The organism is Pusillimonas noertemannii (assembly GCF_003096595.1).
Classification (GTDB): Bacteria; Pseudomonadota; Gammaproteobacteria; order Burkholderiales; family Burkholderiaceae_B; genus Pusillimonas; species Pusillimonas noertemannii.
On the sequence record NZ_QEKO01000001.1, the window covers coordinates 1 to 54,372 of the forward strand.

General features: G+C 62.8%; 61 protein-coding genes (1 of these 61 only partly in view). 47 read left to right on the forward strand and 14 right to left on the reverse strand.

Annotated features, from left to right (window positions below):
- The 8 genes from maiA to C7440_RS00040 all read left to right on the forward strand — a co-directional run.
- The coding region (gene maiA / locus C7440_RS00005; RefSeq protein ID WP_116516989.1) for a maleylacetoacetate isomerase at nt 1-474 on the forward strand (474 nt) is incomplete at its 5' end.
- Nucleotides 475-518: 44 nt separating this feature from the next.
- Nucleotides 519-1,718: a 3-hydroxybenzoate 6-monooxygenase gene (locus tag C7440_RS00010; protein ID WP_017523984.1), complete on the forward strand. Its 1,200-nt coding sequence runs from the start codon at nt 519-521 to the stop codon at nt 1,716-1,718.
- Nucleotides 1,719-1,796: 78 nt separating this feature from the next.
- Nucleotides 1,797-2,984 (forward strand): ABC transporter substrate-binding protein, encoded by a 1,188-nt coding sequence (locus C7440_RS00015; RefSeq protein ID WP_116516990.1) that lies wholly within the window; start codon nt 1,797-1,799, stop codon nt 2,982-2,984.
- A 282-nt stretch (nt 2,985-3,266) separates the two neighbouring features.
- Nucleotides 3,267-4,442, forward strand: a complete 1,176-nt coding sequence (locus C7440_RS00020) for an ABC transporter substrate-binding protein (protein ID WP_017523986.1) — start codon at nt 3,267-3,269, stop codon at nt 4,440-4,442.
- Nucleotides 4,443-4,507: 65 nt separating this feature from the next.
- Nucleotides 4,508-5,422: a branched-chain amino acid ABC transporter permease gene (locus tag C7440_RS00025; RefSeq protein WP_017523987.1), complete on the forward strand. Its 915-nt coding sequence runs from the start codon at nt 4,508-4,510 to the stop codon at nt 5,420-5,422.
- Between the two features lie 4 nt (nt 5,423-5,426).
- A complete protein-coding gene (locus tag C7440_RS00030) occupies nt 5,427-6,395 on the forward strand; it encodes a branched-chain amino acid ABC transporter permease (protein WP_017523988.1) in 969 nt (322 codons plus the stop codon).
- Nucleotides 6,388-7,155: an ABC transporter ATP-binding protein gene (locus C7440_RS00035; RefSeq protein WP_017523989.1), complete on the forward strand. Its 768-nt coding sequence runs from the start codon at nt 6,388-6,390 to the stop codon at nt 7,153-7,155. Before C7440_RS00030 ends, C7440_RS00035 begins: the two co-directional genes overlap by 8 nt.
- Nucleotides 7,156-7,157: 2 nt before the next feature.
- Nucleotides 7,158-7,853, forward strand: a complete 696-nt coding sequence (locus C7440_RS00040; protein WP_017523990.1) for an ABC transporter ATP-binding protein — start codon at nt 7,158-7,160, stop codon at nt 7,851-7,853.
- A gap of 91 nt (nt 7,854-7,944) precedes the next feature.
- Here C7440_RS00040 and C7440_RS00045 read toward each other — a convergent pair whose 3' ends face one another.
- The 4 genes from C7440_RS00045 to C7440_RS00060 form a co-directional block, all read right to left on the reverse strand.
- Nucleotides 7,945-8,670 (reverse strand): GntR family transcriptional regulator, encoded by a 726-nt coding sequence (locus C7440_RS00045; RefSeq protein ID WP_017523991.1) that lies wholly within the window; start codon nt 8,668-8,670, stop codon nt 7,945-7,947.
- Nucleotides 8,667-9,710 carry a carbon-nitrogen hydrolase family protein gene (locus C7440_RS00050; protein WP_017523992.1) on the reverse strand — a complete coding sequence of 348 codons (1,044 nt, stop codon included), beginning with the start codon at nt 9,708-9,710 and terminating at the stop codon, nt 8,667-8,669. Before C7440_RS00050 ends, C7440_RS00045 begins: the two co-directional genes overlap by 4 nt.
- Before the next feature lie 36 nt (nt 9,711-9,746).
- Nucleotides 9,747-10,658 carry a fumarylacetoacetate hydrolase family protein gene (locus C7440_RS00055; RefSeq protein ID WP_116516991.1) on the reverse strand — a complete coding sequence of 304 codons (912 nt, stop codon included), beginning with the start codon at nt 10,656-10,658 and terminating at the stop codon, nt 9,747-9,749.
- A 106-nt stretch (nt 10,659-10,764) separates the two neighbouring features.
- Nucleotides 10,765-11,886 carry a cupin domain-containing protein gene (locus tag C7440_RS00060; protein WP_116516992.1) on the reverse strand — a complete coding sequence of 374 codons (1,122 nt, stop codon included), beginning with the start codon at nt 11,884-11,886 and terminating at the stop codon, nt 10,765-10,767.
- Nucleotides 11,887-12,107: 221 nt separating this feature from the next.
- On the opposite strand from C7440_RS00060, the gene C7440_RS00065 reads away from it, so the two are divergent.
- A complete protein-coding gene (locus C7440_RS00065) occupies nt 12,108-13,037 on the forward strand; it encodes a LysR family transcriptional regulator (RefSeq protein ID WP_116517930.1) in 930 nt (309 codons plus the stop codon).
- Between the two features lie 82 nt (nt 13,038-13,119).
- Here the strand turns inward: C7440_RS00065 and C7440_RS00070 are convergent, their stop codons facing one another.
- Nucleotides 13,120-14,016, reverse strand: a complete 897-nt coding sequence (locus tag C7440_RS00070; protein ID WP_243410789.1) for a LysR substrate-binding domain-containing protein — start codon at nt 14,014-14,016, stop codon at nt 13,120-13,122.
- 93 nt (nt 14,017-14,109) lie between these two features.
- Between C7440_RS00070 and C7440_RS00075 the strand changes: the two genes are divergently transcribed.
- The 19 genes from C7440_RS00075 to rplQ all read left to right on the forward strand — a co-directional run bounded on the left by C7440_RS00075 (nt 14,110) and on the right by rplQ (nt 24,316).
- The gene (locus C7440_RS00075; RefSeq protein ID WP_017523997.1) at nt 14,110-14,871 is read left to right on the forward strand and encodes a maleate cis-trans isomerase family protein; all 762 of its coding nucleotides are present in this window, start codon (nt 14,110-14,112) and stop codon (nt 14,869-14,871) included.
- Nucleotides 14,872-15,346: 475 nt separating this feature from the next.
- Nucleotides 15,347-15,715: a 50S ribosomal protein L14 gene (gene rplN / locus C7440_RS00080; protein WP_017524009.1), complete on the forward strand. Its 369-nt coding sequence runs from the start codon at nt 15,347-15,349 to the stop codon at nt 15,713-15,715.
- 9 nt (nt 15,716-15,724) lie between these two features.
- Nucleotides 15,725-16,045: a 50S ribosomal protein L24 gene (gene rplX, locus C7440_RS00085; RefSeq protein WP_017524010.1), complete on the forward strand. Its 321-nt coding sequence runs from the start codon at nt 15,725-15,727 to the stop codon at nt 16,043-16,045.
- Nucleotides 16,046-16,057: 12 nt separating this feature from the next.
- On the forward strand, nt 16,058-16,597 hold the full coding sequence (gene rplE, locus C7440_RS00090) for a 50S ribosomal protein L5 (protein WP_017524011.1): 540 nt from the start codon (nt 16,058-16,060) through the stop codon (nt 16,595-16,597).
- Nucleotides 16,598-16,608: 11 nt separating this feature from the next.
- Complete coding sequence (gene rpsN / locus C7440_RS00095) at nt 16,609-16,914, forward strand: 30S ribosomal protein S14 (RefSeq protein ID WP_017524012.1); 306 nt, start codon at nt 16,609-16,611, stop codon at nt 16,912-16,914.
- 11 nt (nt 16,915-16,925) lie between these two features.
- Nucleotides 16,926-17,321, forward strand: coding sequence for a 30S ribosomal protein S8 (gene rpsH, locus C7440_RS00100; RefSeq protein WP_017524013.1), 396 nt, complete (start codon nt 16,926-16,928; stop codon nt 17,319-17,321).
- 10 nt (nt 17,322-17,331) lie between these two features.
- Nucleotides 17,332-17,865, forward strand: coding sequence for a 50S ribosomal protein L6 (gene rplF / locus C7440_RS00105; RefSeq protein ID WP_017524014.1), 534 nt, complete (start codon nt 17,332-17,334; stop codon nt 17,863-17,865).
- 21 nt (nt 17,866-17,886) lie between these two features.
- Nucleotides 17,887-18,252 (forward strand): 50S ribosomal protein L18, encoded by a 366-nt coding sequence (gene rplR, locus C7440_RS00110; RefSeq protein WP_017524015.1) that lies wholly within the window; start codon nt 17,887-17,889, stop codon nt 18,250-18,252.
- A 13-nt stretch (nt 18,253-18,265) separates the two neighbouring features.
- Nucleotides 18,266-18,784: a 30S ribosomal protein S5 gene (gene rpsE / locus C7440_RS00115; protein ID WP_017524016.1), complete on the forward strand. Its 519-nt coding sequence runs from the start codon at nt 18,266-18,268 to the stop codon at nt 18,782-18,784.
- Nucleotides 18,785-18,787: 3 nt separating this feature from the next.
- On the forward strand, nt 18,788-18,976 hold the full coding sequence (gene rpmD / locus C7440_RS00120) for a 50S ribosomal protein L30 (protein WP_017524017.1): 189 nt from the start codon (nt 18,788-18,790) through the stop codon (nt 18,974-18,976).
- Between the two features lie 11 nt (nt 18,977-18,987).
- Complete coding sequence (gene rplO, locus C7440_RS00125; RefSeq protein ID WP_017524018.1) at nt 18,988-19,428, forward strand: 50S ribosomal protein L15; 441 nt, start codon at nt 18,988-18,990, stop codon at nt 19,426-19,428.
- Nucleotides 19,429-19,439: 11 nt separating this feature from the next.
- Nucleotides 19,440-20,765, forward strand: a complete 1,326-nt coding sequence (gene secY / locus C7440_RS00130; RefSeq protein ID WP_026067852.1) for a preprotein translocase subunit SecY — start codon at nt 19,440-19,442, stop codon at nt 20,763-20,765.
- A 10-nt stretch (nt 20,766-20,775) separates the two neighbouring features.
- Nucleotides 20,776-20,994 carry a translation initiation factor IF-1 gene (gene infA, locus C7440_RS00135; RefSeq protein WP_009523889.1) on the forward strand — a complete coding sequence of 73 codons (219 nt, stop codon included), beginning with the start codon at nt 20,776-20,778 and terminating at the stop codon, nt 20,992-20,994.
- A 32-nt stretch (nt 20,995-21,026) separates the two neighbouring features.
- Nucleotides 21,027-21,140 (forward strand): 50S ribosomal protein L36, encoded by a 114-nt coding sequence (gene rpmJ, locus C7440_RS00140; protein ID WP_003805360.1) that lies wholly within the window; start codon nt 21,027-21,029, stop codon nt 21,138-21,140.
- 36 nt (nt 21,141-21,176) lie between these two features.
- Nucleotides 21,177-21,542 carry a 30S ribosomal protein S13 gene (gene rpsM, locus C7440_RS00145; RefSeq protein ID WP_017524020.1) on the forward strand — a complete coding sequence of 122 codons (366 nt, stop codon included), beginning with the start codon at nt 21,177-21,179 and terminating at the stop codon, nt 21,540-21,542.
- A 14-nt stretch (nt 21,543-21,556) separates the two neighbouring features.
- Nucleotides 21,557-21,958 (forward strand): 30S ribosomal protein S11, encoded by a 402-nt coding sequence (gene rpsK, locus C7440_RS00150; RefSeq protein ID WP_017524021.1) that lies wholly within the window; start codon nt 21,557-21,559, stop codon nt 21,956-21,958.
- A gap of 9 nt (nt 21,959-21,967) precedes the next feature.
- Nucleotides 21,968-22,591, forward strand: a complete 624-nt coding sequence (rpsD, locus tag C7440_RS00155; RefSeq protein ID WP_116516994.1) for a 30S ribosomal protein S4 — start codon at nt 21,968-21,970, stop codon at nt 22,589-22,591.
- 151 nt (nt 22,592-22,742) lie between these two features.
- The gene (locus C7440_RS00160) at nt 22,743-23,729 is read left to right on the forward strand and encodes a DNA-directed RNA polymerase subunit alpha (protein ID WP_017524023.1); all 987 of its coding nucleotides are present in this window, start codon (nt 22,743-22,745) and stop codon (nt 23,727-23,729) included.
- Between the two features lie 197 nt (nt 23,730-23,926).
- Nucleotides 23,927-24,316, forward strand: coding sequence for a 50S ribosomal protein L17 (rplQ, locus tag C7440_RS00165; protein WP_026067853.1), 390 nt, complete (start codon nt 23,927-23,929; stop codon nt 24,314-24,316).
- Between the two features lie 105 nt (nt 24,317-24,421).
- On the opposite strand, the gene C7440_RS00170 is transcribed toward rplQ, so the two are convergent.
- Nucleotides 24,422-25,051 carry a Vgb family protein gene (locus tag C7440_RS00170; protein WP_116516995.1) on the reverse strand — a complete coding sequence of 210 codons (630 nt, stop codon included), beginning with the start codon at nt 25,049-25,051 and terminating at the stop codon, nt 24,422-24,424.
- A gap of 106 nt (nt 25,052-25,157) precedes the next feature.
- Nucleotides 25,158-26,378: a helix-turn-helix domain-containing protein gene (locus C7440_RS00175; protein WP_116517931.1), complete on the reverse strand. Its 1,221-nt coding sequence runs from the start codon at nt 26,376-26,378 to the stop codon at nt 25,158-25,160.
- 278 nt (nt 26,379-26,656) lie between these two features.
- Between C7440_RS00175 and C7440_RS00180 the strand changes: the two genes are divergently transcribed.
- From C7440_RS00180 to dsbD, 4 genes are all read left to right on the forward strand, one after another.
- Entirely contained in the window at nt 26,657-27,826 is a 1,170-nt protein-coding gene (locus C7440_RS00180; RefSeq protein ID WP_116516996.1) for an ABC transporter substrate-binding protein, read from the forward strand.
- A 4-nt stretch (nt 27,827-27,830) separates the two neighbouring features.
- A complete protein-coding gene (locus C7440_RS00185) occupies nt 27,831-28,745 on the forward strand; it encodes an alpha/beta hydrolase (protein ID WP_116516997.1) in 915 nt (304 codons plus the stop codon).
- Between the two features lie 77 nt (nt 28,746-28,822).
- Nucleotides 28,823-29,149 carry a divalent-cation tolerance protein CutA gene (gene cutA, locus C7440_RS00190; protein ID WP_116516998.1) on the forward strand — a complete coding sequence of 109 codons (327 nt, stop codon included), beginning with the start codon at nt 28,823-28,825 and terminating at the stop codon, nt 29,147-29,149.
- Nucleotides 29,150-29,180: 31 nt separating this feature from the next.
- Nucleotides 29,181-31,190, forward strand: a complete 2,010-nt coding sequence (gene dsbD, locus C7440_RS00195) for a protein-disulfide reductase DsbD (RefSeq protein ID WP_116516999.1) — start codon at nt 29,181-29,183, stop codon at nt 31,188-31,190.
- A 391-nt stretch (nt 31,191-31,581) separates the two neighbouring features.
- Here dsbD and hemB read toward each other — a convergent pair whose 3' ends face one another.
- Nucleotides 31,582-32,592, reverse strand: coding sequence for a porphobilinogen synthase (gene hemB, locus C7440_RS00200; protein ID WP_017524031.1), 1,011 nt, complete (start codon nt 32,590-32,592; stop codon nt 31,582-31,584).
- Nucleotides 32,589-33,212 carry a ribosome biogenesis GTP-binding protein YihA/YsxC gene (gene yihA / locus C7440_RS00205; protein WP_017524032.1) on the reverse strand — a complete coding sequence of 208 codons (624 nt, stop codon included), beginning with the start codon at nt 33,210-33,212 and terminating at the stop codon, nt 32,589-32,591. The genes hemB and yihA overlap by 4 nt, the downstream gene beginning before the upstream one ends.
- A gap of 160 nt (nt 33,213-33,372) precedes the next feature.
- On the opposite strand from yihA, the gene C7440_RS00210 reads away from it, so the two are divergent.
- The 4 genes from C7440_RS00210 to C7440_RS00225 all read left to right on the forward strand — a co-directional run bounded on the left by C7440_RS00210 (nt 33,373) and on the right by C7440_RS00225 (nt 38,959).
- The gene (locus tag C7440_RS00210) at nt 33,373-34,065 is read left to right on the forward strand and encodes a c-type cytochrome (protein WP_017524033.1); all 693 of its coding nucleotides are present in this window, start codon (nt 33,373-33,375) and stop codon (nt 34,063-34,065) included.
- A gap of 161 nt (nt 34,066-34,226) precedes the next feature.
- The gene (locus C7440_RS00215; RefSeq protein ID WP_051019248.1) at nt 34,227-36,200 is read left to right on the forward strand and encodes a cytochrome c biogenesis protein ResB; all 1,974 of its coding nucleotides are present in this window, start codon (nt 34,227-34,229) and stop codon (nt 36,198-36,200) included.
- Nucleotides 36,201-36,210: 10 nt separating this feature from the next.
- Entirely contained in the window at nt 36,211-37,563 is a 1,353-nt protein-coding gene (gene ccsB / locus C7440_RS00220; protein WP_017524035.1) for a c-type cytochrome biogenesis protein CcsB, read from the forward strand.
- Nucleotides 37,564-37,783: 220 nt separating this feature from the next.
- Nucleotides 37,784-38,959 (forward strand): ABC transporter substrate-binding protein, encoded by a 1,176-nt coding sequence (locus C7440_RS00225; RefSeq protein ID WP_116517000.1) that lies wholly within the window; start codon nt 37,784-37,786, stop codon nt 38,957-38,959.
- Nucleotides 38,960-39,054: 95 nt separating this feature from the next.
- Here C7440_RS00225 and lysA read toward each other — a convergent pair whose 3' ends face one another.
- Nucleotides 39,055-40,329, reverse strand: a complete 1,275-nt coding sequence (gene lysA / locus C7440_RS00230) for a diaminopimelate decarboxylase (RefSeq protein ID WP_116517001.1) — start codon at nt 40,327-40,329, stop codon at nt 39,055-39,057.
- Between the two features lie 162 nt (nt 40,330-40,491).
- Complete coding sequence (gene lptM / locus C7440_RS00235) at nt 40,492-40,740, reverse strand: LPS translocon maturation chaperone LptM (RefSeq protein ID WP_116517002.1); 249 nt, start codon at nt 40,738-40,740, stop codon at nt 40,492-40,494.
- A 28-nt stretch (nt 40,741-40,768) separates the two neighbouring features.
- On the opposite strand from lptM, the gene cyaY reads away from it, so the two are divergent.
- Nucleotides 40,769-41,098 carry an iron donor protein CyaY gene (cyaY, locus tag C7440_RS00240; RefSeq protein ID WP_116517003.1) on the forward strand — a complete coding sequence of 110 codons (330 nt, stop codon included), beginning with the start codon at nt 40,769-40,771 and terminating at the stop codon, nt 41,096-41,098.
- Nucleotides 41,099-41,169: 71 nt separating this feature from the next.
- Here the strand turns inward: cyaY and C7440_RS00245 are convergent, their stop codons facing one another.
- Complete coding sequence (locus tag C7440_RS00245) at nt 41,170-43,605, reverse strand: penicillin-binding protein 1A (protein WP_116517004.1); 2,436 nt, start codon at nt 43,603-43,605, stop codon at nt 41,170-41,172.
- A gap of 115 nt (nt 43,606-43,720) precedes the next feature.
- Here C7440_RS00245 and C7440_RS00250 point away from each other — a divergent pair, with 115 nt between their 5' ends.
- From C7440_RS00250 to C7440_RS00260, 3 genes are read left to right on the forward strand one after another with little or no spacing between them, the layout of a single operon-like run.
- Nucleotides 43,721-44,329 (forward strand): shikimate kinase, encoded by a 609-nt coding sequence (locus tag C7440_RS00250; protein WP_026067859.1) that lies wholly within the window; start codon nt 43,721-43,723, stop codon nt 44,327-44,329.
- Complete coding sequence (gene aroB, locus C7440_RS00255) at nt 44,326-45,405, forward strand: 3-dehydroquinate synthase (RefSeq protein WP_116517005.1); 1,080 nt, start codon at nt 44,326-44,328, stop codon at nt 45,403-45,405. The genes C7440_RS00250 and aroB overlap by 4 nt, the downstream gene beginning before the upstream one ends.
- 17 nt (nt 45,406-45,422) lie before the next feature.
- Nucleotides 45,423-46,547, forward strand: a complete 1,125-nt coding sequence (locus tag C7440_RS00260; RefSeq protein WP_116517006.1) for a deoxyguanosinetriphosphate triphosphohydrolase — start codon at nt 45,423-45,425, stop codon at nt 46,545-46,547.
- 3 nt (nt 46,548-46,550) lie between these two features.
- Here C7440_RS00260 and C7440_RS00265 read toward each other — a convergent pair whose 3' ends face one another.
- Entirely contained in the window at nt 46,551-47,795 is a 1,245-nt protein-coding gene (locus tag C7440_RS00265; protein WP_243410790.1) for a LysR family transcriptional regulator, read from the reverse strand.
- A 165-nt stretch (nt 47,796-47,960) separates the two neighbouring features.
- Between C7440_RS00265 and C7440_RS00270 the strand changes: the two genes are divergently transcribed.
- From C7440_RS00270 to C7440_RS00300, 7 genes are all read left to right on the forward strand, one after another.
- Nucleotides 47,961-48,521, forward strand: coding sequence for a 3-hydroxyanthranilate 3,4-dioxygenase (locus C7440_RS00270; protein ID WP_243410791.1), 561 nt, complete (start codon nt 47,961-47,963; stop codon nt 48,519-48,521).
- 3 nt (nt 48,522-48,524) lie between these two features.
- On the forward strand, nt 48,525-49,154 hold the full coding sequence (locus C7440_RS00275; protein ID WP_116517008.1) for a cysteine hydrolase family protein: 630 nt from the start codon (nt 48,525-48,527) through the stop codon (nt 49,152-49,154).
- Nucleotides 49,155-49,200: 46 nt separating this feature from the next.
- Nucleotides 49,201-50,061, forward strand: coding sequence for a branched-chain amino acid ABC transporter permease (locus C7440_RS00280; RefSeq protein WP_017524047.1), 861 nt, complete (start codon nt 49,201-49,203; stop codon nt 50,059-50,061).
- A complete protein-coding gene (locus C7440_RS00285; RefSeq protein ID WP_017524048.1) occupies nt 50,058-51,050 on the forward strand; it encodes a branched-chain amino acid ABC transporter permease in 993 nt (330 codons plus the stop codon). Before C7440_RS00280 ends, C7440_RS00285 begins: the two co-directional genes overlap by 4 nt.
- Nucleotides 51,047-51,808, forward strand: coding sequence for an ABC transporter ATP-binding protein (locus C7440_RS00290; protein WP_017524049.1), 762 nt, complete (start codon nt 51,047-51,049; stop codon nt 51,806-51,808). The genes C7440_RS00285 and C7440_RS00290 overlap by 4 nt, the downstream gene beginning before the upstream one ends.
- On the forward strand, nt 51,801-52,517 hold the full coding sequence (locus tag C7440_RS00295) for an ABC transporter ATP-binding protein (RefSeq protein ID WP_017524050.1): 717 nt from the start codon (nt 51,801-51,803) through the stop codon (nt 52,515-52,517). Before C7440_RS00290 ends, C7440_RS00295 begins: the two co-directional genes overlap by 8 nt.
- Before the next feature lie 116 nt (nt 52,518-52,633).
- A complete protein-coding gene (locus C7440_RS00300) occupies nt 52,634-53,809 on the forward strand; it encodes an ABC transporter substrate-binding protein (RefSeq protein ID WP_116517009.1) in 1,176 nt (391 codons plus the stop codon).
- A gap of 79 nt (nt 53,810-53,888) precedes the next feature.
- Here C7440_RS00300 and uvrA read toward each other — a convergent pair whose 3' ends face one another.
- Nucleotides 53,889-54,372, reverse strand: partial view of an excinuclease ABC subunit UvrA gene (gene uvrA / locus C7440_RS00305; protein WP_116517010.1) — the end only. It continues 2,363 nt past the right edge of the window; only the last 484 of its 2,847 coding nucleotides appear in the window; the start codon falls outside the window, past its right edge; its stop codon occupies nt 53,889-53,891.

Consider the following 54,372-nt stretch of genomic DNA (forward strand, 5'->3'; position numbering starts at 1 on the left):
GTTGACGACGGCTTTGAACTGGGCCAATCGATGGCCATCATCGATTACCTGGACGCCAAGTATCCCGAGCCGCGCCTGATTCCCCAAGACCTGCAAACGCGTGCGCGTGTGCTCGAGATCTCCAACCTGATTTCCTGCGACATGCACCCGCTGAACAACCTGCGGGCTCTGAAATACCTGGTCAAAGAGCTGGGTGTCAGCGACGAGGCCAAGACGGCCTGGTACAACCACTGGATTGCCGAAGGCTTTCAGTCGCTCGAGAAAATGCTGCAGCGTACGGGTTCAGGCGACTACTGCGTCGGCGGGCAGGTGTCGCTCGCCGATTGCTGCCTGGTTCCCCAGGTGGCCAACGCCTCGCGCATGGGTTGCGACCTGGGCGCCTACCCGCGCGTCATGGCGGTGTACGAGCATTGCAATACGCTGCCGGCTTTCCAGCAGGCGGCGCCGGCCAATCAGCCGGACTTTCAGAAGTAAGCATCGTGGCGGAAACATAAAGATAAAGAGAAGGACTGGCAGACATGGCAAACACAGCAAAGCAGAAAGTCATCGTAGTGGGCGGCGGTATCGGCGGCCTGGCCGCGGCATTGGCTCTTACGCGCCGCAATATCCAGGTATTGCTGCTTGAGCAGGCGGCGCACATCGGCGAAATCGGCGCGGGCATCCAGCTGGGCCCCAACGCCTTTGCCGCCCTCGATGCGCTGGGCGTGGGCGAGGCGGCGCGCAAGCGGGCCGTCTTTACCGACCATTGCATCATGATGGACGCCGTCGATGCGACCGAAGTCGTGCGCATTGAAACCGGCGAGGCCTTCCGCCAGAAATTCGGCGGCCCGTACGCGGTCATCCATCGCGCCGACATCCACCTGTCCATTCTCGAGGCCGTGCAGCACGATCCCCTGATCGAGTTTCGCACTTCCACTCATGTGTCCGACGTCAAGGTCAAGGCCGACGGCGTCGAGGTGATCGATACCGAGGGCAATGTCTACCGCGCCGATGCGGTGGTGGGTTGCGACGGCGTCAAGTCGGTCATACGCGCCAAGACCATAGGCGTGCAGCATCGCGTAACCGGCCACGTCGTCTATCGCGCCGTGGTCGAGCAAGAGAACATGCCGGCCGACCTGCAGGTGAACGCCCCCATGCTGTGGGCCGGCCCGCGCTGCCACCTGGTGCACTATCCCTTGCGCGGCGGCAAGCAGTACAACCTGGTCGTTACCTTCCACAGCAAGGAAGAAGAAGAGTGGGGCGTGCGCGACGGCAGCAAGGAAGAGGTGCTGTCCTACTTCCAGGGCATACACCAGCGCCCGCACCAGATGCTCGACCGGCCCACCTCGTGGCGCCGCTGGGCCACCGCCGACGCCGACCCGGTCGACGAGTGGGGCACCGGCCGCTGCACCATTCTGGGCGATGCGGCGCATCCCATGACCCAGTACATGGCGCAGGGCGCCTGCATGGCGCTTGAAGACGCCGTGACCCTGGGCGAGGCCGTGGCCCGCTGCGAAGGCGACTTCGATGCCGCCTTCCGCCTGTATGAAAGCATACGCATACCGCGCACTGCCCGGGTCGTATGGTCGACACGCGAAATGGGCCGCATTTACCACGCCAAGGGCGTGGAGCGCACGGTGCGCAACCTGCTCTGGAAAGACAAGTCGCAGGAGCAGTTTTATTCGGCGCTGGAATGGCTGTACGGCTGGCGCCTTGAAAACTGTCTGCAGCCGCGATAAGCCCGTCGCCGGCACGCGGGCTTATCAATAAACAAGCCGGAGCAATCCGGCTTCAAGCAGAACCATAAGGAGACAAACATGACATTTTTCAAGAAACTGGGCGTTGCCCTGGCCCTGTCCGCATTGAGCGCGTCGGGCCCGGCCCTTGCGCAAAAGCAAGAGCCCCTGCGAATCGGCTTCATCACCACGCTTTCGACGCCCGCGGGCTATATCGGCGAAGACGAGCGCGACGGCTTCATGCTTGCCGTCAAGCAAGAGCAGGGCAAGCTGGGCGGCGTTCCGGTCGACGTCGTCGTCGAGGACGACGGCCTCAAGCCGGCTTCGGGCAAGCAGACGGCCGAGCGCATGCTGCAGGACGGCATCAAGCTGTTCACCGGCATCAACTTCTCGAACGTGCTGGTGGCGGTGGCCCCCACCGTCGTTCGCAATAACGCTTTTTATGTCAGTCTGAACGCCGGCCCGTCCACCTTCGCCGGCGAGGGCTGCGACAAGAACTACTTTGCCGCGGCGTTCCAGAACGATTCATACAGCGACACGGCAGCCATCGCCGCCAACAACATGGGCATCAAGAAGATGGTCATCATGGCGCCCAACTATCAGTCGGGCCGTGACGCGCTCAACGGTTTCAAAAGGGTGTACAAGGGCGAGATCCTGGCCGAGATCTACACCAAGCTCGACCAGTCGGACTTCTCGGTCGAACTGGCCCGTATCCGTTCCCTGGCTCCTGAAGCGTTGTTCGAGTTCCTGCCCGGCGGCGCCGGCATCAATTTTGCCAAGCAGTGGGCCAATTCGGGCCTGAACGATTCGGTCAAGATGGTCACCACCCTGTACTCGATGGACGACCGCATGATCGCCGCCACGGGCGATGCCGGCGAGGGCTTCCTTCTGACGACCGAGTGGACGGCCGACATGGACAATGCCGCCAACAAGCAGTTCGTCAAGGCCTTCCAGGAAGAATACGGCCGGCGCCCCACGGTTTATGCCGCCACCTCGTACGACACGGCCCGCCTGATCGCCTCGGCGCTCAAGGCTGCCGAGGGCGATATCGAGGGCAAGGCCGACGTGTTCCGCGAGGCGCTGCGCAAGGCCGACTTCGACAGCGTGCGGGGCAATTTCAAGATGGGGCCCAACCATTACCCCATCCAGGACTGGTTCCTGGTCGAGGTGGCTCGCAACGACGTCGGCAAGCTCGACTATAAATTCGTCGATACCATCATCAAGGATCACGGCGATCCGTATGCGGGCCAGTGCAAGATGGACAAGTAATTGTTCGCAGCGCCGCCTGTCGGGCGGCGATAAAGGCGGGGCGATGCGGCTGCGTCGCCCCTCTCCTTTCTGGGTGGCCCCATTTGTTTTTGTACCCGATACAAATTAACATTGTCGAAAAAGATAAAAATTTTATAAAATAAGGATTGTTTGTGTGATTTGTAAGCAATTGTCTGCTTGCAGCCCACTACGACCTTGTCACAGCGGAAACTCGAGCAAGCCCACAGCTTTTCGGGTTCAAGAATCGATAATTCAACAGAAGCGACTCTGGAGGCCTTTTTCATGAAGCACATCAACAAGTTGGCTGCGGCATTTGCCCTGTCGGCATTCGCCTCGCTGGCTCATGGCCAAGAAACCGTCGATATCGGTTTCATCGGCACCCTGTCCACGCCGGCCGGCTATATCGGCGAAGACCAGCGCGACGCCTTTCAACTGGCTATCAAGGAAGAAGGCGGCAAGCTGGGCGGCATCCCCGTGCGTCTCATCGTCGAAGATGACGGCCTGAAGCCCGCCACGGGCAAGCAGTCGGCCGAGAAAATGCTCCAGGACGGCGTGCGCCTGTTTACCGGCATCAACTTCTCGAACGTTCTGGTGGCGGTCGTGCCTTCGGTCGTCAAGGAAGACAACGGCTTTTTCGTCAGCCTGAACGCCGGTCCTTCGAATTTCGCCGGCAAGGCCTGCAACCCCAATTTCTTCTCGGTGGCCATGCAGAACGACTCGTACAGCGATACGGCCGCCATTGCCGCCAACCAGCAGGACGTGAAGAAAATCGTCATCATGGCCCCCGCCTACCAGGCCGGGCGCGATGCGCTCACGGGCTTCAAGCGCGCCTACAAGGGCGAAATTCTGGCCGAGATCTACACCAAGCTCGATCAGTCCGATTTCTCGGTCGAACTGGCCCGCATCCGTTCGCTGCAGCCCGATGCCGTGTTCGAGTTCCTGCCGGGCGGCGCGGGCATCAACTTTGCCAAGCAGTTTGCCAATTCTGGCCTGAACAAGTCCATCAAGATGGTCACCCCGCTGTATTCCATGGACGACCGCATGCTGGCCGCCTCGGGCGATGCGGGCGAAGGCTACTACCTGACCACGCAATGGACCAGCCAACAAGACAACGAGGCCAGCAAGGCCTTCGTGGCCGCCTTTGAAAAAGAGTACGGCCGCCGGCCCACCGTATATGCGGCTACATCGTATGACACGGCGCGCCTGATCGGCTCGGCGCTCAAGGCTGTCAACGGCGACGTCAAGGGCAAGCCCGATGCTTTCCGCGAAGCACTGCGCAAGGCCGACTTCGAAAGCGTGCGCGGCAACTTCAAGTTCAACACCAACCATTACCCCATCCAGGATTGGTATCTGGTCAAGGTCGAGCGCAACAGCGATGGCAAGCTCGACTACAAGGCGATCAGCACGATCGCCAAGGACCACACTGATCCCTATGTCTCGCAATGCGAAATGAAGTAACGCTATTTGCCTGAAACCACGCGCCCGGGCTTGCCCGGGTGCGCGCAAGAAACGGGATCTTCCCCATGTATCTGTTCCTTGAACAGGCCATGAATGGCCTGCAATACAGCGCTTTGCTGTTCCTGCTTTCGGCGGGTCTGACCCTTATCTTCGGCATCATGAACGTCGTGAACCTGGCTCATGGTTCCTTCTACATGGTGGGGGCCTTTTGCGCCGCCTCGGCCGTGGCCATCACGGGCTCGTTCACGGTGGCCATCCTGGCTTCGATCGTGGGCGCGGGCGTGTACGGCCTGATCGTCGAGCGGCTGATCATCAGCCGCCTATACCATCGCGATCACCTGGACCAGGTCCTGGCAACGCTGGGGGTGATCTTCTTCACCAACGCACTGGTCACGCTGGTCTTTGGCCGCAGCCCCCCGTTCGTGGCCATCCCGCCGCTGCTGTCGGGCGCGGTCCAGATCGCCCCAGGCTTTAACTACCCGATCATGAGGCTGGCCTTCATCGGCGCTGGCGTGCTGGTGGCCGTGGGCCTGTGGCTGCTCATTTCCCGCACCCGCGTGGGCATGCTGGTGCGTGCCGGAGCCGACGACGCCGAGATCGTCGATGCGCTGGGCGTGAACATCCGGCGCCTGTTCATGCTGGTGTTCACGCTGGGCGCGCTGCTGTGCGGCTTTGCCGGTGTCATGGCGGCCCCCCTGCTGGCGGTCGAAATTGGCATGGGCGAAAAGGTGCTGATCACCACCTTCGTGGTGATCGTGGTGGGGGGCGTGGGTTCGGTGCGCGGCGCGCTGCTGGGCTCGGTGCTGGTGGGCATGACCGATTCTTTCGGCCGGGCCTACATTCCCATCTGGATGTCCCAGTTGCTGCCGCCCGAATACAGCTCGTCGGTCAGCTCCAGCCTGGTGTCGGCCAGTATCTACATTCTGATGGCCGTGGTGCTGCTGGTGAAGCCGCGCGGCCTGATTCCGGCACAAAGGTAAAGCAATGACCCGGAAAAACATCGTCATATTCCTGATTTTCGCTGCGCTGCTGGTGTTGCCCCTGGCGGCCAACGGCTTGAACAACAGCTTCCTGATCAACATGGGCACGCAGTTCGTCATCTACGCGCTGGCGGCCATCAGTCTCGACCTGGTGCTGGGCTATGGCGCCATGGTCAGCTTCGGGCACGCGGCCTTCTTCGGCCTGGGCGGCTATGTGGTGGGCATTGTGGCCTATCACATGGGCATGGGCGAGACCATCATGGGCTGGACCGGCTCTGAATCGGCCCTGGTCATGTGGCCCCTGGCCATGCTGGCGGCCGCCCTTACGGGCCTGGTCATGGGCTTTTTGTCGCTGCGCACCAGCGGCGTGCAGTTCATCATGATCACCCTGGCCTTTGCCCAAATGCTGTACTTCGTGCTGGTGGGGCTGGTTACCTACGGGGGCGACGACGGCATGTCGGTCATGTCGCGCAACCTGATACCCGGCGTGAACATGGACGACCCCTCCATTTTCTACTATGTGTGCCTGGCCCTGATGACATTGTGGGTGGTGCTGTGCCGGCGCATCGTCAACTCGCCCTTCGGCATGGCGCTGCGCGGCTTCCAGCAGAACGAGCGGCGCAACGTGAACCTGGGCTATGCGCCCATGCGCTACAAGCTCACGGCCTTTACCATTTCGGCGGCCGGGGCCGGCCTGGCCGGCGCGCTATGGGCCAACTACGCCCTGTACGTCAGCCCCGACATGGCCTCGTGGCTCAAGTCGGGCACGCTGATGGCCATGATCGTGCTGGGCGGCATGGGCACCATCTATGGCTCCATTCTGGGTGCGGCTGTGTACCTGGGCCTTGAACAGGCCCTGACCGCCTGGACCGAGAACTGGATGCTGTTCCTGGGCCCGGCCCTGATTCTTGTCGTGTTGTTCAGCAAGCGCGGGTTGTTCGGCTGGCTGGCAGGGAGAAACAGCCATGACTGAAGCGCTTCAAACCACAGCGCCCAAGCTCGAGATCCGCAGCCTGCGCAAGGCATTCGGTGCCCTGGTGGCCACCAATGACGTCAACATCCAGGTCCAGCCCGGCGAGATCCACGCGCTGATCGGCCCCAACGGCGCCGGCAAGACCACCCTTATCTCGCAGATCAGCGGCGAGCTCATGCCCGACTCGGGCCAGGTGCTGCTCGACGGCGAAGACATCACCCGCCTGCCCGCATACAAGCGGGCCTCGGTGGGGCTGGCGCGGTCCTTCCAGATCAGCCAGCTGTACAACGACTTTACCGCCGAAGACAACGTCGCCCTGGCCGTGCAGGCCCAGTCTGCCAAGCGCTTCGACATGTTCAGCTCGGCGCGCAAGCAGATGGACCTGCGCGAGCCGGCCCGCCAGGCGCTGCAGCGGGTCGGGCTGGCCGATCGGGGCCACCTGCGCGTCTCTGAACTGGCGCACGGCGAAAAGCGCCAGCTCGAACTGGCCATCGCCTTGTCGCTGAACGCCTCGGTGCTGTTGCTTGACGAGCCCATGGCCGGCCTGGGCGCCGAAGAGTCCCAGCGCATGAAGGACATTCTGCTCGAGCTCAAGGGCCAGTACGCCATCTTGCTGGTCGAACACGACATGGACATTGTTTTTGCACTGGCCGACCGCATTACCGTGCTGGTCTACGGCAAGCCCATCTTCACCGGCACCCCGGATGAAGTGCGCGGCAACAGCGATGTGCGCGATGCCTATCTGGGAAGGGAAGAATAGAAATGCTGCACGCAGAAAACCTGCAATCAGGCTACGGCGCCGCCCAGGTGCTGTTCGGGGTGAACCTTGACATCCAGGCGCACCAGGTCGTCTCTTTGCTGGGCCGTAACGGCATGGGCAAGACCACCACGGTACGCACGCTGATGGGCATGCTGCCGCTCAAGGGCGGCAGCATCACCTTCGACGGCCAGCCCGTCGGCGGCCAGCGTCCGCACCGCATTGCCAAGCTGGGCTTTGGCCTGGTGCCCGAGGGGCGGCGGGTGTTCCCCTCGCTTTCCGTGTACGAGAACCTGGTGGCTACGTCGCGCAACGACTACGGCGGCAGCTGGACGCTGGATGCCGTCTACGAGCTGTTTCCGCGCCTGAAAGAGCGCAACTCGCAGTCGGCCCGCACCCTGTCGGGCGGCGAGCAGCAGATGCTGGCCATCGGCCGCGCCTTGCTCACCAACCCGCGCCTGCTGATTCTGGACGAGGCCACCGAGGGCCTGGCGCCGGTCATCCGGCAAGAGATCTGGTCCTGCCTGAATCGCCTGAAGGCCGAGGGCCAGACCATTTTGCTGATCGACAAGAACCTTAAAGAAATGCATCACCTGGTCGACAGGCATTACATCATCGAAAAAGGCCGCATCGTGTGGAGCGGCAACTCTCAAGAGCTGCAGGAGCAGCCCGACCTGGTCACGCAGTATCTGGGGGTTTAAGCAAGGCACATTCCGAAATCAGGCCGCCCGCAATGGACGGCCTGATTTTATGTGGCCCGGCGATACCGCGGTGCTGCCGGGGGAAGACGCTTCATGCGGCCGAGGCGGCAGGCTGCTCGAGCAGCGACGTTTCTATGAGCCTGGTCGTGCGGTTGTAATGCTCGGCCAGCAGGGCCACTGCCTGGTCGGCATCTCGGCGCAGCGTCGCTTCGACGATCTCGTGGTGCTCTTTCGATACGTCGCGGCTGCTGTCGCGCCGCACAGAGGTCTTGAGCATGGGCCGGCGATAGCGCTCGGTCTGGATGTACAGCGTGGCCGAGAGCTCGAGCAGCCAGCGCGAGTCACAGGCCGCGATCAGGGCCCGGTGCAAGGCCAGGTGGCGCTGCTCTACTTCGTCGTACGAAGCCTGTTGCGCTTCGGCGCCATTGCGACGTGTGACCAGATCGAGTGCGTGTAGCGCCGCCACGATGCTGGTTTCCCAGTCGTCGGTGGCGTGCTGTATGGAACGCCGCAGGGCCTCGCAATCAATGAGCGTGCGCACGCTCATTGAGTCTTGCATTTCTTTCAGCGAAAGCGGCGCCACCCGGAAGCCCTTGAGCGCGATCGACTCGACCAGGCGCTCGCTGTGCAGGCGGTTCAGCGCCTCGCGCAGCGGCGTGAAGCTGAGCTGGTAGCGCTGCTTGAGAAACTCGAGGCGCAGCGCCAGGCCGGGGGCCAGTTCGCCCGAAAGAATGTCGCGCTTCAGGTCTGCATAGGCTTGCTCGGCCAGTGTCGAGGACTTGGCCGCGCGCGGCGCTTCGCGCAGTGGGGCGTTCATGGCCGGGCTCCGCCTTCGGCAGTGCCCGCCGCGGCCTGGTCGGCCTCGTCGTCGAAATCAAGGCTGGCGCCGCGCTGCAGGTCAGAGAACTGGGCCGCCTGCTGCGGCTGCCGATTGACGCGCAGGTCGAACACGTCGAAGCGGTTGTAGTGGCCGGTGATGTCGTGCATCTGGCGCGGCTGGATGCATCGCGACAGATCGACGTCGGCGTAGACGATGCCTTCGGCGTCGATGAGCGGCTCGCCCACCAGCCGCCCGTCGGGCCCGATGACGCCCGAGAAGGCGCTGTTCTTGCGGCGCAGCATCTGCTCGGCCTGCGGGTGCGTTTTGCTGAAGGCCGAGATGATTTCCTCGGAAATGGTGGAGCAGGCCACCACCGTGAACACCTTGCCCTCGAAGCAGTGGGCCATGGCGCGCACCTTGATGGCTTCGGCCATGTCGTAGTCGGGCGGCGCCACCGGCAGCGAGATGTAGCTGGCCACATGCAGCAGCTCGCCTTGCGCCAGCAGGCTGAAGCGCGCCAGCGTATTGGTGTTCTCGCCGCATGCCAGGCCGCCCAGGGGGCCGATGGCCGTGTCGTAGACGCGCAGCGAAGCGCCGTCGCCGTTGGCCCAGGTAAGCTTCTCGGCCCAGGTGGGCACCAGCTTGCGGTGGCGGCCCAGCAGCTTGCCGTCGGGGCCGATGAACACCAGCGTGTTGTACAGCGTGCTGATGCCCGTGGGGCTACGCTCATTCACACCCACCACCACATGGACGCCGTGGCGGCCCGCCGCTTGCGCAATGCGCTGGATCTCGGGGCCGGGGATCTCGATGGCGCTGCGGCACAGCTTGTCGAACCACGGGCTGCCCTCGACGGGATTCATGATCCAGTTCCAGTAGGGGTAGCCGGCCACGAAGACCTCGGGAAAGGCGATGAGCTGGGCGCCTTGGCCGGCGGCCTCTTCGATGAGCGCGCACACTTTCTCGACGGTGGCGTTCGTGTCCAGGAACACGGGGGCCGCTTGTACGGCGGCGACCTTGACGACGGGCAGGTTAAGCATGGGTTCCTCGATGAGACAGTGAATGAGCGGGCCGGATCAGATGGCGACGACGGGGTTGCGCATGGTGCCGATGCCTTCGACGTAGGATTCAACCACGTCGCCGGGCCACAGCCATTCTTGCGGATTGCGGCCTGCGCCCACGCCGGAGGGCGTGCCCGTGGCGATGATGTCGCCGGGCTCGAGCGTGATGCCCGCGCTGATGTCGGCCACCAGGTGGGCGACATTGAACAGCATGTGGCGGGTGTTGGACTGCTGCTTGATCTCGCCGTTGACCTTGAGCCAGAGGTCCAGCTTCTGCGGGTCGGGGATTTCGTCGGCGGTGACGATGCAGGGCCCGAAGGGCGCATAGGTGTCCAGGCCCTTGGAGTACACCCACTGGCCGGCGCGGCGATTGTCGCGCGCGCTCATGTCGAGCATCAGGCTGTAGCCGAAGACATAGGAAAGTGCGTCTTTTTCTTCGATGCGCCGGGCGCGGGTGCCGATGATGGCGGCCAGCTCGACCTCCCAGTCGAGCTGCTGGGTGATCTTGGCATTGTGCTCGATGCTGTCGTCGGGGCCGATGACGGTGGTGGGCGGCTTGGTGAAGATGATGGGCTGCTTGGGCAGGTCGGCCGAGGTGTCGAGCGAGCGGCTGGATTCTTCGACGTGTTCGACGTAGTTCAGGCCGATGCCGAAGATGTTCTTGCGCGGACGCGGGATGGGCGCCAGCAGCTTGACGTTTTGCAGCGGCTGGGCCACGCCTACGGGCCAGCTTTCCTGGTGCTCTTTGAGCAGCTCGGTGGCCGTGGCCACCGCCGAGGGGCCCAGATCGATGAACTCGAGCATGTCGTTGGGCAGGTCGATGCCGGCGATCATGCCCAGGTATTCGATGTCGACGACCATGTTGTCGACGATGGCGCCCAGGCGGGCGCTTTCCAGTACGTTGCGGCGGTATGTGACTAGACGCATGTTGTTTCCTTGTTGTCAGGCGGCCGGGCCGCCTGCTGCGATGTGCGGGTGGTTTGAATGAAGGGATGATGAAAAGCGCCGATGCGGCCGGCATCGGCGCCGGAACCTAGACGGGCTGGTGGCCGTCGTTTTCCTTGAGCGCTTCTTCGCGGTACAGGCCCAGCGACTTCATCACGGGCAGGTCGTTGAAGCAGAACAGGCAGGCGTCTTCGCTTTGGCTGGCATTGGCGTGTTCGTGGAACATCCAGGACGGCACACAGAAGATGTCGCGTTCTTGCCAGTCGAAGCGCTGGCCGTTGATGATGGAGAAGCCCTTGCCCTTGGCCACCTGGTAGATGAAGCTGCCGGTGTGGCGGTGGGCCTTGGTGTGCTCGCCCGGGCGCAGCATCTGCATGCTGGCGCCTATGGTCTGCATGACGGGGCCGCCGGTCTTGGGGTTGATGTAGTTCATCAGCACGCCGTCGAAGGGCGAGCCGTCGGTAACGCGGGCATAGCGGCACAGCGCCTCGTAGGTGGGCGCCCATTCGTATTTGAGCAGCGGCGAATAGCCGTGTTCCCATTTGTCGTCGCCGGGCATCAGGCCGGTGCCCGCCCAGGTGGCGGTGCTGTCGTCGACGGCATAGGTGACGGCCTGGTTGAGGTCAGGGTGCACGGTGTAGAAGTTGGCTTCCAGGGCGTTGACCAGCGGGATGTCGAGGCCGTCTTGCCAGATGCAGGACGAGCCGTCTTCGCTGACGCCGTGTTCATGCCAGGTGCCGTTGGGGGTAAGGACGAAATCGTTGGCGCCCAGCGTCATCTTGTGGCCGTTGACGATGGTATAGGCGCCGCTGCCTTCCATGATGAAGCGCAGGGCGCTGGCCGAATGGTTGTGGGCCGAGGCCAGTTCGCCGGGGTTCATGGCCTGCAGGCCCGAATAAAGCCAGCCGACCGCCGCGGCCACGTCTTGCCGGCCGGGATTGTTAAGGTACACGACCCGTCGGCCGGCCTTTTCGGGCGACACCAGGTCGATGGAGCGCAGCACGTGGTCGCGCAGGTCGTTGTAGCGCCACAGCACGGGCACCGACGACGATTGCGGAAACCAGGGCTCGATCTTGTTGGCGACTGTCCAGAGGGCGCCAGTCTTGAGCGTGTCGAGCTCGTCGTAGTAGGCGAGCAGTTCGGGAGTGTCTTCGACGTTGGCGCGTCCAACCACGTCTTCGCGGTAATTGGTGCGGGGAGCAATTTTCATGTCGGCCGTCTCATAATGAACTGATTTTATAAAATCTTAGTATTTTTCGACAATATTAGAGAAGTTTCGGCAGAAAAACAAGAGCCGTTTGGCCACATCGGCCTGTCACCAAAGTGCATTGGTGTTATATATGCCAGCACGGCGCAGGCGGCCCCGCGGCTCGCAAGCCGGGTGTCCGCCACATGGGCCGCCCCCTACTTATTTCGTTTGTACTGGATTCCATGGCTACAGACTGGACCGACCGCATACGGCTGCGCAACCTGAAGTTCCTGCTCAGCCTTGCCCAGACGCGCAACCTCAGCCATTCGGCCAAGCTGCTGCACACGACGCAGCCGGGGCTTTCCAAATGGCTCAAGGATCTCGAGGCCGACATAGGGCTGCCGCTGTTCGAGCGCCACGCGCGCGGCCTGACCCCGACTTCCCACGGCGAAACCCTGATCGCCCACGCACGCCGCATCGATGCCCAGCTGGACAGGGCGGTGACCGACATGAATATATTGCGTGACGGCGGCGCGGGCCGGGTGGTGATCGGCGCCTCGGGCGCCGCCGCCACCGAGGCCGCCCCGAGAGCGATACTGGCGATGGCCGAGCGCATGCCCGAACTGCGCATCGATCTGGTCGAGGGCACCATGGACCGGCTGCTGACCTTGCTGGCCCGCGGCGACCTGGACATTGTCATGGGCCGCACGGCAAGCGGCATCACGGTCGAATCCAGCATTCATTCTGAAGAGCTGTACGTCGAGCCCATCGACCTGGTTGCCCGGCCCGATCACCCCCTGTTCGACCTGCCCGAGCTGCACTGGCACGACGTCACGAAGTACCGCTGGATCGTATGGCCCAGCCAGACGCCGGTCCGGAACGCCCTGGAGGCGGCCCTGGCCAATGCCAAGCAGTCGTTGCCGCAGAATTACATCGAAAGCAACTCGGTCATCGCCAACGTTACCCTTCTTACCCACAGCGACGTCATCGGCACCGCCTCGCATCGCTCCACCGTCATGCTGGCGCGGCTCAATCTGGTGCGCATCCTGCCCCTGAAGCTGGATGGCTTTGGTTCAGTGTCCATGTATTGGCGCAATGACGAACTGTATCCAAAGTCTGTAGAAGTGGCCCTGGAGTGCGTGCGGCGCACCACGCGCGAAGAGGTGGCCTAGAAAGCACGGCCACCGGCGGGCCAGCAAGTAACCGGCCCGGGCTGCGGCCTGGCGTGCCAGGTGTTGGCTTGAGCGGGGCGGCTTAGCCCGAATGCCGGCTGAGCCGGGTAATGAAGGTTTCCAGCGCCGCCTTGTGTTTGTCCTTGCGCATGACGGCATGCACGCTGGCCTCGAGGCCGGGCTCGTCCAGGGGGCGGAAGGCCAGGGCATGCGGCTGGTAGGCGCTGGTCGAGGTGGGTACCAGCGCAATGCCCAGCCCGGCCATGACCAGGCTGAGCTGAGCCGGCACCTCGGCCACGGTTTGTTCCACCGTGGGAGAAAAGCCGTGGGCGGCACAGGCCCTGAAAATCCGTTCCGCGAAAGTGGATGTTTCACGGCGCAGCATGACGAAGCGTTCGCCGGCCAGTTCGTCCAGCCGGATGCGGGTGCTTGCGGCCAGGCGGTGCCCCGGGGGCAGGGCGACCAGCAGCGGGTCGGGCCAAAGCCGGCGGCTGCACAGCAGGTCGTCCTCGACGGACTGGCGTGAAATGCTGACGTCGATGCGGTGCTCGCGCAATGCATCGAGCTGGTCGTTGGGCGCCATTTCGTTCAGAATGACACGGATGTCGGGATGCGACACCGCCAGCTGGCCTATCAACCCGGGCAGCGGCCCCAGAAAATGCGAGCCCGACAACCCTACCTCGATGCGGCCGGCCAGCCCGGCATCGATGTGTTGCACACGCAGCGTGGCTTCCTTCAGCCGGTTCTGGATTACTCTGACGTCGCGCAGAAACGAAGCGCCCGCCTCGGTAAGTTCCACCTTCCGGCTGTTGCGATGGAACAGCTTCACGCCCAGTTCTTCTTCAAGCTGGGCGATCTGGGCGCTAAGCGGCGGCTGCGAAATATGCAGGCGCTCGGCGGCCCGAGTGAAGTTCAATTCCTCGGCCAATGTCGTAAAGTAGCGTAGCTGGCGCAGTTCCATAGGCAAAATATAGCGCATGAGACGAAATCGATATTGGTCTGTGCGCCCCAAATAAAAGATCATAGACACGTAACCGTCATATAACCCGCAATTATTATTCAGGTATAGATCATGACCACCACCGCCCGCTCCTTCCGCATCGGTCAAATCGTTCCCAGCTCCAACACGACGATGGAAACCGAAATCCCGCTCATGCTGCGCAGCCGCGAAGCCGCCTTCCCAGAGCGTTTCACCTTCCATTCCAGCCGCATGCGCATGAAAAAAGTCACGGCCGAAGAGCTCAAGGCCATGGATGCCGACTCTGACCGCTGCGCGCTTGAACTGTCCGACGCACGCGTCGACGTCCTGGGCTATGCCTGCCTGGTCGCCATCATGAGCATGGGCCTGGGCTACCACCGCGAGTCCGAGAAGCGCCTGCACCAGGTCACCGTCGACAACAACGGCGCCGCGCCCGTCGTCTCCAGCGCCGGCGCGCTGGTCGAAGGCCTGCACGCCATGGGCGCCAAGAAGGTTTCCATCCTTACCCCCTACATGAAGCCGCTTACCCAGCTCGTCGTCGACTACATCGAGAACGAAGGCATCGAAGTGCAGGACGCCGTGTCGCTCGAAATTCCCGACAACCTCGAAGTGGGCCGTCAAGACCCCCTGGCTCCCGCCGAGCACATCAAACGCGTGAACACCAGCGGCGTCGACGCCGTGGTGCTGTCTGCCTGCGTGCAGATGCCGTCCTTCCAGTCGGTGCAGCAGGTCGAAGACCGGCTCGGCCTGCCGGTTACCACGGCCGCCATCAGCACGGTGCACCAGATGCTAAAGCGCCTGGAACTGCAGCGCGAAGTACCCAACGCCGGCAGCCTGCTCTCGGGCCGCTACTAAGCCGCTTGCATTGCCCCCGCCTTGGCGGGGGCAAGCCCGCCAGCCCGATACGGCTTTGCCGTGTCGGGCTTTTTCACTACAGTAGGCGTGCCAGAACCCGGGTGGCGCAAGAAAAACTTGCAAGCTTTGTGCATTAGGGTTAAGATAGACGACTTGCTGGCATGAGCGTAGCGACCCAGTGGGGTGCTGAAAGCCATACAGGTTGGGCGCAAGCAGATATATGCGAGAAGGCAAATATCTTAAAGGCTTGATTGCTGTATGGCCGCCGCGGGCAAGAAAAAGCAGTCGCAGTAACACACAAAGCAACACACGCAAGATTTCAACCCAGGGTTTGGGGTCGGCAGGCTTGAAATTGCACATAAAGCGCAACTTTTAGGCGGTTGGCCTTGGGCCTGACGGGACCAAAACTGGTTGGGCATTGTTCCGGGGCAGGGCCTCGGTAAAAAAGCTTGGCTAAGTTGGAACAGGAAAAATCATGATACAAATGCAGACCACGCTGGACGTGGCCGACAACACAGGTGCGCGTTCCGTTATGTGCATCAAGGTGCTGGGCGGCTCAAAGCGCCGCTATGCCGCGATCGGCGACGTGATCAAAGTTAGCGTCAAGGATGCGGCCCCGCGCGGACGCGTCAAGAAAGGCGAAATTTACAACGCTGTGGTGGTTCGCACCGCCAAGGGCGTGCGCCGCAAAGACGGCTCGTTGATTAAGTTTGGCGGCAATGCCGCCGTTTTGCTCAACGCTAAACTGGAACCCATCGGTACCCGCATCTTCGGACCCGTCACGCGCGAGCTGCGTACGGAAAAGTTCATGAAGATCGTGTCGCTGGCTCCGGAAGTGCTGTAAGGAGCCATCATGGAAAAAATCCGTAAAGGCGACGAAGTCATCGTATTGACCGGTCGCGACAAAACCCGCCGTGGCACCGTGCTGCAGCGCGTTGACGCCGACCATGTGCTGGTCGAAGGCATCAATGTCGTCAAGAAGCACGTCAAGCCGAACCCCATGGCCGGCAGCCAAGGCGGCATCGTTGACAAAACCATGCCCATCCACATTTCCAATGTGGCGATCTTCAACCCCGAGACCGGCAAGGCCGATCGCGTCGGGGTCAAAGAAGTCGACGGCCGCAAAGTTCGTGTATTTCGTTCCAGCGGCGCAGTCGTTGGCGCTAAGGCATAAGGGGCGAACAACATGGCTCGTTTACAAGAGTTCTACCGCAACAAGGTAATGGCCGACCTCCAGTCGCAGTTTGGCTACAACAGCGTCATGGAAGTGCCGCGCATCAGCAAGATCACGCTCAACATGGGTGTGTCCGAAGCCGTTGCCGACAAAAAGGTCATCGAACACGCCGTGTCCGACCTGACCAAGATCGCCGGCCAAAAGCCCGTGGTCACCAAGACGCGCAAGTCCATCGCCGGGTTCAAGATCCGCGAAGACTATCCCATCGGTTGCATGGTCACCTTGCGTGGCCGCCGCATGTACGAATTCCTCGATCGCCTGATCGCCGTCGCGCTGCCGCGCGTCCGCGACTTCCGTGGCGTGTCGGGTCGTGCGTTCGATGGTCGCGGCAACTACAACATCGGGGTTAAAGAGCAGATCATTTTCCCTGAAATCGAATACGACAAGATCGACGCGGTTCGTGGTATGAACATCAGCATCACCACCACCGCCAAGACCGACGAAGAAGCCAAGGCGCTGCTCACGGCCTTCAGCTTCCCGTTTCGCAATTAAGGGGCGATGACGTGGCTAAACTTTCCCTCATCAATCGCGATATCAAGCGCGCCAAGCTGGCAGACAAATATGCTCCCAAGCGCGCCGCATTGAAAGCAATCATCAACGATCAGTCCAAGTCCGACGAAGAGCGCTACCAGGCTCGCCTGCAATTGCAGCAATTGCCTCGTAACGCCAGCCCGACCCGCCAGCGCAACCGTTGCGCTGTCACCGGCCGTCCGCGTGGCGTTTACAGCAAGTTCGGTTTGACTCGTCACAAGCTGCGCGAAATGGCGCTGCGTGGCGAAGTCCCGGGCATGACCAAAGCTAGCTGGTAGGAGAAATACACATGAGCATGAGCGATCCCATCGCCGACATGTTGACCCGTGTGCGCAACGCGCAGCAAGTCAACAAGACGTCGGTCAGCATGCCCTCCTCCAAGCTGAAGGTAGCTATTGCTACCGTGCTGAAGGACGAAGGCTATATCGATAGTTTCCAGATCGTCGGCGACTCGGCCAAGCCGGTCCTCGAGATCACCCTCAAGTACTACGCCGGCCGTCCGGTCATCGAGCGCATCGAACGCGTCTCGCGCCCCGGCCTGCGTATCTACAAGGGCCGTACGGCCATTCCTCAGGTCATGAACGGCCTGGGCGTGGCTATTGTTTCCACGCCCCGCGGCGTGATGACCGATCGCAAGGCACGCGCCACCGGCGTGGGCGGCGAAGTGTTGTGCTACGTTGCATAAGGAGATTCATATGTCACGTATCGCAAAATATCCGGTCTCGCTGCCCAAAGGGGTGGAAACCAAGATCGAAGCCAATCAGATCGTCGTCAAGGGCCCCTTGGGCACGTTGGCCCAGCCCCTGACCGGCGACGTCGATATCAAGCTCGAGAACGATCAACTGACGTTTGCCGTTGCCAACGATTCCCGCCATGCGCATGCCATGTCGGGTACGCTGCGCGCGCTGGTGAACAATATGGTTACCGGCGTCAGCAAGGGCTTCGAACGTAAATTGAACCTGGTCGGCGTGGGATTCCGCGCCCAGGTGCAAGGCAACGCGCTGAAACTGCAACTTGGTTTCTCGCATGACATCCTGCACGAGATGCCCGAAGGCATCAAGATCGAGTGCCCCACCCCCACCGAAGTCGTGGTCAAGGGCGCCGACAAGCAGGCCGTCGGCCAAGTAGCCGCGGAGATCCGCGCCTACCGCCGTCCCGAGCCCTACAAGGGCAAGGGCGTGCGCTATGCCGACGAGCGTGTCATCATGAAAGAAACCAAGAAGAAATAAGCGCGCAGGCAAGGACGAATCATGGACAAGAAAATCTCCCGTTTGCGTCGTGCGGTATCGACCCGCCGGAAAATCACCGAACTGCGCGTACATCGCCTGTCGGTTTTCCGCTCGAACCTGCACATCTACGCGAACATCATCTCGCCGGAAGGCGATCGTGTGCTCGTCAGCGCTTCGACGCTCGAACCCGAAGTCCGCAAAGAGCTCGCAAGCAAGAACGGCAACGGCGGCAACGTCGATGCGGCGGGCCTGGTGGGCAAGCGTGTGGCCGAAAAAGCCAAGGCTGCCGGTATCGAGCAGGTCGCCTTCGACCGCTCGGGCTTCCGTTACCATGGCCGCGTCAAGGCGTTGGCCGATGCCGCGCGTGAAGCCGGCCTGAAGTTCTAAGAAGGATTATCAAATGGCTAAAGCACAAGGTAAGCACGCCGAGAAAGAGAACGACGACGGCATGCGTGAAAAAATGATCGCGGTCAACCGCGTCAGCAAAGTGGTCAAGGGTGGTCGCACCATGAGCTTTGCTGCGCTGACCGTGGTTGGCGATGGCGACGGACGCATCGGCATGGGCAAGGGCAAGGCCCGCGAAGTGCCGGTTGCGGTTCAGAAGGCCATGGAGCAAGCTCGTCGCGGCCTGTACAAGGTGCCCCTGAAGAACGGCACGCTGCATCACACGGTGGTGGGCAAGCATGGTGCATCCACCGTGCTGATCTCGCCGGCCGCCGAAGGTACCGGTGTTATCGCCGGCGGCCCGATGCGCGCCATCTTCGAGGTAATGGGCGTGCGCAACGTCGTGGCCAAAAGCCTCGGCTCCAGCAACCCGTACAACATGGTCCGCGCCACGCTGAACGGCCTGCGGGCATGCTCGACTCCCGCCGATGTCGCCGCCAAGCGTGGCAAGTCGGTCGAAGATATTCTGGGGTAAGTCATGACGACACAGAAGCAAATCAAAGTTACGCTCGTGCGCTCTGTCATCGGCACCAAGCAATCCCATCGCGACACGGTTCGCGGCCTGGGCCTGCGTGGTCTGAACAGCAGCCGCGTGCTGGTCGATACGCCCGAGGTGCGTGGGATGATCCGTAAAGTGGATTACCTCGTCACCGTCTCGGAAGCCTGAAAGGAATCGGGATGTCTGATACTCAACTGAACACACTGCAGCCGGCCCCCGGCAGCAAGCACCCCAAGCGTCGCGTAGGCCGCGGAATCGGTTCCGGCCTGGGCAAGACCGCGGGTCGCGGCCACAAGGGCCAGAAGTCGCGTTCCGGCGGCTTCCACAAGGTCGGCTTCGAAGGCGGTCAGATGCCGCTGTATCGCCGCCTGCCCAAGCGCGGTTTCACTTCCCGCAGCCAGATGCTGCGCGCCGAAGTTCGCCTGTCCGACCTTCAGGCCCTGCCCGTCGACGAAATCGACGTCCAGGTCCTCAAGCAGGCCGGCGTCATCGGCCAGAACGTGCGCTACGCCAAGGTCATCAAGTCCGGCGAGCTGAGCCGCAAGGTCTCGCTCAAGGGCCTGAGCGCCACGGCCGGTGCGCGCGCCGCAATCGAAGCTGCCGGCGGTTCGCTGGTTTAAAGGGGTAGCGGGTGGCTAAAGCTCAGGCACAGAGTAAGACGGGGGCAAAGTACGGCGACCTCAAGCGCCGTCTTGTCTTCCTGGTGCTCGCCCTGGTGGTTTATCGTCTTGGCACGCACATACCCGTGCCGGGCATCAACCCCGACGCGCTGGCCGAGATGTTCCAGCAAAACCAGGGTGGCATCCTAGGCTTGTTCAACATGTTCTCGGGCGGCGCTCTCGAGCGCTTTTCGGTGTTCGCCCTGGGCATCATGCCGTACATTTCGGCAGCCATCATCATGCAGCTCATGGCTGTCGTGGTGCCTACCCTTGAAGCCATCAAGAAAGAAGGCGAATCGGGCCGTCGCAAAATCACCCAGTACACCCGCTACGGCACGGTGTTTCTGGCTCTGATCCAGGCGGTGGGCATTTCCGTTGCGCTTGAATCGCAGCCCGGGCTGGTCATCGACCCCGGCATGCTGTTCCGCTTCACGACCATCGTTTCGCTGGTCACCGGCACCATGTTCGTCATGTGGCTGGGCGAGCAGATTACCGAACGAGGCATCGGAAACGGCATCTCCATCATTATTTTCGCCGGTATCGTGGCGGGCCTGCCCAGTGCACTGACAGGCATGCTCGATCTGGTGCGCACCGATGCAATGTCGATTCTTTCGGCCCTGTTCATCCTGGTGCTGGTGGTGGCGGTTACCTACTTTGTCGTATTTGTCGAGCGTGGCCAGCGCCGTATCACGGTCAACTACGCCAAGCGCCAGGTCGGCAACAAGGTCTATGGCGGACAAAGCTCGCACCTGCCGCTCAAGCTGAACATGTCCGGCGTGATCCCGCCCATTTTCGCGTCGTCGATCATTCTGCTGCCCGCCACGGTAACCAGCTGGTTCTCCAGCAACCCCAACATGCGTTGGCTGGGCGACCTGGCTGCCGCGCTTGCGCCGCACCAGCCGCTGTACGTCACGCTGTTCTCGGCATTGATCATCTTCTTCTGCTTCTTCTACACGGCCCTGGTGTTCAACAGCCGTGAAACCGCAGACAACCTGAAGAAGAGCGGTGCTTTCATTCCGGGTATCCGTCCGGGCGAGCAAACGTCTCGCTACATCGACAAGATACTCATGCGCCTGACTCTGGCCGGGGCCATCTACATCACGCTGGTGTGCCTGTTGCCCGAGTTCATGCAGATGCGCTGGAATGTACCGTTCTACTTTGGTGGCACCTCTTTGTTGATTATTGTAGTGGTGGCTATGGATTTCATGGCTCAAGCGCAAGCTTACATGATGTCTCACCAATACGACTCGCTGCTCAAGAAGGCGAACTTCAAGGGCGCGGGCTTGCCAATGCGGTAAGAAGAACACAATGGCAAAAGACGACGTCATACAAATGCAAGGAGAGGTTCTCGAGAACCTGCCCAACGCTACTTTTCGCGTCAAGTTGGAGAATGGTCATGTGGTGCTGGGCCATATTTCGGGCAAGATGCGCATGCATTACATCCGGATTCTGCCGGGTGACAAGGTTACAGTGGAGCTCACGCCCTATGACCTGTCTCGCGCCAGAATTGTATTCCGCTCTAAATAAGCGGCCGGGCTAAAGGAAACTAGGAGTCAACCATGAAGGTAATGGCATCGGTAAAGCGGATCTGCCGCAACTGCAAGATCATCAAACGTCACGGCGTGGTGCGTGTCATCTGCACCGACCCGCGTCACAAGCAGCGTCAAGGCTAATGGCCGCGTCGCAACAGATTTAAACAAGGAACAGTCATGGCCCGTATCGCTGGCATCAACATTCCGCCGCATAAACACGCCGAAATCGGACTTACCGCTATTTTTGGTATCGGTCGCACGCGCGCACGCAAAATCTGCGAAGCGTCGGGCATCGAGTATTCCAAGAAAGTGAAAGATCTGACCGACGCCGAGCTCGAACGCATCCGTGAACACGTCAACGTGTTCACCGTCGAAGGCGATCTGCGTCGCGAAGTGCAACTTTCGATCAAGCGTCTGATCGACCTGGGAACCTACCGCGGCATGCGCCACAAGCGCGGCCTGCCTGTCCGCGGTCAGCGCACGCGCACCAACGCGCGCACCCGCAAGGGCCCGCGTCGCGCAGCGGCTTCCCTGAAGAAATAATCGAGGATTAGAAGATGGCGAAAGCTTCCAACAGCGGCGCGTCGCGCGTACGCAAGAAAATCAAGAAGAGCGTTTCGGACGGCATCGCGCACGTTCATGCGTCCTTCAACAACACGATCATCACCATTACCGATCGCCAGGGCAACGCGCTGTCCTGGGCGACGTCGGGCGGTGCCGGCTTCAAGGGCTCGCGCAAATCCACTCCGTTCGCCGCTCAGGTGGCTGCCGAGTCGGCTGGCCGCGTGGCACAAGAATACGGCATCAAGACACTCGAAGTCCGCATCAAGGGCCCCGGCCCCGGCCGCGAGTCTTCGGTGCGCGCCCTGAACGCGCTGGGCATCAAGATCTCCAGCATCTCGGACATCACGCCCATTCCGCACAATGGCTGCCGTCCGCCCAAGCGCCGTCGCATCTAAGGGGAAACCATGGCACGTTATATTGGACCTAAATGCAAGCTCTCGCGCCGCGAGGGCACCGACCTGTTTCTGAAGAGCGCCCGCCGCTCGCTCGATTCGAAGTGCAAGCTCGAGTCCAAGCCCGGCCAGCATGGCCGCATCTCGGGCGCCCGCACTTCCGACTTCGGCCTGCAGCTGCGTGAAAAGCAAAAGCTCAAGCGCATGTACGGTGTGCTCGAGAAGCAGTTCCGCAAATACTTTGCCGAAGCCGAGCGCCGCCGTGGCAACACCGGCGAAACGCTGATCCAGCTTCTGGAATCGCGCCTCGACAACGTCGTCTACCGCATGGGCTTCGGCTCCACGCGCGCCGAAGCTCGCCAGCTGGTCAACCACCGCTCGGTCGAACTCAACGGCAAAACGGCCGACATCGCGTCGATCAGCGTCAAGCCCGGCGACATCATCTCCATCCGCGAGAAGTCCAAGGGCCAGCTGCGCATCCGCGAGTCGCTCGATCTGGCTTCCGGCCAAGGCTTCCCCCAGTGGGTTGAAGTCGACGCCAGCAAGCTCGTCGGCACCTACAAGCAGGTTCCCGATCGTTCCGACGTCGCCCGCGACGTGAACGAATCGATGGTCGTCGAATTGTATTCTCGCTAAGAGCGGCATTCGCACTGCATCGCAGCTTCAAGCCACAGCCCGGTTTTCAGTCATTTGCTGGAAGCTGGGCTGTGTCAGCTACCGCCGGACAACCGGTTCATCCGTCAGCCTTATCGGTGTAACGAGCCGAGGGTATTGAAAAGGAACACACATGTCGTCTCAAGGTTTTCTGAAACCCCGTTCTATCGAAGTCGAGCCCGCCGGCAAGAATCACGCCCGCGTCATCATGGAGCCGTTCGAACGCGGCTACGGCCATACGCTGGGCAATGCGCTGCGCCGCATCCTGCTGTCGTCCATGACCGGCTATGCCCCGACCGAGGTGCAGATTACGGGTGTTGTGCACGAGTACTCCACCATCGCCGGCGTGCGCGAAGACGTCGTCGACATTCTGCTGAACCTGAAGGGCGTGGTCTTCAAGCTGCACAACCGTGACGACGTCACGCTGGTGCTGCGCAAGGAAGGCCAGGGCGTGGTCACGGCCGCCGACATCGAGCTGCCGCACGACGTCGAGATCATCAATCCCGATCACGTCATCGCCAATCTTACCGAGGCCGGCAAGCTTGAAGTCCACATCAAGGTCGAGCAAGGCCGCGGCTATGTGCCCGGCAACGTTCGCGCCCTGGCCGACGACCGCTCGCACACCATCGGCCGTATCGTGCTCGACGCTTCGTACAGCCCCGTGCGCCGCGTCAGCTATGCGGTTGAAAGCGCCCGCGTCGAGCAGCGCACCGACCTCGACAAGCTGATCCTCGACATCGAGACCAACGGCGTCATTTCGCCCGAAGAGGCTGTGCGCCAGTCGGCCCGCATCCTCATGGACCAGATCTCGGTCTTTGCCGCGCTTGAAGGCGTGGGCGATTCCTACGAGGCACCGGTACGCGGCGCCCCGCAGATCGACCCCGTGCTGCTGCGTCCGGTCGACGACCTCGAGCTGACCGTGCGTTCGGCCAACTGCCTGAAGGCCGAAAACATCTACTACATCGGCGATCTGATCCAGCGCACCGAAAACGAGCTGCTCAAGACCCCCAACCTGGGTCGCAAGTCGCTCAACGAAATCAAGGAAGTCCTTGCCGCACGCGGCCTGACCTTGGGCATGAAGCTCGAGAACTGGCCTCCCCTGGGCCTGGAACGTCCCTAAGCAGCAAGCAAAGGCCGGCATGCGTGCCGGCCTTTCGCCGCGAGCCGGCATTTTGTAAGAAGTCGCCGGCCCGCAAGCAGTACCCCCTGTTTTTTCGTGTATAGTTTTGCCCCTGATCCGGCCCGCAGCATGTCTGATAGAAGAGCCGGCTTATCGCGAAAAATCATTTCGCTTAAATAGATTCAAAGGAAAACATCATGCGTCACCGTAGTGGTTTGCGTAAACTCAACCGCACCAGCAGCCATCGCCTGGCTATGTTCCGCAACATGGCTGTTTCGCTGCTTACCCACGAAGCCATCAAGACCACGCTGCCCAAGGCCAAAGAGCTGCGCCGCGTCGTCGAGCCCCTGATCACCCTGGGCAAAGAGCCCAGCGTCGCCAACAAGCGCCTGGCTTTCGCCCGCCTGCGCGACCGCGACGCAGTGGCCAAGCTGTTCGACGTGGTCGGCCCGCGCTACAAAGAGCGCAACGGCGGCTACACCCGCGTGCTGAAGATGGGCTTCCGCCAGGGCGACAACGCCCCCATGGCCTTCATCGAGCTGGTCGATCGCCCCGAAGTCGAAGAAGCGGAAGAAGCGGCCGAGTAACACCGCTTGCGCCGGCGGCCTGCCGCCGGTGTGGCTTCAAGATTATTCAAGCACACGCCCTGGTATGGCATTGTCCATACCAGGGCGTGTCGTTTCCCGGGGCGCTTACGCCCGGCGCACCACCCGGATCTTTCCGCTGTCGCCGCCGCCGCAGAACAGCAGGTTGCCGCCGTTCGACTCCAGGCCCGACACTCCGGTTTGGGCCGGCATATTGATGGTCTCGAGTACTTCGCCGGTGTCGGGATCGATGCGCCTGAGCTCGCTTGCACCGTCTTCCCAGGTGCCGTGCCACAGCTCGTCGCCAGCCCAGCTTATACCCGTCACAAAGCGGTTGGATTCGATCACGCGAAGCACCGCGCCGCTGTCGGGGTCGATCTGGTAGATTCTGCGGTCTTGGTAGCCCCCGGCCCAAAGCATGCCTTCGCCCCAGGCAAGGCCTGAAGCGCCGACCGTTTCCGGCAGGGGAATCGTGCCGAGTACGCGGCCGCTTTCAGGGTCGATTTTCTGGATGTGGTCCGAGGCTATCTGGTATAGATGGCGTCCGTCGAAGGCTGTGCCCGCGTTCGCCGGCACGTCGATCGATCGCAGCGTCTTGCCGTTTGCGGGATGGAGCGCGACCAGCTTGTCGCCGTTAGCGAACCAGATATGGCGGCCGTCGTATGAAACGCCGTGCACGCTGCCGGTATCGGGAAAGGGCCCGTATTCATGGATGATGTGAGCAGTCGATTTTTTCATGTTGACTCCTAAGTATTCAAGAAATGCCCGCCTGCCATGCCGGCTTGGCGCCTGCTTGCCTTGACATGGCCGGGGCGGATAAAGGAGTGGTCACCACGCTTTCATGCTAATCGACCGCCAGCGGAAGAGAGAGTAACAAGCTTGTCGTGAATCCGGGCAGGGGCGAGGACATCCAGCGGCGCGCCGGGCCTCGGCCCTGGCTCTGAGCCTGGCCCGAGGCGGCCAGCGTGTCCAAAGCCCGCTGGACGCTGCGCTGGCTGACATTCAGGGCAAGAGCCAATGCCGAGCTGGGCCAGGACTCTCCATCGGCAAGCAGGGCCAGAATTGCGCCATGTTCGGTTTCATGCGGCCGGGCAAGCACCCCGACTTCACTCGAATGAAGGGGCTTGAGAAGGAAGCCCCGCGGAGTCGTATGTATTTCGGCCACCGGGGCAAGCAGCTTGCGCAGGCGGCCGATTTCCACGCGCAGCCGGGCGCGATGCGTTTCGTCCGCGATCTTCATGCGGAAGACCTTTGCGATAAGCGCATCGCGCGATACATCGCGCGGCCATGCTTCGCCCAACATGCGGGCCAGGCCAAACAGCACGGGGCGTGTGGCAAGCGGTACGGTATTGTCCAGGCGCCACAGCGCGTTGCGGCAGGCATCCACCACAAGCATCTCCGACTCGTGCAAGGCCTGCACCTCTGCAAGCCTGAGCTTGCGCTCCAGGCCATGAAGAAAAAGGCGCGCAACGGGCGCATCCAGCTCTTTCTGCGCCTGTCGGACTTCGGCCATCAGGGCGGGTATGCCGGATTGCCCGGCCGCGGTTGCCGCGCGCCCAAGCGCGGCGTGGGCCATGTCGGCGCGGCCGCGCCGCATGGCGATGCCGGCCGCAATCAGCTCATGCGTGGATTTCAGGGCGGGTGGAGCGATGTCGGGCTGCGCTTCGTCCAGCAAGTGTTGCGCCTCGTCCAGCCGTCCCAGCAGCAGGAGCCGCCGGGCCGAGATGTATCGCGCCTGCTCGGCGTTGGCGTGGTCGCCTTGCGCCTGCAGCGTGATGCGTGCCGCATGAAGCATCTTGCCGGGCCATGCCACATCGCGTGAAACGAGTGCAATTTCGGCTTCGGCGACGATGCATCGTGCTCGAGCCTTGGGATTTCGTGGGCCGAAGCTGCGCGCCGCGCGGCGTATCAGAACCCGCGCCCGCGCAAGATCGCCAAGCTGCGACAATGCGATGCCTCGCAGGGCAAGCGCGTCCGCGTCGTCGCGCAAGGCAACGAGGTTCAAGGCATCGAGGGGGCTGCCCGAAGCCAGCGCCCGCGCGGCGGCCGAGATCAGCGGATCCATGCCGTTGGTGCCCAATTCTCTTCCTCTCTTGATTGCCGACAATCCAATATTGCTCTTCACCCTCCATGCGTGGCAAGCCACGATGGTGCCCCCGCCGTCCAGGTTTTCTCCAGGCGGAAGGACGGTGGTTCCGCAAGGCGGCATATTGGATTTCCCATCTTGTGCACGGTTATAAAACCAACTAGAATTTCGACGATAAGAATTTTTTTATAAAATATGGCCGTCGCTGCCCGCGCAATGCCAAGGGGGCCGGCCGTTCTCATACAGGACGGAGAAACATGTTTCGCAAGATCGCATTGGCGTGCCTGGGCACGATAAGCCTGGGCCTGGCTCAGACCGCCGCCTCGGCCGAGCCGCTACGCATCGGCTTCATCACCACCTTGTCCACTCCCGCCGGCTACATCGGCGAAGACCAGCGCGATGCCTTCAAGCTGGCCATCGACCAAGAGGGCGGCAAGCTGGGCGGCGTGCCGGTGGAAATGGTGCTTGAAGACGACGGACTGAAACCCGCCACGGGCAAGCAGTCGGCCGAGAAGATGCTGCAGGAAGGCATCCAGTTGTTCACCGGCATCAATTTCTCGAACGTGCTCATGGCGGCGGCGCCGACCATACTGAAGAAGGACGCTTTCTACGTCAGCCTGAACGCGGGACCCTCTGTGTTTGCCGGCAAGCGCTGCGACAAGAACTACTTTGTCGCCTCGTTCGAAAACACCTCGCTGCACGCGGCGGCGGGGCAGGCGGCCAACGAGCAGGGCATCAAGAATATCGTCTTGCTGGCGCCCAACTACCAGGCGGGCCGGGACGCGCTCGAGGGCTTCAAGCGCCTGTACAAGGGCAAGGTGATGGCCGAGATCTATACCAAGCTCGACCAGTCCGATTTTTCGGTCGAGCTGGCCCGGGTGCGCGACCTGGCTCCTGACGCCATCTACCAGTTTCATCCCGGCGGAGCCGGCATCAACTTCGCCAAGCAGTACGCGAATTCGGGGCTGAGCAAGCAGGTTCCGATGTTCCTGCCGGTATTTTCGATGGACTTGCGCATGATCCAAGCCACGGGCAATGCGGCCGAGGGCGTGTACTCGACCGCGCTGTGGTCGCCACTGCTGGACGTGCCTGAAAGCAAGCAGTTCGTCGAAGACTTCAAGAAGGCCTATGGCCGCGTGCCCACCCATTACGCCGCCTTGGCTTACGATACAGCCCTGCTGATCGCCTCGGCCCTGAAAGCCGTGGACGGAGACCTGAACCGTGCCGACGAGTTCCGCGCGGCACTGCAAAAGGCGGACTTCAAGTCCGTGAGGGGCAATTTTGCCTTCGACACCAATCATCATCCCATTCAGGATTATTATCTGACCAGGATCGAACGCGACGCCGACGGCAATCTCATGCCCAAGGTGCTTTCGAAGGTATTGAGCAGCCAACGCGATGCGTTCGCGGCCGAATGCTCCTTGTAATGAGATGGAGGCAGGTGTGGGTCACGGCAGTCAGGACGCTCCCGTCCGCAACGAAGTCGAGCTTTTCTTCCGCGACCTGACCGAGCGGGGCCGTCAGTACGACGCCCGGGCCTCGGTCGCCGATTTCGATGCCTGCGTGGCCGAATACGCCCGGCTGGCGCGCAAGGTAAATAACGAGTGCGTGGGCATCTACGACCTGCGCTACGGCCAGTCGCAGGCCGAGCGCCTCGATATCTTCCCCACGGCGCTGGGCGCGCAGCCTGCGCCGGTCTTCGTGTTCATCCACGGGGGCTACTGGCGCTCGCAAACCAAAGAAGACGCCCCCATCATGGCCCAGGCCTTCACTCGGGCCGGGGTTGCGGTATGCGTGCTGGAATACACGCTGTTGCCCGAGGCCACGCTGGCCGAAGTCGTGCGCCAGGTGCGCAGCGCGGTGGCATGGCTGTATCGGAACGGGGCCGGCTATGGCATTGACCCCGATCGCCTGTATGTGGGAGGAAGCTCGGCGGGCGCGCACCTGGCCGCCATGGTGGCGGCGCAAGGCTGGACCGCTTCTTACGGTCTGCCTCACGACCTGGTCAAGGGCGTGGCGGGCCTGAGCGGCCTGTACGAGCTGGCGCCGTTGTGCCAGATCGCGGCCAGCGAATGGCTGCAGCTGCATGCCGACCAGACGCCGCGTGTCAGTCCCTTGCATCATCTGCCCCGCGCCGGCTTGCCCATGGTGCTGGCGGTCGGAGGGCTGGAAACCGACGGCTTCAAGAACCAGACCGAAGCCTATGACGAGGCATGCCGCGCCGCCGGCCTGGCGGTGAACCGCGTACACGTGCCCCAGTGCAACCACTTCGATCTGCTGTGCGAGCTGGCGGAACCGCAAAGCGAACTATGCCGGGCGGTACTCGAGATGGCAGGCCGGGCCTGACGGAACGCGCCCTGGGCGCGCCGCAGCCGGTAAATCGGTAAAATGGGCTGTTTCAAGTCTTTTCGGGTTTGACGTCCATGGCGCAAGACGTGGTGGTGGTGCTAAGCAATGCCCCCGATATGCTGTTGGCCAAGCGCATCGCCCACATGCTGGTCGAAGAGCATCTGGCCGCCTGCGTGAACCTAGGCGCTCCGGTCCTGTCCATGTACATGTGGGAGGGCGAGCTCGAGGGCACCGAAGAGATCCCCCTTGTCATCAAGACGACCCAGGCGGCGCTGCCGGCCCTGACTGAGCGGCTGACCGAACTGCATCCCTACGAGGTGCCCGAGGTTCTGGTCCTGCCGGTGGCCGGCGGGGCCCAGCCATACCTGGACTGGGTACGTCGGCAAACGTCTGCACCGTAGCCGCGGTGCACCGGGCATAAGGAAAATACGAATGTTGTCGAGGCTGAGCGCCGGAAACCGGCGCAGCAGTGTGTGGATGCGCATGCATGGCGCAATGTGCGCCGGGCGCGCCAGGGCGGCGCGCTGTGTTCATGCAGCGTGGCTGGGCTTCGTCATGCTTGTGGCGGCGGCTGCCTTGCTTGCCGGCCCGGCCCAGGCCGAGGAAGATTTCCTCGATCCGGCCGACGCCTTCGTGCTGACGGCCGCCATGGCCAACCCCACCGAGCTTCAGGTGCATTTCCGGATCGCGCCCGACTACTACATGTATCGCGGGCGCTTTGGCTTCGAAGCCGATGCGCCGGTGGCGGGCGAGCCCATCTTTCCGCGGGGCACGGTCAAGTACGACCCCACCTTCGACGAAGACATGGAGGTCTATCACGAGCAGGTAACGATACGCCTGCCCCTGCAAGCGGGCGCCGCACAGCCCGTGCCCCTGCGCATCACCGGCCAGGGCTGCGCCAATGCCGGCCTGTGCTATCCGCCCATGACCTTCACGCTGCACCTGGTGCCTGTCGAGCAAGGGTATGCGCTGCAGGGGAAAGAAGCCGTCGAAAGCGTGCCGCCGCCTCGCGACGAAGTGACGCCGGCCCGGGCCGCGCAGCCGCTTGACGGGGCTGCTTCTTCCGGCGACGCCGGTTTGGGCGGGGTGCTGGGCCTGGGCGACACCGGCCTAGCTTCCCATCTGGCCGGCATAGGCTGGGCCGAGCTGGTCGGCCTGGCGCTGTTGTTCGGCGTGCTGCTTACCTTTACGCCCTGCGTCCTGCCCATGGTGCCCATCGTGCTGGCCGTGGTGGCGGGCGACGCCGGCCGCGGCAGCCGCTGGCGGGGCCTCGGCCTGGCTGCGTGCTACGTGCTGGGCATGTCGGTGGTCTATACGGCGCTGGGCGTTGCGGCCGGCCTCATCGGCGCCAGCCTGGCCGCCTGGCTGCAGACGCCCTGGGTGCTGGCGGTCTTTGCCGTTTTGCTGGCCTTGCTCGCCCTGGCCATGTTCGACGTCTACACCTTCCAGGCGCCGGCCAACCTGCAGGCCAGCCTGAGCCAGCGCGCCGCCCGCATACCCGGCGGACGCTGGGGCGGCGCCTTCCTCATCGGCATGGTCTCGGCCCTTATAGTCGGCCCCTGCGTCGCCGCGCCCCTGGCCGGCGTCCTGCTGTTCATCTCGCAGACCGGCGACGTCGTGCTGGGCGGCAGCGCCCTGTTCGCCATGGCCTGGGGCCAGGGCCTGCTGCTGCTGGTGCTGGGCGCCACCTCGGGTGCGCTGATGCCCCGTTCCGGCCCCTGGATGGACGGCATGAAACAGTTCTTCGGCATGCTCTTGCTGGCCACCGCCTGGTGGATGGTCCAGCCCGTGGTGCCGGCGTGGCTGGGCCTGCTGGGCTGGGCCTTCCTGGGCCTGTGCGCAGCCGTCCTGCTCGGTACTTTTGGCGGGCACGCCAATACCCAGGCGCCGTCCGGCGCGGCAGCCCTGTGGCGCGGCTTGCGGCGCGCACTAGGCCTGCTGCTGGCGGTCTGGTCGATATTGCTTCTGGTGGGCCTGGCCGGAGGCGCGCGCGACCTCTTCAGGCCGTTGGCCCCGTTTGCGGCAACGGCCATCGGGGCGTCCGCCGGCGGCAGCTCCGCCGCCCTGCCCGGCGGCGAGGCGCCGGCCTTTACACGTGTAAGTTCCTTAGCCGAGCTCGACCGCCTGGTGGCCGAATCCGATAAGCCCGTGATGCTCGATTTCTACGCCGACTGGTGCGTCTCGTGCATCGAGATGGAGCGCTTTACATTCAGCGAGCCGCAGGTGGCCCAGCGCATGTCGAACTTCCTGCTATTGCAGGCCGACGTCACCGCCAACACCCAGGACGACCGAGAGCTGCTGCGCCGCTTCAGCCTGTTCGGACCGCCCGGCATCATCTTCTTCGACCGGCAGGGCCGCGAGCTGGACCAACGCGTGGTCGGTTTCCAGAACGCCGCGCGCTTCGGCGCCGTGCTCGATGGCGTGATTCAAAAGTCGGGTTGAATCGGCGCTGCGTCCTACCCAATTCTGAGGGCGAGGTGCGGGGAGCTACTTTCAGTCCGTTCAGCGCGTGCCGAATTTCTCTGGATTGGTCGGGGGCTTTCGGCGACAGCCTGTCTGAATCCCGAGGCGCGAAGCGACGAGGTTGAGTTCTGCCGCCGCCCGGCCGATCCAGAGAAATTCGGGAAGCCCCGCGCAGCGGGGCCGCGTGATGCGGATTGAAAATAGCTCCCCGCACCTCGCCCGACTTAAAGACCCAAACACAGAACTAGGCCCAAAAACAGAACCCCTAAAAGCACAAGGTCCGCCGAATCAACCTAGGCGGGCCTTGTGCACATACATACGCTGCAGAAAAACTAAGTAATAAAAGCGAGCCTCAAAAAAACAGCAATTCTCAAGCCTTTAACAACTTGGCGGCATGAATCGCGAAGTAAGTCAGAATCCCATCGCCGCCCGCCCGCTTGAACGCCAGCAGCGATTCAAGCACCACCTTGTCGTGATCCAGCCACCCGTTTGCGGCGGCGGCCTTCAGCATCGCGTATTCACCGCTGACCTGATAGGCGAAGGTGGGCATGCCGAAGGCCTGCTTGACATCGCGCAGCACGTCCAGATAAGGCATGCCTGGCTTGACCATCACCATGTCCGCGCCTTCGCGGATGTCGGCCGCCACTTCGCGCAGGGCCTCGTCGCGGTTGGCCGGATCCATCTGGTAGGTGGCCTTGTTCGACTTGCCGAGGTTGGCCGCCGACCCCACCGCATCGCGGAAGGGGCCGTAGAAGGCGCTGGCGTACTTGGCCGAGTAGGCCATGATGCGGGTGTAGATGTGATTCTGTTCCTCGAGGGCGCGGCGGACCGCGCCGATGCGGCCGTCCATCATGTCGCTCGGGGCGACGATGTCGACGCCGGCCTGGGCCTGCACCAGCGCCTGCTTGACCAGGATCTCGACCGTGGGTTCGTTCAGCACATAACCCTGTTCGTCGATGACGCCGTCCTGGCCGTGGCTCGTGTAGGGGTCGAGCGCAACGTCTGTAAGTACGCCCAGTTCGGGAAAGCGCTGCTTGATCGCCGCCACCGTGCGCGGAATCAGCCCATCGGGGTTCGCCGCCTCGATGCCGTCGGGTGTTTTCAGGCTGGCATCGATGGCCGGAAACAGCGCCAGCACCGGTATGCCCAGTTGCACACATTCCTCGGCCACGTGCAGCAGCGTGTCGGGCGAATAGCGCAGTACGTCCGGCATGGAAGGAACCGGCTGGCGCACATTTTTGCCCTCGGTGACAAAGACCGGGTAGATGAAATCGTCGGCGCTGAGCGAGTTTTCGCGCACCAGCCGGCGTGAGAAATCATCGCGCCGGTTGCGGCGCGGGCGCGAAGAAGGAAAATCGACGGAAGGCAGAAATTGGGTCATGGCACAACCTTGGGGGAAATCCAGTTTTCGATATGGGCGGCGGCCTCTTCAAGCCCGATGCGATGGGTGGCCGAAAACGGTACCGCCGCCAGCGTGCCCAGTTCGGCAAGCTCTTTGCGCACGCTGGCCACGGCTTTGAGCCTTTGGCCGTAGGGCAGCTTGTCGGCCTTGGTCAGCAGGGCCAGTACGGGCTTGCCGGTGGGCGCGATCCAGTGCGCAAGCCGGCGGTCGAGCTCGGTGACGCCGCGGCGGATGTCCAGCAGCAGCACCACGCCGGCCAGCGATTCGCGCTGGCGCAGGTAGCCGCCCAGCACCTCGGCCCATTCTTCGCGGGCGTCGCGGGCGACCGACGCATAGCCGTAGCCGGGCAGGTCTACCAGAAAGCCCAGCGACTGCCCGGGGTCGAGCGGGTCGGGGATGCCGAACAGATTGATCAGGCGTGTGCGGCCGGGGGTTTTGCTGGAAAACGCCAGCCGCCTCTGGTTGGCCAGCACATTGATGGCCGACGACTTGCCGGCGTTCGATCGCCCGACGAATGCGACTTCGGAGGTGGTGGGGGGCGGCAACTGGTCGAGGCGGGCGGCCGAAACAGTGAAAGAGGCGCGGTGCAGGATGGACAATGTAGGGCCTGAGCAGTTTGATTCAACCGCTATTGTATAATTTCGGATTTGAAACTGTTGCGGTCATTATGCGCGGGCCTTTTTGGGCCCGTAAATTTGACATTGTCATAGCCGGCAAGGGCCGGCGCCCAGATCGAATAAGCGATCCGTCGAGGTTTTCATGAAGCGTGTGCTTTCCAGAATATTAATTATCAGCGGCGTGATGCTTGGCTGTTCCGTGATGTCCGTCGGCCATGCCCAAGGCCCCGCTGCCAAGCCCGACGCGGCCAAGGGCGAAGCCCTGTACACCAATGGCGATGCGGCGCGCGGCATTATTGCCTGTGCCAGCTGTCATGGGCCCGGCGGCAACAGCACGCTGCCCATCAACCCCAACCTGGCCGGCCAGGCACACGAATACATTGCCCGCCAGCTGCACAACTTCAAGTCCGAAGAAAACAAGCCCGCCAAGCGCACCGGCCCGGGCGGCGCGCCCACGCCCATGACACCCATGGCCCAGCCCCTTAACGACGAAGACATCCAGAACCTCGCCATTTACCTGGGCCAGCAGCCGCTCAACTTCGAAACCGCCGCCACGGCGAGCAACGAAGAAACCATGCAGCGCGGCCAGCAGATCTGGCGCGGCGGTATCCCCGAACGGCGCGTGCCGGCCTGCGCAGGCTGCCACTCGCCCAACGGCGCCGGCATTCCGGGCGAGTTCCCCCGTCTGGCGGGCCAGTTCCCCAGCTATATCGAAGAGCAGCTCAGGCTGTTCCGCAGCAACGACCGCGCCAACGAAATCATGCACGACATCGCCGACCGCATGTCCGACCGCGATATCTCGGCCGTGGCCGATTACGCGGCGGGTCTGCGCTAAAGCATAAAAAACCAGCCCGGCGCCAGAACCAAAACCGCGCCGGCCGGTCTGTCAAAGGGGGAGCCGATATCGGCGGCCCCCTTTTTTTTAGAATTGAAGCCGTGAACCAAACATACTCCCTGCGAAGCTTCGGCGCAGACCTGATCGAACTGCTGGGTTCGATGCGGTTCGCGGTCAGCCTGCTGATGTTCATCTGCGTGGCCAGCATCATCGGCACCGTGCTGCAGCAAAACCAGGTGGCCAACAGCTATATCGACCAGTTTGGCCCCTTCTGGTTCCAGCTGTTCGACCAGTTCGCCATCTGGCATGTATACAACAGCTGGTGGTTCCTGCTGATCATGGCCTTCCTGGTCGTGTCCACCAGCATCTGCCTCATGCGCAACACGCCCAAGATGGTGCGCGACATGCGGTCGTTCCGCGAATACGTGCGCGGCAGCAGCCTGCGTGCCTTCCATCACCGCGTCGAGGCCCAGTCGCCCCAGGCGCCGGCCCAGGCCCTGCAGAAACTCGCCCCCTGGATGCAGTCGCATGGCTATCGCTACAAGGTGCGCCAGGACGGCGAGGCGATTATGGTGGCGGCCAAGAAAGGCTCGGCCAATCGGCTGGGCTATATTTTTGCGCATGCCGCGATCGTGGTGATTGCCGTGGGCGGCCTGCTCGACAGCGAGCTGCCCGTGCGCCTGCAGGTATGGCTGGGAGACAAGCAGCCCATTACCCAGAACATGCTGATCTCTGAAGTACCCGAAACCGGCAGGCTGCCGGCGGTGAACCCCAGCTTCCGCGCCAACATGCTTCTGCCCGAAGGCAGCAGCAGCGCCAGCGGCATCGTCGCCGTGGGCGACGGTGTGCTGGTGCAGCCCATACCTTTTTCCATAAAGCTGAACAAATTCGAGGTGGAGTATTACTCTACCGGCATGCCCAGCTCGTTCAAGAGCTATGTCGAAGTCAACGACCCCGACACCGGCGAAAGCTTCGAGCGCCTGATAGAAGTGAACGAACCGCTGCGCTACAAGGGCGTCACGGTGTATCAGTCCAGCCTCGACGACGGCGGCAGCAAGCTCAAGCTTACCGCCTACCCGCTCGAAGGAGCCGGCGGCAAGCCGTTTCCTGTCGAGGGCACGGTGGGCCAAAGCAGCCAGGTCACCCTAAGCGGCCAGGGCGGCGCCCATGACGTAACGGTGGACATGTCGGGCCTGCGCGTAATCAACGTCGAGAACATGGCGCCGGGCACCGAGCCCCAGCCCAAGGCCATGATCGACCATGTGGCGGCGGTTACGGGCAGTGCGGCCGGCGCCTCGAACGAGCATCTGCGCAACGTGGGCCCCAGCGTGCAATATCGGGTCATCGGGCGCGACGGCCAAGCGTACGAATATAATAACTACATGCTGCCCATCGTGCTCGATGGCCATGCCGTGTTTCTGGCGGGTGTCAGGCAGTCCGAAGCCGAGAACTACCGCTACATCCGTATCCCGGCAGACGCCAACAGCTCGGTGGCCGAGTTCATGCATTTGCGGGCGGCATTGCAAGACCCGTCGCTGCGCGAACAGGCGGCAAGCAGTTTTGCCCAGGCCAACGCCAGCAACGATACGCAGCGGCCCCTGCTGCAAAGGGCGGTGCAGGGCGCCATCGACGCATTCGCCCGGGGCGGCTTCAATGCCATTATCGAGCGCGTGCCCGAAAACGAGCGTGAAAGCGTGCTGGGCTTCGCGGTGCCCATGATCCAGCTTACGCTCACCGAGTTGTACGATATGGACCGCGAGCGCCGCGGGCTCGAGGCCAACAGCCACACTGAAGAAGGCGCAGACTGGCTCAGGCTTGCGGTGTTGGCGCTGGCCAACCTGCCCGATTATCCGGCGCCCGTGTTCATGTCGCTGAACAGCTTCGACCAGGTGCAGGCCAGCGTGTTCCAGATCGCCCGCAGCCCCGGCAAGAACACGGTCTACCTGGGTTGCCTGTTCCTGGTCATAGGCGTGTTTTCGATGTTCTATATTCGCGACCGGCGCATCTGGGTGTGGATCACCCCCGAAGGCGACGGCAGCCGGATGCAGGCCGCCATGACTTCGCAGCGCCGCAATCTTGATTTCAGCCAAGAGTTCGAACGCTTCCGCGACGCATTCCGGCGCTTGTTCACGTAAGAGGTTTTCCATGACCGAATCGACCTACAACCATCCTGTATGGCAGGACACCATGACCGCAAGCGGCGACGCGCGCGGCCAGCGCGGCAAGCCCAATTGGACTGACGCCGCGTTCTTCCTGCTGTTGGCGGCGGGGGCGGCCTACGCCCTGTACGCGTACAGCGGCAACATGGACTACTACGAGAAGATCATCCTGTGCGGGGCCGTGGTGGGCTTCTCGTGGATGGGCTGGCTGTGGCGCCCGCTGCGCGTGCTCATGGTGGCCAGCGGCGTGACGGCATTGCTCGCCATCTGGCTGTACAGCGGCGGAGGTGGCTTGTCGCAGGGCGACATCACACGTTCCGAAAGCATCTTCCTGCTCAAATACCTGTTTTCTTCCCAGTCGGCCATCTTGTGGATGTGTGCCCTGTTCTTCCTGGCCACCATCTGCTACTGGATAGGCTACGCCAGCAAGACCGCCGCCTGGCTGGGCACGGCCCTGACCTGGGGCGCGGTATATGCCGGCACCACCGGCTTGCTGGTGCGCTGGCGCGAGGGCCATCTGCTGGGCCCCGACATCGGCCACATTCCTGTCAGCAACCTGTACGAAGTGTTCGTGCTGTTCGCCCTGATCACTGCGCTGTTTTACCTGTACTACGAGCGCCGCTATGCCACGCGGGCGCTGGGCGGCTTCGTGCTGCTGGTGGTCAGTTCGTCGGTCATTTTCCTGTTGTGGTATTCGTTCACGCGCGAGGCCTTCCAGATACAGCCGCTGGTGCCGGCCCTGAAAAGCTGGTGGATGAAAATACACGTGCCGGCCAACTTTATCGGCTATGGCACGTTCTCGCTGGCGGCAATGGTGGGTTTTGCCTATCTCGTGAAAGAGCACGGACAGACCCGCTCTTGGGGCAAGCTGTTGCCCTTGTTCCTGCTGGGAGCCATATTGTGCGCCGAGCCCATGATGTTCGGCTCGCGCGAGCTGTCGCCCACCTGGATGCTTTACTTCGGCATCGGCGCCATTATCGTGGGCGCCATCCTGGCCATGCGCGGGCCCATCTCGCGCAAGCTGCCTTCGCTCGAAATCCTCGACGACATCATGTACCGCGCCATTGCGGTGGGTTTCGCCTTCTTTACGGTGGCCACCATATTGGGAGCGCTGTGGGCGGCCGACGCCTGGGGCACCTACTGGCAGTGGGATCCCAAGGAAACCTGGGCCCTGATCGTCTGGCTCAATTACGCTGCCTGGCTGCACATGCGGCTGATGAAGGGGCTGCGAGGAACCATGGCGGCCTACTGGGCGCTGGCGGGCCTGCTGATCACCAGCTTTGCCTTCCTGGGAGTCAATATGTTCCTGTCGGGCCTGCATTCCTACGGCGAGCTGTAGACGGGCGACCGGGGCCTTGGCCTGCCCGGCCAGGCCTTGTCATCCGGTCCGGGGCCGTCGGCGCAATGTCGAGCACGTCCGGGTATTCCGCGTAGCGGAAATGTGCGAAGGTTGGAACCGAAGAAGGCCTTTAGGCACGCCGAAGAAGCGTTTACCCGTATACGGGCAAGCGATGCACGTGGCTAGAATGACTCCATCATGCTCATATCACGGAGGGGTCATGTCACTGCACATCAAGAAATTAATCAGCGCATCGCTTGTTGCCCTGGGGGCGGCGGCCATAAGCGCGGCGGCGCAGGCTGAAATCAAGATCGGCCTGATCACCACGCTGTCGGGCGGCGGCGCGGCGCTGGGGCAGGACCAGCGCGACGGCTTCATGCTGGCGGTCGAGCAGAACGGCGGCAAGCTGGGCGGGCAAGACGTCACCGTCATCATTGAAGACGACCAGATGAAGCCCGAGCAGGGCGTGCAGATCGCGCGCAAAATGGTCAACAATGACAAGGTCGACTTCGTCACCGGCATCATTTTTTCCAACGTGATGATGGCGGCGCGTACGCCCATCCTCGATGCCAAGGTCTTTCTCATCGGCTCCAATGCCGGGCCGTCGCCCATGACCGGCGCCGAATGCTCGCCGTATTTCTTCTCCACCTCGTGGAACAACGACCAGTTGCACGAGGGCGCGGGCGAAATCGCCACCAAGCTGGGCTACAAGAACATGTATCTCATGGCGCCCAACTACCAGGCGGGCAAAGACGCCCTGGCCGGGTTCAAGCGCTTCTACAAGGGCGAGGTGCTGGACGAGGTCTATACCCAGATCGGCCAGCTGGACTACTCGGTCGAAATCGCCCAACTGCAGCAGGCCAAGCCCGACGCGGTGTATGTCATGTATCCGGGCAGCATGGGGGTGAACTTCGTCAAGCAATATCGCCAGGCGGGCCTGCTGGGCACGCTGCCGCTCATTTCCGCCGCCACGATAGACGGCTCCACCCTGCCGGCCCTGCAGGACCTGGCCCTGGGCGCCATCACCAACGCGCCATGGGCGGTCAACCTCGACAACCCCCAAAGCCAGCAGTTCGTGAAAGCCTTCCAGGCCAAGTACAACCGGGTTCCGTCGCAGTATGCCGCCCAGTCCTATGACGCTGCCAATCTGCTCGATTCGGCCATTCGCAAGGTCGACGGCAACATGAAAGACAAAGAAGCCCTACGCAAGGCGCTCGAGGCGGCCGATTTCAAGTCGATACGCGGCGACTTCAAGTACAACACCAACCACTTCCCCATTACCGACTGGTATCGGGTCGACGTCGTGAAGGATGAAAACGGCAAGGCGGCACTGCACGCGGTGGACGTGGTGCTGAAAGACCACAAAGACGCTTATTACGAGCAGTGCAAGATGTAGGGCCAAGAGCCTTTGCGCAGTAAAAGACGGCTCGGGGCTTGCGCCCGGAGCCGTCTATTTTAAGCCTGCTTTCGCGGGCCGGCCCGGCAACCGGGCTAGGGCAGCACCTTCTCGTCGGCGAACAGGCTTTCAAGGGTTTCGCGGGGCCGCACCACCTGATAGCTGCCTCCGTCGACCATGATCTCGGCCGGGCGGGGACGGGTGTTGTACTGGCTGGCCATGGTAAACGCGTAGGCGCCGGCCGACATGATCGCCAGCAGGTCGCCCTGCCGCAGGTCCAGTTGCCGGTCGCGCGCGAGCCAGTCTCCGCTTTCGCAGATGGGGCCTACCACGTCGTAGGTCTTGGCGTCGGCCGGGCGTTGCCCGGCGGGCTGGGCCACTTGCTCGACACTGTGCCAGGCATCGTACAAAGTGGGCCGCAGCAGGTCGTTCATGGCGGCATCGACAATGGCGAAATTCTTGGCTTCAGTATGCTTGAGGTATTGCACGCTGGTCAGCAGCACGCCGGAGTTGCCCACCAGCGAACGGCCGGGTTCCAGCACAATCTGCAAATGCTCCAGGCCTCGCGCCTGCAGGCGTTCGAACACATTGTCCAGCAGCATCTTGGGCGTCAGGGGCGTTTCGTCGGTGTAGCGGATGCCGATGCCGCCGCCCAGGTCGAGGTGCTTGATATGGATGCCGTCGCCGGCCAGGGCGCTGATCAGATCCAGCAGCTTTTCGAGGGCGTCCAGGTAGGGGTCGACCTCGGTGATCTGCGAGCCGATATGGCAGTCGACCCCCACCACGTTCAGGCTGCTCAGCTGCGCGGCGCGCTTGTACACTTCGGGCGCTGTTTCAATGGCGATGCCGAATTTGTTTTCCTTCAGGCCGGTGGAAATATACGGATGGGTGTGCGCGTCGACGTCGGGGTTGACGCGCAGCGACACGGGCGCCACCTTGCCCATCTGCGCGGCGACCTGCGCCAGGCGCTCCAGTTCGGCCTCAGATTCGACGTTGAAGCACTTGACGCCGGCCTGCAGCGCGGCCTGCATTTCCCATTCTTGCTTGCCCACGCCCGAGAACACCACTTTGCCGGGGTCGCCGCCCACGGCCAGCACCCGGGCCAGTTCGCCGCCCGAGACGATGTCGAAGCCCGAGCCCAGCTGGCGGAATTCGTTCAGCACGGCCAGGTTCGAGTTGGCCTTCATGCCGAAGCAGACGAGCACGTTGCGTCCTTCGGCTGCCGTGCTGTACGCCTGCCAGGCATCTTGCAGCGCCTTGCGTGAATACACGTACAAGGGGGTGCCGAATTCCTGGGCGAGCGCGGCAAGGGGAACGTCCTCGGCGTGCAGGACCTGGTTCTTGAAGGCGAAATGAGGGGCGACTGTCATGGAATCAAAATTTGAGTGCGCGGCTTCATGGTTCTGCGAAGCCGCTGCGCGTTATCGGGCCGGGCACACACCTTGTTGTGCACGCAGCCCAAAATAATACAACACCGGGAAACCCGGTCGGCGTCCATGAAGATGAAAACGCCGTTGGCCGCGGGCAGGCGCTTACTTGCCGGAGATGGGCAGCGTTTGCGCCGTGCCCTGGCTGGCGTCGGCGCTGTCGGCGCCTGCGGGCGCCGGCGAGGGCGCTGGCACGTCCGATTGCGGCGGGGCGGTCAGCGAATCTTCGGGCGGCGGCGGAGGCATGTAGAGCGGCCCCTTGTAGCCGCAGGCGGCCAGCAGGGGAAACACGGCCAGGCTGGCTACAATGCGATACTTGATTGAGGCGGGTGTCTTGGTTTGGGGCGCTTGCATGACGAACTCCAAAATTGGGTAGTGCGATATGAACGAAACAGAATTCCTCGCTAGAAGCGAAGCCATATTGGATGACCTGGAAAGCCAGTCGGATGACTGGATCTCATTGTATGACCTCGACATCGAGGCCAATCGCAGCGGAAATGTCCTGACCCTGGTGTTCGACGATGCCATCCACGTGGTGATCAACAGCCAGACCCCCATGCAGGAAATGTGGGTGGCCGCGCCCAGCGGCGGCTTTCATTATCGCTTCGACGGACAAAGATGGAACGACACGCGAGGCGGCCCCCACATGGCCGAGGCCTTGTCCCAGATCGTGTCCGAGGCCACCGGCCAGCCCATCAAGGTCGTTATATAGATTAGGGTTACAGGCCCTAGGGACCGGCCCGGACGGCATCTGCCTGGTTCGGGCCGGGTGCGGCATGCTGGCTAGAACTGCACCCGCTGCACCTGGGCGGCATCGTTGCCGCCAGTGGAGCTGAGCTGCTCGAGCAGCGTGCCGATGCCGTCGACCCCGCTGCCGTCGATGCCGCTTCCGTCGATGGACTGCAGTTCGTCGGGGGTGGGCAGCCCCACGCGGGCCACGGCTTGTCCCGGCGGGAACTCTGAGAAGTAATAGTCGCCGTCAATCTTGCTGAGCCCGCTGGGCGGGTCGCCCGCAGGCGTTTCGGGCACGCCTTTTAGCGCAACCTGCATGTAGTCGAGCCAGATGGGCATCGAGGCGCCGCCGCCGGTTTCGCGCGAGCCAAGTGAACGGGGCTGGTCGAAGCCCATCCAGGCCACGCCCACCAGCTTGGGCGTGAAGCCGGCGAACCAGGCATCGTGCGAGTCGTTGGTGGTGCCGGTCTTGCCGCCGATGTCGCTGCGCTTGAGCGCGCCGTGCACGCGTGCCGCCGTGCCGTAGGTGGCCACGCCGCGCATCATGTCGTTCATGACATAGGCTGTGCGGGGATCGATGGCGCGCGCGGCGGCATCGCCAGCGACGGTGGGCTTGGCCTGCATGATGACCTTGCCGCTGGAGTCGGTGACGTGGTCGATAAGGTAGGGCGGCACGCGATAGCCGCCGTTGGCAAAGACGGCGTAGCCGCCCGCCAGCTGCAGCGGCGTGACGTTGCCGGCTCCCAGCGCCAGGGGCAGCACCGCCGGGTTGCGCGAGCGGTCGAAGCCGAAGCGCGTGATGTAGTCTTGCACGTACTTGGGACCCACTGCCTGCATGATGCGGATGGAGACCATGTTCTTGGACTTGTACAGGGCCTGCCGCATTGTCAGCATGGGTTCGTAGGTGTTGCCGTAGTTCTTTGGGGTCCATGCCTTTGAGCCGGTTTGCGCGGCCGTGAGCATGAAGGGTTCGTCGGACACCTGGGTGGCGGGCGTAAGGCCCCGCTCGAGTGACGAAGCATAGATGAAGGGCTTGAAGGCCGAACCCGGCTGGCGCCAGGCCTGGGTCACGCGGTTGAACTGCTCTTCGAAATCGAAGCCCCCTACCAGGGACATGATGGCGCCGTCTTGGGGGCGAAGCGACACGAAGGCGGCCTGCACCGTAGGACGGTTGATGACTTCCCAGTGGTCGCCGTTCTTGTGCACGTAGACGACCGAGCCGCGTTCGATGCGGTATTGGTCTTTGGCATTCTTGCCCAGGCCGCGCGCGACGATCTTGAGGGCGTCCTTGTCGGTAACCTCGATGATCTGCTGCGAGCTGCGCGCCACCGTGACCTTTTCGGGGCTGGCCGACAGCACGACACCCATGAGCAGGTCGTCGCTGTCGGGGTACTTGTCTTGAAGATCGTCAAGCAGCGTGTCAAGGGCAACGCTGTCGCTTTCTATGCCTTCGGGAAGGCGAATGGTTTCTTCGGGGCCGGGGTAGACCGCGCGGCGCGTGTATTGCATGATGCCGTCGCGCACCGCCTCGTAGGCTGCCTGCTGGTCTTTGGAGTGTATGGTGGTATAGATGTTGAAGCCGCGCGAATAGACGTTGTCTTGGTACACGCTGTAAAGCAGCCGGCGGGCAAGTTCGGCGACGTACTCGCCATGGATGGCGTAGCCGCCTGCCGGCGTGCCGGGGGCGGACTTGAGCACGATGGGCTGGGCCTTGGCTTCTTTGTACTCGGCTTCGGTAAGGTAGCCCAGGCTGAGCATGCGGCCCAGCACATAGGCCTGGCGGGCCTTGGCGCGCGGCATGTTGGCGATGGGGTTGAAACGCGAGGGCGCCTTGGGGATGCCGGCCAGCATGGCGGCCTCGGCCGCGGTGATTTCATTGAGGGGCTTGCCGAAATAAGTGCGCGACGCTGCTGCGAACCCGTAGGCCCGATGGCCCAGGAAGATCTGGTTCATATACAGGTCGAGGATCTGGTCCTTGGTAAGGGTGGCCTCGATCTTGAAGGTAAGCAACAACTCGTAGAATTTTCGGGTGTAGGTTTTTTCGGACGACAGATAGAAATTGCGCGCCACCTGCATGGTGATGGTGCTGGCCCCCTGTGTCTTGGACATGTGGGTGATGTTGGCCACCATGGCGCGCGCCACGCCTGCCCAGTCGATGCCGCCGTGCTGATAAAAGCGGTCGTCTTCGGCTGCTAAAATGGCCGACTTCATGACGTCGGGAATTTCATCGAAGCGCAGCACATTGCGGCGTTCTTCGCCGAATTCGCCGATAAGTACCTTGTCGGCGGTGTATATGCGCAGCGGAACACGAGGCCGGTAGTCGACCATGGCCGTAAGGTCGGGCAGATTGGGCCAGGCCAGGGCCAGGGCCAGCGCGCCGAGCAGCGCCCCGCAAAGACCAAGGCCGGCCAGGAAGACGGCCGACTTGATCAGGAATCGCGGCAAGCGTGACCGTGTCTTGCCTTCAGAGGATTTAGTAGAACTCATTGATGGCGATTTTAAGCCCAGGCAAACCGCGCGGCACCAGGTGTGCGCGGACAATGTAACGGATTAATGCAAGGATAGTGGGCTAAAGAAGGATTGCAAGTGGGATAATACACAAATGAATGACTCTTTACGCGCGAATCCTGCCGTTGCGGTTGATGTTTCCTGCCATGGGCAGGCGCCGGACGCGCCCGCCGCAGGCGGAGGCAGGCCGATATTTCTCGTGGGCATGATGGGCGCGGGCAAAACCACCATCGGGCGCCACCTTGCCAAGGCCCTGAACCGCGAATTCGTGGATCTTGACCTGGCCCTTGAATCCCGCTGCGGCGTGCCGGTTGCAGTGATATTCGAAATCGAAGGCGAAGAAGGCTTCAGGCGGCGCGAAAGCCAACTGCTCGACCAGTATTCGCAGCAACAGGGCATTGTGCTGGCCACGGGCGGCGGGGCCGTGCTGGCCGAACAAAACCGGGGCATGCTCAAAGAGCGCGGTGTGGTCGTGTATCTGCGGGCCACAAGCGAAGAATTGTACCAGCGCGTCGCTCGCGACCGCCAGCGCCCACTGTTGCAAACAGACGACCCCCGCGCCAGGGTGGCCCAGCTTCTGGCCCAGCGCGAACCGCTGTACGAAGAAGTGGCCACCCTTGCCTTCGACACCGGCAGCACCCCCATTTCGCAGGCGGTGCAAGACCTGGTTGCGTTATTGGAACAACACGAGCACGCGCGATGAACACCGTACATGTTGAAACACCCGGAGGGGCGTACCCCATTCATATAGGCGCCGGCCGACTGGGCTTGCTGGCGCAAAGCATTCCGGCCGACGCCACCGCGGTGGCCCTGGTCACCAACCCCACCGTGGGCGGCCTTTATGCCGCTGGTGTCGAAAAGACGCTGGCCGAAGCCGGGCATCGCGTGCTGCGCATAGACTTGCCCGACGGCGAAGAGCATAAAGACTGGCAGACGCTGAACCTGATTTTTGACGCGTTGCTGCAAAATCGTTTCGACCGCAAGGCGGTGCTGGTCGCCCTGGGCGGCGGTGTCATAGGCGACATGGTCGGGTTTGCCGCCGCATGCTATATGCGCGGCGTTCGCTTCGTGCAGGTGCCCACCACGCTGCTGGCCCAGGTCGATTCTTCCGTGGGCGGCAAAACGGCCGTCAACCATCCGCTGGGCAAGAACATGATCGGCGCGTTCTACCAGCCCGATGCGGTTGAGATCGACGTCGACGTGCTCAAAACACTGCCGCAGCGCGAAATCGCGGCCGGGCTGGCCGAGGTCATCAAATACGGCATGATCATCGATGCCCCCTTCTTCGACTGGTGCGAGCAGAATGTCGATGCCTTGCGGGCGCTCGAGCACAACGCCATCACCTATGCCATCCGGCGCTCGTGCGAGCTCAAGGCCTACGTCGTTTCGCAAGACGAACGCGAATCCGGCCTGCGCGCCATATTGAACTTCGGCCATACCTTCGGCCATGCTATCGAGGCGGGCTTGGGCTATGGCCAATGGCTGCACGGCGAAGCGGTGGGTTGCGGCATGATCCAGGCCGCCGAGCTGTCGGCCGCCGTGCTGGGCCTGCCGCGCGGCAGCGTCGAGCGCATCCGCTCGTTGGTGCGGGCCATCGGCTGCCCCGACGCTCCCCCCGACCTGGGCGTCGAGCGCTGGCTCGACCTCATGCAGGTTGACAAAAAGACCGAAGGCGGGCAGTTGCGCTTCGTGCTGCTGCCCGAAATCGGGCGGGCCGTGTGCCAGCCGGCGCCCGACGAGGCGGTGCGAGAAGTATTGCAGCGCACCGTCTCCGCATAGGGCTCGGCGTGGCGGCGATGGCACTGGCCCCTTATGCATGCGATCCCGAACGCAGCCGGGGCCGCCTGCATGCCGAGGCGCCGCCGGTCAACCGCACGCAGTTCCAGCGCGACCGCGATCGCATCATCCATTGCAACGCCTTCCGCCTGCTCGAATACAAGACGCAGGTCTTCATCAACCACGAGGGCGACCTGTTTCGCACCCGCCTCACGCACAGCATCGAGGTGGCGCAGATTGCGCGAACCCTGGCGCGCAACCTGGGGCTGCACGAAGACCTGACCGAAGCGATTTCCCTGGCCCACGACCTGGGCCACACCCCCTTCGGCCATGCGGGCCAGGACGAACTGAACGCGTGCATGCGCGAGATGGCGCCGGCGGCGGGCGGCTTCGAGCACAATCTTCAAAGCCTGCGCGTCGTCGACGAGCTTGAAGAGCGCTACGCCGCCTTCAACGGCCTGAACCTGTGCTTCGAGACCCGCGAAGGCATACTCAAGCATTGCTCGGCCTCGCATGCGCGCGAACTGGGCGAGATCGGCCGCCGCTTCCTAGAGCGCAGCCAGCCCTCGCTCGAGGCGCAGATCGCCAACCTGGCCGACGAAATCGCCTACAACAACCACGATGTCGACGATGGCCTGCGCTCGGGCCTGATCCGCATCGAGCAGTTGATGCGCATCGAGATATTCGCGGTGCACCACGCCGCGGTAATGCGCAAGTATCCCAACCTCGAGCGCCAGCGCGCCATCTCGGAAACGATCAGGGCCATGATCAACACCCTGATCGTCGACCTGACCGAAACCACACGCGCCAATATCGAAAGCGCTCGCCCCGGCAGCGCCGACGAAGTGCGGGCGGCGGGTCCGCTGGCCGCGTTCTCGGAGCCCATGCGGGCCCAGACCGATGCGCTCAAGCGATTCCTGCTGGCCAACCTATATCGCCACAGCCGGGTAATGCGCATGACGACCAAGGCACGCCGCATCGTGCGTGACCTGTTCACCGCCTTCATCGACGACCCGCGCCTGCTCAAGGACGAGTACCGGCGCGACGGAGACGTCGAACAGGCCCGCGCCATCGCCGACTACATCGCCGGCATGACCGACCGCTACGCCATCCGCGAGCATCGCGAGCTGTTCCGGATGGACTGAAGCTTAGCTGTCGGGCGCCGCGCTAAGCGTCGACCCGGTGGGCATACCGCGCATCAGGCGTATTTCCTCTATAAGCAGCTGGGCGCCGGGCGAGGAATGTTCGGGTGTGCGCCGCAATATGCCCACCGAACGCCGCAACTCGGCCATTTCTATGGGCAGGCGCTGCAGGGCGCCGGTGCTGATCTCGTGGTGGAACAGGTGGGACGAGGCGGCCGTGACCATGTCGCTTTCAAGCAGCAGGCCCCTGATGACCGACAGGTCGGAGGACTCGACGGTGGCCGCGGGCACGGGCAGGTTCAGCGCGGCGAAGGCGGCGCCCAGCAATTGCCGGGGCGGCGTGCCGGCGCGCGGCAATACCCAGTCGGCCGACAGCGTGTCGGCCAGGCTCAGGCCGGGACGTTCACCCAGGGGGTGGCCGGCCCGGGCGATGACGCCCATGCGGTCGTTGAACAGGTTTTCTTGTATGAGATCGGGATACAGCTCGGTGGGGCTGAGCGCGCCCAGGATGAAGTCGATGTCGCCGCACCATAGCGCGTAGCTGAGCGTCTTGAGCGGGGCCTCGAGTGTGGTGAACTGAAGGCCCGGATGCTTGCGATGCAGCCGCGAGATGGCTGCCGGAAGAATGTAGGGCCGGCCGAAGGGCAGGGCGCCGACGATGACTTGCCCGCTGACCTGTCCATTCATGGCCGCCAGCTCGGCATTGGCCAGGCGCAGCTGGGACATTGCGCGCTTGAGGTGGTTGATGAGGGTTTCGCCCGCGGCGGTGGGCTGCCACAGGGTGCCCGAGCGATCGAAAAGCGCCAAGCCGATGCTGTCTTCCAGGTCGCGCACCGCCATGCTGACCGCAGGCTGCGAGATGTCGAGCTGCTGGGCGACGGCGCCCATATGCTTTTGCTCGGCCAGCGCCACCAGCGCGGCCAGGCGGCGCTCGTTGACCGCCAGGGCGAAGATGGGCGCGTTGCGCGGCTGCAGCCCCTGGGCCAAGTAAATGTCGTCGAGTTCGGCGCGCGCGGCCTCCATTTCCTGCAAGGCGAATTCCACGCGGCGATTCAGTATGCGTCCGGCCTCGGTCAGCAGCATGCCGCGCGCGGCGCGCTCGAACAGGACCTGGCTCAGGCCCTGTTCGAGCTGCTGGATGGAATGGGCCACCGCCGAATGAGCGCGCAACAGCTCCACGGCCGCCTTGTTCATGCTGCCCAGGCGCGCCACGGCGTGAAAAGCCTTCAGATGCTTGGTGTGCGGTGTCATAAAGCGTTTCGGCAACTTTAGAAGGTTTTTGCGCAACTGCGCCCCGGCCCCGCGTGACAGAATGTGTTCATGCGGCAAGTGTAAAGCTCAGAGGGCTTTCTTGCTGCCGGGCAGCCCCAAGGCTCGGCGCCCCCGGCAAGAACGGCCCCTTTTCAGGAGAACACCATGAGCACAGCCAGTGCATTGAACAAAATGATCGTGACCAGCGGCTTCGAGATGCCCAATCTCGATTTCGAGGCTGTCATGCAGCATCTTACCGAGACCGGCAAGCGCACCCACCAGCTGTGGCTGACGCCCGATTCGCTGGCATTCGTGGCGCGTGGACGTGAATACCGCAGTGAATTTCACCTGAACCCCAGCTACGAGATTCAGTATTCGCTTAAAGGCGACCTGAACCTGCATTACCGCACGCCCGAGGGCAAGGAAGAAATCGCCTATGTGCCCGAGGGCTCGGTGCTGTTCCAGCCGCCCCTGGTGCCGCATTCGCCCCGCTTCGCGCCCGATTCCTTCCAGTTCGTCATAGAGCGCGCCCGGCTGCCCGGCGAGATCGACCGCTTCCATTGGTACTGTCCCAACTGCGACCACTTCCTGCACGAAGAAAGCTATGTCGTCGCCCACTACACCAACGACCCGGTCGGACGCGCCTACGAGAACTTCTACAACTCAGAAGAATTTCGCACCTGCGACAAATGCGGCCACGTAATGCCCGCACCCGAGAGGCTGTAGGCCATGGCGGCATTGCTGGAAACCCTCGACGCTCAGCTTCGCCCCGAGCACACGGCGCTGCTGGTCATCGACATGCAGAACGATTTCTGCGCCGAGGGCGGTTACCTGCACAAGCAGCGCGACTACAAGGTGGGCTTTGCGGCCAAGGTGGCCGACAACATCGACCGCCTGATCGCGGCCGTGCGGCCGCTGGGCGTAAGCGTGGTCTGGATACGCTCCATCTACGATTTCAAGTACCTGACCGACGCCTACAGGGTCAAGCGCCGCGAAGAAGGCTGCTGCCTTGAAAATACCTGGGGCGCCGACTTCTTCTGTCTTGCGCCAGCCCAGGGCGACGCGGTGGTGGACAAGCACAGCTTCAGCGGCTTTTACCGCACCAGGCTGCACGAGGTCCTGCAAGAAAAAGATATCAAGACCCTGGTCGTCACGGGCGTGGCAACCAATGTATGCGTCGACTCGACGCTGCGCGAAGGTTTTTTCCTGGGATACAACATTGTGGTGGCCGAAGACTGCGTCGGCAGCAACAGCCAGGCGGGACACGAGGGCACGCTGGCCACGGTGCGCAACAACATCGGCACGGTCAGCCAGTCGGCCGAGATCGTGCGCGTGCTGGGCGGCAGGCTGGTCGAATAAGCGCCGGGTCCATCACAGAATAAGAACATAACAAAAGGAGGAGGCCTTGGATATTATCTTGGGCGTGCTTTTCAACGGCCTGTCGTCGGCAATGATCCTGTATGTCATTGCCATCGGCATGTCGCTGACCATGGGCATGATGCGATTCGTCAACCTGGCGCATGGATCGTTCGCCATGGCGGGCGGCTACGGGCTGGTGTTTTTCGGCGAGCAGCTGGGCTTGCCGTTCTGGCTGTCCATCGCCTTGTCCACCTTGCTGGTCACGCTGGCCAGCGCCGTGCTGGAAAGGCTTTTGTATCGGCGCCTTTACGGAGCCAGCGAGCTCGAGCAGGTGCTGTTCAGCATCGGCCTCATCTTCGTGGCGTCGGCGGTGGCGCGCTACCTGTTCGGCCCCTCGACACAGAACGTGACGGTGCCCGATGCGCTCAGCGCGCAGATATCGCTGGGCAGCTTCTCGGCATCCAGCTATCGAAGCATGCTGATCATCGCGGGCTTCGTACTTTTTGGCAGCATGACGCTGCTGCTTGAAAAAACCTCTTTGGGCGCCAAGCTGCGTGCCGCGGTAGACAACCGCCGCATGGCCGAGTCGATAGGCATCCGCTCTGAGCAATTATTCATCCTGACCTTCTGCCTGGGCAGCGCCCTGGCCGCCTTCGGCGGAGCGCTGGGCGCCGAGGTCCTGCCCATTCGCCCCTCGTATGCCTTCGACCAGCTCAACTACGTGTTGATCGTGGTCGCGGTGGGCGGCCTGGGCACGCTCTACGGGCCCTTCGTGGCGGCCCTGATCCTGGGTATTACCGATACCGCATGCAAGTACTGGCTTCCCGAACTGGGGGCGTTCTTCATCTTCGCCGCCATGGTCGTGCTGTTGCTGTGGCGTCCCAACGGAGTCTTTTCGCGCACATGAAAGCCCATACGTCTGTTCCGCCCGAGGCGGCGGCCGAATTGCTTCGACGCCATCGCTTCCGTCCCATCGAAGCGCTGCCCTGGATCGTTATCGCCCTGGTGTATTTCCTGCTGCCCAAGAGCCTGGCCCTGGGCACCCAGATATTGATCATGGTGATGTTCGCGCTGTCGCTCGATCTTTTGCAAGGCTACGCGGGCATCACTTCGCTGGGGCATGCGGTGTTCTTCGGCACCGGGGCCTATGCGGCCGGCATACTTACCATTCACGGGGTGGGCGAGCCACTGGTCGGCCTGCTGTTTTCCCTGGTGCTGTGCGGCGCGCTGGGCCTGCTCAGTGGCGCCATCATCCTGCGCACGCACGGCTTGGCCCTGCTCATGCTCACATTGGGCATCTTGCTGATGGGGGCCGAGTTTGCCAACCGGGCGGCCTGGCTCACGGGCGGAGCCGACGGCCTGCAGGGCATGGTGGTCGGCCCCATCATGGGCCTCATCGAATTCGACTTCCGTTCAAGGGTGGCCTATGTATACGCCCTGGCCGTGCTGCTGGTCGTCTTCGTTCTTGTGCGCTACATGGTGTATTCGCCCTATGGGCGTTCATTGTTCGGCATGCAGCAGAACATCAATCGCATGTCGTCGATCGGCGCGCCGGTGCGGTCGCGCCTGGTGGTGGCCTATGGCGTATCGGCGGCCATCGCCGGCGTGGCGGGCGCGGTCAATGCGCAGGTCAATGCCTTCGTGGGCCCCAACGTGCTTACGCTCGAGCTTTCCGCCGGGGTGCTGACCATGCTGATCTTCGGTGGTGTAGGGCGTCTGTACGGCGCATTCGTCGGCGCGGCCTTCTACATGATCATGCATGATTACCTGGCGCGGGTCGACCCCACCTATTGGTATCTGTGGCTGGGCGTGTTGCTGATCGCCGTCGTCATGTACAGCAAGGGGGGCATCCTTGGGCTGGCCGACAAGCTGCTTGCATGGGGGGCTCGCAAATGAGCGAAGTGGTACTAGAAACGCGCGACCTCAATCGCAGCTTCGGCGCGCTGGTCGTTACCGACAAGGTGAACTTCACGCTTCGCGCGGGCGCCCGGCATGCGCTGATCGGGCCCAACGGCGCCGGCAAGACGACTTTCGTCAATCTGCTGACCGGCAAGCTGGCGCCCTCGTCGGGCCAGGTGCTGATGTTCGGCGAGGACATCACCGGCCTTTCCGAATACCAGCGGGTCAAGAAAGGCATGGCGCGCACCTTCCAGATCAATGCGCTCTTCATGGACATGACCGTGCTCGAGAACGTGGCGCTGGCGGTCAGCGAGCACCAGGGCACGGCATGGAAGCTGTTCAAGCCGCTGGGCAAGATGGACAGTGTCATCGAGGCGGCCTACGCGCAACTGTGCATGCTGGGCATCGAGGCCTACGCCGCGCGCGCCGTGCGCGAGCTCAGCTACGGGCTGCAGCGGCTGGTCGAGATCGCCATTGCGCTCAGCCTGAATCCGCGCATTCTGCTGCTGGACGAGCCCGCCGCCGGCGTGCCGGCCAGCGAGAGCGGCATCATTCTTTCCGCGCTCGACCGGCTAGACCCCAGCATCGCTATCATGATCATCGAGCACGACATGGCGCTGGTGTTTCGCTTCGCCGACGAGATCACCGTTCTTGAACGGGGCCGGGTGGTGGCCCATGGCACGCCCCAAGAGATTTCCACCAACGAACACGTGCGATCCATCTATTTCGGTGAAAGGCAGGTGGCCCATGGCTAACGATCTCGTATTCGACCACGTTACGGCGGGTTACGGACCCACCGTCGTCCTGGACGACCTGTCGCTGGGCGTCGGCGCCGGAGAGTGCCTGGCGCTGCTGGGGCGCAACGGCGTGGGCAAGACCACGCTGCTGCTGACCGCCATGGGCCATACCGTTTGTTCGGGCGGCTCGGTCAGGCTCGGCGGGGTCGACATCACGCGCTGGCCCATCTGGAAGCGTTCGCGCTTCGGTGTGGGCCTGGTGCCGCAAGAACGTGAGATCTTCCCCTCTTTGTCGGTTGAAGAGAATCTTCAGGTTGCGGCGCGCAGCGGCGGGTTCACCGTGGAGCAGACCTACGACCTGTTTCCGCGGCTTGCCGAGCGGCGGCGCAACAAGGGCAACCAGCTTTCGGGCGGCGAGCAGCAGATGCTGTCCATCGGGCGGGCCATGATGGGCGGTCCCAAGCTGCTGCTGCTCGACGAACCGATGGAGGGCTTGGCCCCTGTCATCGTCGACATCGTCATCGCGGCGCTGCATCGCATCCGTCAAGAGCAGAACATCACCATGATCCTCGTCGAGCAGCAGGCCCGGCTGGCGCTCGAGTTCGCGCCGCGCGCCGTGGTGCTGGTGCGGGGCCGCATTGCCTACGACGGGTCAAGCGCCGCTCTGCTCGATGACCAGGAACGCCTCGATTCGCTGATCGGGGTGCGCAGCGAGGCCGCGGCGTAGCCGGCCTCGGCGCAGATTTGAACTGGGCGCACACCCGGTAGCCGCGGATCTTTCGCGCCTACCGGAGCGGGCCCGAATACGCAGCATAAAAGCAGCAAACCACAGGAGACTCGACCATGAAACTACACAAGAAACTCATGCTGGCATTGGCGATGTGCGCCATGTCGGCCACGGCAGCGGCCGACACCGTCAAGATCGGCCATATTGCGCCGTTCAGCGGGCCGTTCTCGGAATACGGCCAGGAATTTCACCGCGGCATAGACCTTTACCTGGACAAGATAGGCGGCAAGGTCGACGGCCACGAGATCCAGGTCATCGACCGCGACGAGGCGGGCGGGGCCGAGCGGGCCAAGCAGGTGGCCCAAGAGCTGATCATCCATGACGAGGCCAAGTTCCTGGCGGGCCTGCAGATGACGCCCGACGCCCTGGCCCTGGCCCCCGTCATCACCAAGTCCAAGACCCCCACCGTCATCCTCAATGCGGCTACCGGCGTCATCACCCGCCGTTCGCCGTACTTCGTGCGTTTCTCGTTCTCGCAGTACCAGGGCGCGGCGACCATGGGCGACTGGGCCGCCCGCAATGGCATCAAGACCGCCTTTGTGGCGGTCAGCGACTACGCGCCGGGCATCGATTCGCACGAGGCCTTCAAGACGGCCTTCACCAAGGCCGGCGGCAAGATCGTCGACGAGGTGCGCATGCCCATGTCCACCACCGATTTCGGCCCCTACGTGCAGAAGGCCAAGGACGCCAAGCCCGATGCGGTGTTCATGTTCACGCCCTTCGGTGCGCCCGGCATCGCCTTTATCAAGACCTACCTGCAGATGGGCCTGGACCAGGCCGGCATCAAGCTGCTTGCCACCGGCGAGACGAACGAACGCGACCTGCGCTCCATCGGCGACCGTGCGGTGGGTATTATTTCGGCCTTCCAGTATTCGCCCTACCAGGATGGCGAGCTCAACAAAGAGTTCGTGGCCGCCTACCAGAAGAAATACGGCGCCAACGAATTGCCCAATTATTCGACCGCGGCGGGCTATGACGGCATGCACGCCATGGCCGACGTGATCGCGAAACTGGGCCCCGATTTCGACCCCGACGAGGCGATGAAGCTGCTGCGCAGCTGGAAGGGCGAGAGCCCGCGCGGCATGATCCACATCGATCCCGACGAGGGCGACATCGTGCAGGACATGTATATTCGCCGCGTCGAGAAGCGCGACGACGGCGCCCTGGTGAACGTGGCCTTCGACAAGGTGCCCGAAGTGAAGGACCTGTGGAAGGAGCTGAATCCCAAGTAAGGCATCATGCGGCGGGCAGCCCGTCCGCCGCATGGCCAAGCATGAGCGCTTTGGCAAGGGCCCGCCCCCGCCAAGGCGTTCAGGCTTTCAGCAGCGGCTTCAGGTAGCGGCCGGTGTGGCTTTCCGGATGGGCCGCGATGTCTTCGGGCGTGCCCTGGGCGATGATGCGTCCGCCGCCGGCCCCGCCCTCGGGGCCCATGTCTATCACCCAGTCGGCGGTCTTGATGACGTCGAGATTGTGCTCGATGATGACCACGGTGTTGCCGCTTTCGACCAGCTTGCGCAATACGTCGAGCAGCAGCGAGATGTCCTGGAAGTGCAGCCCGGTGGTGGGCTCGTCAAGAATGTACAGCGTCTTGCCCGTGCTGCGCTTTGAAAGCTCAAGCGAAAGCTTCACCCGCTGGGCCTCGCCGCCCGAAAGCGTGGTGGCGCTTTGCCCCAGTCGCACGTATGAAAGGCCCACGTCCATCAGTGTCTTGAGCTTGCGCGCGATGGCAGGCACGGCTTCGAAATAGTCCAGCGCCTGCTCCACCGTCAGGTCGAGCACTTCGCTGATGTTGCGG

What these genes read in the sequence shown, in the direction of transcription:
- C7440_RS00010 (WP_017523984.1), top strand. Translation starts at nt 519, where the DNA reads ATGGCAAACACAGCAAAGCAGAAAGTCATCGTAGTGGGCGGCGGTATC.
- C7440_RS00015 (WP_116516990.1), top strand. Translation starts at nt 1,797, where the DNA reads ATGACATTTTTCAAGAAACTGGGCGTTGCCCTGGCCCTGTCCGCATTG.
- C7440_RS00020 (WP_017523986.1), top strand. Translation starts at nt 3,267, where the DNA reads ATGAAGCACATCAACAAGTTGGCTGCGGCATTTGCCCTGTCGGCATTC.
- C7440_RS00025 (WP_017523987.1), top strand. Translation starts at nt 4,508, where the DNA reads ATGTATCTGTTCCTTGAACAGGCCATGAATGGCCTGCAATACAGCGCT.
- C7440_RS00030 (WP_017523988.1), top strand. Translation starts at nt 5,427, where the DNA reads ATGACCCGGAAAAACATCGTCATATTCCTGATTTTCGCTGCGCTGCTG.
- C7440_RS00035 (WP_017523989.1), top strand. Translation starts at nt 6,388, where the DNA reads ATGACTGAAGCGCTTCAAACCACAGCGCCCAAGCTCGAGATCCGCAGC.
- C7440_RS00040 (WP_017523990.1), top strand. Translation starts at nt 7,158, where the DNA reads ATGCTGCACGCAGAAAACCTGCAATCAGGCTACGGCGCCGCCCAGGTG.
- C7440_RS00045 (WP_017523991.1), bottom strand. Translation starts at nt 8,670, where the DNA reads ATGAACGCCCCACTGCGCGAAGCGCCGCGCGCGGCCAAGTCCTCGACA.
- C7440_RS00050 (WP_017523992.1), bottom strand. Translation starts at nt 9,710, where the DNA reads ATGCTTAACCTGCCCGTCGTCAAGGTCGCCGCCGTACAAGCGGCCCCC.
- C7440_RS00055 (WP_116516991.1), bottom strand. Translation starts at nt 10,658, where the DNA reads ATGCGTCTAGTCACATACCGCCGCAACGTACTGGAAAGCGCCCGCCTG.
- C7440_RS00060 (WP_116516992.1), bottom strand. Translation starts at nt 11,886, where the DNA reads ATGAAAATTGCTCCCCGCACCAATTACCGCGAAGACGTGGTTGGACGC.
- C7440_RS00065 (WP_116517930.1), top strand. Translation starts at nt 12,108, where the DNA reads ATGGCTACAGACTGGACCGACCGCATACGGCTGCGCAACCTGAAGTTC.
- C7440_RS00070 (WP_243410789.1), bottom strand. Translation starts at nt 14,016, where the DNA reads ATGCGCTATATTTTGCCTATGGAACTGCGCCAGCTACGCTACTTTACG.
- C7440_RS00075 (WP_017523997.1), top strand. Translation starts at nt 14,110, where the DNA reads ATGACCACCACCGCCCGCTCCTTCCGCATCGGTCAAATCGTTCCCAGC.
- rplN (WP_017524009.1), top strand. Translation starts at nt 15,347, where the DNA reads ATGATACAAATGCAGACCACGCTGGACGTGGCCGACAACACAGGTGCG.
- rplX (WP_017524010.1), top strand. Translation starts at nt 15,725, where the DNA reads ATGGAAAAAATCCGTAAAGGCGACGAAGTCATCGTATTGACCGGTCGC.
- rplE (WP_017524011.1), top strand. Translation starts at nt 16,058, where the DNA reads ATGGCTCGTTTACAAGAGTTCTACCGCAACAAGGTAATGGCCGACCTC.
- rpsH (WP_017524013.1), top strand. Translation starts at nt 16,926, where the DNA reads ATGAGCATGAGCGATCCCATCGCCGACATGTTGACCCGTGTGCGCAAC.
- rplF (WP_017524014.1), top strand. Translation starts at nt 17,332, where the DNA reads ATGTCACGTATCGCAAAATATCCGGTCTCGCTGCCCAAAGGGGTGGAA.
- rplR (WP_017524015.1), top strand. Translation starts at nt 17,887, where the DNA reads ATGGACAAGAAAATCTCCCGTTTGCGTCGTGCGGTATCGACCCGCCGG.
- rpsE (WP_017524016.1), top strand. Translation starts at nt 18,266, where the DNA reads ATGGCTAAAGCACAAGGTAAGCACGCCGAGAAAGAGAACGACGACGGC.
- rpmD (WP_017524017.1), top strand. Translation starts at nt 18,788, where the DNA reads ATGACGACACAGAAGCAAATCAAAGTTACGCTCGTGCGCTCTGTCATC.
- rplO (WP_017524018.1), top strand. Translation starts at nt 18,988, where the DNA reads ATGTCTGATACTCAACTGAACACACTGCAGCCGGCCCCCGGCAGCAAG.
- infA (WP_009523889.1), top strand. Translation starts at nt 20,776, where the DNA reads ATGGCAAAAGACGACGTCATACAAATGCAAGGAGAGGTTCTCGAGAAC.
- rpmJ (WP_003805360.1), top strand. Translation starts at nt 21,027, where the DNA reads ATGAAGGTAATGGCATCGGTAAAGCGGATCTGCCGCAACTGCAAGATC.
- rpsM (WP_017524020.1), top strand. Translation starts at nt 21,177, where the DNA reads ATGGCCCGTATCGCTGGCATCAACATTCCGCCGCATAAACACGCCGAA.
- rpsK (WP_017524021.1), top strand. Translation starts at nt 21,557, where the DNA reads ATGGCGAAAGCTTCCAACAGCGGCGCGTCGCGCGTACGCAAGAAAATC.
- rpsD (WP_116516994.1), top strand. Translation starts at nt 21,968, where the DNA reads ATGGCACGTTATATTGGACCTAAATGCAAGCTCTCGCGCCGCGAGGGC.
- C7440_RS00160 (WP_017524023.1), top strand. Translation starts at nt 22,743, where the DNA reads ATGTCGTCTCAAGGTTTTCTGAAACCCCGTTCTATCGAAGTCGAGCCC.
- rplQ (WP_026067853.1), top strand. Translation starts at nt 23,927, where the DNA reads ATGCGTCACCGTAGTGGTTTGCGTAAACTCAACCGCACCAGCAGCCAT.
- C7440_RS00170 (WP_116516995.1), bottom strand. Translation starts at nt 25,051, where the DNA reads ATGAAAAAATCGACTGCTCACATCATCCATGAATACGGGCCCTTTCCC.
- C7440_RS00175 (WP_116517931.1), bottom strand. Translation starts at nt 26,378, where the DNA reads ATGGATCCGCTGATCTCGGCCGCCGCGCGGGCGCTGGCTTCGGGCAGC.
- C7440_RS00180 (WP_116516996.1), top strand. Translation starts at nt 26,657, where the DNA reads ATGTTTCGCAAGATCGCATTGGCGTGCCTGGGCACGATAAGCCTGGGC.
- C7440_RS00185 (WP_116516997.1), top strand. Translation starts at nt 27,831, where the DNA reads ATGGAGGCAGGTGTGGGTCACGGCAGTCAGGACGCTCCCGTCCGCAAC.
- cutA (WP_116516998.1), top strand. Translation starts at nt 28,823, where the DNA reads ATGGCGCAAGACGTGGTGGTGGTGCTAAGCAATGCCCCCGATATGCTG.
- dsbD (WP_116516999.1), top strand. Translation starts at nt 29,181, where the DNA reads ATGTTGTCGAGGCTGAGCGCCGGAAACCGGCGCAGCAGTGTGTGGATG.
- hemB (WP_017524031.1), bottom strand. Translation starts at nt 32,592, where the DNA reads ATGACCCAATTTCTGCCTTCCGTCGATTTTCCTTCTTCGCGCCCGCGC.
- C7440_RS00210 (WP_017524033.1), top strand. Translation starts at nt 33,373, where the DNA reads ATGAAGCGTGTGCTTTCCAGAATATTAATTATCAGCGGCGTGATGCTT.
- C7440_RS00215 (WP_051019248.1), top strand. Translation starts at nt 34,227, where the DNA reads ATGCGGTTCGCGGTCAGCCTGCTGATGTTCATCTGCGTGGCCAGCATC.
- ccsB (WP_017524035.1), top strand. Translation starts at nt 36,211, where the DNA reads ATGACCGAATCGACCTACAACCATCCTGTATGGCAGGACACCATGACC.
- C7440_RS00225 (WP_116517000.1), top strand. Translation starts at nt 37,784, where the DNA reads ATGTCACTGCACATCAAGAAATTAATCAGCGCATCGCTTGTTGCCCTG.
- lysA (WP_116517001.1), bottom strand. Translation starts at nt 40,329, where the DNA reads ATGACAGTCGCCCCTCATTTCGCCTTCAAGAACCAGGTCCTGCACGCC.
- lptM (WP_116517002.1), bottom strand. Translation starts at nt 40,740, where the DNA reads ATGCAAGCGCCCCAAACCAAGACACCCGCCTCAATCAAGTATCGCATT.
- cyaY (WP_116517003.1), top strand. Translation starts at nt 40,769, where the DNA reads ATGAACGAAACAGAATTCCTCGCTAGAAGCGAAGCCATATTGGATGAC.
- C7440_RS00245 (WP_116517004.1), bottom strand. Translation starts at nt 43,605, where the DNA reads ATGAGTTCTACTAAATCCTCTGAAGGCAAGACACGGTCACGCTTGCCG.
- C7440_RS00250 (WP_026067859.1), top strand. Translation starts at nt 43,721, where the DNA reads ATGAATGACTCTTTACGCGCGAATCCTGCCGTTGCGGTTGATGTTTCC.
- aroB (WP_116517005.1), top strand. Translation starts at nt 44,326, where the DNA reads ATGAACACCGTACATGTTGAAACACCCGGAGGGGCGTACCCCATTCAT.
- C7440_RS00260 (WP_116517006.1), top strand. Translation starts at nt 45,423, where the DNA reads ATGGCACTGGCCCCTTATGCATGCGATCCCGAACGCAGCCGGGGCCGC.
- C7440_RS00265 (WP_243410790.1), bottom strand. Translation starts at nt 47,795, where the DNA reads ATGACACCGCACACCAAGCATCTGAAGGCTTTTCACGCCGTGGCGCGC.
- C7440_RS00270 (WP_243410791.1), top strand. Translation starts at nt 47,961, where the DNA reads ATGAGCACAGCCAGTGCATTGAACAAAATGATCGTGACCAGCGGCTTC.
- C7440_RS00275 (WP_116517008.1), top strand. Translation starts at nt 48,525, where the DNA reads ATGGCGGCATTGCTGGAAACCCTCGACGCTCAGCTTCGCCCCGAGCAC.
- C7440_RS00285 (WP_017524048.1), top strand. Translation starts at nt 50,058, where the DNA reads ATGAAAGCCCATACGTCTGTTCCGCCCGAGGCGGCGGCCGAATTGCTT.
- C7440_RS00290 (WP_017524049.1), top strand. Translation starts at nt 51,047, where the DNA reads ATGAGCGAAGTGGTACTAGAAACGCGCGACCTCAATCGCAGCTTCGGC.
- C7440_RS00295 (WP_017524050.1), top strand. Translation starts at nt 51,801, where the DNA reads ATGGCTAACGATCTCGTATTCGACCACGTTACGGCGGGTTACGGACCC.
- C7440_RS00300 (WP_116517009.1), top strand. Translation starts at nt 52,634, where the DNA reads ATGAAACTACACAAGAAACTCATGCTGGCATTGGCGATGTGCGCCATG.